The sequence below is a fragment of the Actibacterium sp. D185-2 genome (assembly GCF_054954595.1).
In genome coordinates, this window is sequence record NZ_JBPWNX010000001.1 from 218681 (window position 1) to 274539 (window position 55859).

Sequence of the window (55859 nt, forward strand, 5' to 3'; positions counted from 1 at the left end):
CGTCAAGCGCTGCGGTCAGATCGCCCAGAACGGCGGTGATGCGGTCATGCGGCAGCGGTTCGCCGATCACCCCGGTGGACGAGGAAAAGACCCGCATCTGCGGCACGTTTGCGGCTTGGGCCACGGCGGCGGTGATCGCCTCGACCGACTGGCGGCCATTGTCGCCGGTAAAGGCATTGGCGTTGCCCGCGTTCACGATGATCGCCGCGCCCGCGTCGTCTGCGGGCAGGCCGATTTTGGCCTCGCAATCCAGAACCGGCGCGGCGCGGGTGGCCGAACGGGTAAAGACCCCGGCCATCTGCGTGCCGGGGGCCAGCCGGGCCAGCATCACGTCGATCCGGCCCTTGTAGCGCACACCGGCCGCGATGCTGGCAAATTCAACCCCGGCAATCGCCGGCAGCGCGGGCATCCCGCCCGCAGGCGCCAGCGGCGAGATGATCGGCGCAGCCTTCGCAACCGGGGCCGGGGTGGCCGGCGTCGGCTTGGCCTTTTTCTGGACCTTCAGTTTCTTGCGGAGCTTGGCGACCTCACGCTTGAAGACCTTTACCTCGTCTCCCTTGGGCGATTTGGCTTTTGCCTTGGTTTTGTCGGTGCCCTTCTTGGCCATCATCTGTCTCCGCAGTTGCGATCAGTCGTTCAGCAATTCCATATTACGCAACAGCGCGGGGTCAATCTCTGTTTCGCTGCGCTGAACGTCGGTCTGTGCGGTGATTTCGTCGATCGCCTTGGCAATGGCGGCCTGTTGCAGCTCGCCCGCAAGTTCCGGCGCGACCTCTTCCAGCGCGGGCGCGGCCATGTCGCGGGTTTCGTTCAGCTTGACGATATGCCAGCCGAATTGGGTCTGGATCGGGCCTGACACGTCGCCCGGCTGCATCGTCAGCACCGCGTCCTCGAACGGCTTGACCATCATGCCCTTGGAAAACCAGCCCAGTGCGCCGCCTGACGGACCCGACGGGCCGGTGGATTTCTCGCGCGCCAATTCCGCGAAATCGGCGCCGGCGTCCAACTCGGCCTTCAGTGCCTTGGCTTCTTCCTCGGTCTCGACCAGGATATGGGCAGCGTTGAATTCGGTTTCCGACGCGGCATCGGCATATTTCGCGTCATAGGCCTGCTGAATCGCTTCGTCGCTGACGGCATCGGCGGCAACGCGGTTCAGCGCCTCGCTGGCCAGAAAGGAGATACGCTCGTTCGCCAGCGCCAGTTGCGCCTCTTTGCTCAGGTCGTTCTCGATGGTCTGGCCGACGGCGATCTGGCGGATCAGCTGATCCAGCACAGCCTGATACAGAATCTCGTCGGGCAGCGTCTGATAATCCTGCGGCAGTTGCGCGGTCATCACGATCATCTGGCCCAGCGTGATGTCGCTGCCGCCCACGGTGGCAACCACGGTTTCGGCGGTCGGCTCTGCGGCCCAGACCGGGACGGACAGGCCGATGGCCAGCGTGGCGGCCAGCAGCGGTTTCATGAGGTTCGGCATCTGGGCAACTCCTTTGCGGCCGCACGGTCGGGCGACGTTGACACTGTTGGGGCAGGCGCTTACATCGCACCAAGGTCCGAAAGTGCCGGACCGCCCTTTTTTCATTGCCCTACCTATGCGGGGCAGCCGGGGTGGGCAAGGCATCCTCTTTCACGATCCCGATAAAGAGCCACCACGCGGAGAAAACATGCTGGGCATCGGAACACTCGCCAAAAAGGTTTTTGGCACGCCGAACGACCGCAAGATCAAAGCCACCCGTCCGATCGTGGAGAAGATCAACGCGCTGGAGCCTGATTTCGAGGTGCTGAGCGACGAGGGGATCAAGGAAAAGACCGCCGAGCTGGCCAAGCGCGCGGCCGATGGCGAAAGCCTGGATGCGCTGTTGCCAGAGGCATTCGCCAACTGCCGCGAGGCCGCGAAACGGGCGCTGGGCCTGCGCGCCTTTGACACACAGTTGATGGGTGGGATTTTCCTGCATCAGGGCAATATCGCCGAGATGAAGACCGGCGAGGGCAAGACCCTTGTCGCCACCTTTCCGGCCTATCTGAATGCGCTGACGGGCAAGGGTGTGCATATCGTTACGGTCAACGATTACCTGGCCAAGCGTGACGCCGAATGGATGAGCAAGGTCTACGGCGCGCTGGGGCTGAGCACCGGCGTGATCTATCCGCAGCAGCCCGAGGACGAAAAGAAAGCGGCCTATGCCGCCGACGTCACCTATGCGACCAATAACGAGCTGGGCTTCGACTATCTGCGCGACAACATGCGGTCCGACCTCAAGGACATGTCGCAGCGCGCGCATAACTTCGCCATCGTGGACGAGGTCGACAGCATCCTGATCGACGAGGCCCGTACGCCGCTGATCATCTCGGGCCCCAGTCAGGACCGGTCAGAGCTGTACGTGACCCTGAACGCGGTCATCCCCGGCATCATCCCGGACTATTACACGCTGGATGAAAAGCAGCGCAACGTGACCTTCACCGAAGAGGGTAACGAGTTCATGGAGCAGGAACTGACCCGGCTGGGCATCCTGCCCGAGGACCAGTCGCTGTATGACCCCGAAAGCACGACCATCGTGCACCACGCCACCCAGGCGCTGAAGGCGCACAAGCTGTTCCAGCGCGACAAGGATTACATCGTCCGCAACGGTGAGGTGATGCTGATCGACGAATTCACCGGCCGGATGATGGCCGGGCGGCGGTTGTCGGACGGGCTTCATCAGGCGATCGAGGCGAAAGAGGGGGTGACCATCCACCCCGAAAACGTCACGCTGGCCTCGGTCACGTTCCAGAATTATTTCCGCCTGTACGACAAGCTGGCCGGCATGACCGGCACCGCCCTGACCGAAGCCGAGGAATTCGACGAGATTTACGGCCTGGGCGTGGTCGAGGTGCCGACCAACCGGCCAATCGCGCGGGTGGACGAGCATGACGCGGTGTACCGCTCGGCCAAGGAAAAGTTCGAGGCGGTCGTCGACTCTATCAAAGAGGCCCACGCCAAGGGCCAGCCGATTCTTGTCGGCACCACCTCGATCGAAAAGTCCGAAATGCTGTCGGAGTTGCTGACCAAGGCCGGGATTCCGCATAGCGTGCTGAACGCCCGCCACCATGAACAAGAGGCCAAGATCGTGGCCGATGCCGGCCGTCTGGGCGCGGTGACCATCGCCACCAACATGGCCGGCCGCGGCACCGACATTCAGCTTGGCGGCAATGTCGAGATGAAGGTGATGGAGGCGCTGGACGCCGACCCCGACGCCGACCCCGAGGAAATTCGCGCCCGGATCGCCGCCGAACACGCGGATGAAAAGGAAAAGGTGCTGGCCGCTGGCGGTCTGTACGTTCTGGCGACCGAACGGCATGAAAGCCGCCGGATCGACAACCAGTTGCGCGGCCGGTCGGGTCGTCAGGGCGATCCGGGGCGGTCGTCCTTCTTTCTGTCGCTCGAAGATGACCTGATGCGCATCTTCGGGTCGGAACGGCTGGACAAGGTATTGTCGAGTCTGGGGATGAAAGAGGGCGAGGCGATCGTCCACCCCTGGGTCAACAAATCGCTGGAAAAGGCGCAGGCAAAGGTCGAGGGCCGCAATTTCGACATCCGCAAGCAATTGCTGAAATTCGACAATGTGATGAACGACCAGCGCAAGGTGATCTTCAGCCAGCGGCGCGAAATCATGGAGGCGCAGGATCTGTCCGAGATCGTGCAGGACATGCGCCATCAGGTGATCGACGATCTGGTCGGCGCCCATATCCCGGAACGCGCCTATCACGACCAGTGGGATGTTGAGGGGCTGTATGCCGCGCTGATCGAAAAGCTGAACCTGAATGTGCCAGTGATCGACTGGGCCGCCGAGGAAGGCGTCGATAGCACCGTGATCCGCGAACGGCTGGAAAAAGCCTCGGACGAGGCGATGGCCACCAAGGCGGTGCAGTTCGGCCCCGAAAACATGCGCAACATCGAAAAGCAGCTTTTGCTGCAGACCATCGACGCGAAATGGCGCGACCATCTGCTGACGCTGGATCACCTGCGCTCGGTCGTCGGGTTCCGGGGCTATGCACAGCGCGACCCGTTGAACGAATACAAGACCGAGGCGTTCGCGCTGTTCGAATCGCTGCTGGATGCGCTGCGCGAGGATGTCTCGCAGAAGCTGGGCCAGATCCGTCCGCTGACCGAAGAGGAACAGGCGGCGATGATGCAGCAGATGGTCGACCAGCAAAAGGCGATGCAGCCGCCGGCCCCTGCGCCCGATTCTGTTGCTGCGCCAGAGGCCCAGGTGGCCGGGTTCGATGAAAACGATCCCACGACCTGGGGTAATCCGGGTCGCAACGATCTGTGCCCCTGTGGTTCGGGCAAGAAATTCAAGCATTGTCACGGTCGGCTGACCTGATCCTTGTGCCCCTTTGTGGACATTGTTTGTTAAAATCAGTGTTCACCAGGCCGCAACAATCCTTTATATCGCCACGTAATCGCCCATTTCCGTGCGTAGTCACACCTTGACCGCTGAAGGAAAGGGTGCGTTGTGCAGTTCGATCGGAGGATACTCGCCACGGGTGCGATCTTGTTTGTAGCCTTTCTGGCCGGGCATTTCGTCCAGAACAGCGATCAGTTTCTCGGGGTAAAGAATACCAGGGTTCTGACGACTGCTGTCGATGCCGACACCGTTGTCGCGCCCCGGTCGGATCCGTCGTCGGCGATCAGCTTCGACGTGCAGGATATTCGACAGCTTTCCGCCCCCACCACCCAGGGTGCCGGTCGGCAGTCGGGCACCGTTGCTTTGCCCGCCGCCCCCGAGGTAACGCTGCATATGCCGGGCATCGGCACCGAAATCCCTGCGCTTGCCACACGCCTTTCCCGCCTGGATCAAGGCCGTTCCCGCCCCGAACCCGCACGGCAGAGGCTGAACCAATACGGCCTGCCCTGCGACACCGAACTGACCGCCACGCCGGCCGCCGGGGCCATGGTACACCTGTCGCTGAGCGCCAGTTGCCAACCCAATACGCGGGTCGACATCGTGCAGGACAGGCTGCGTTTCGCGGTCAGAACATCGCATACCGGCACCCTGACGCTTGACGTGCCCGCGCTGAGTGTGGCGCCGGTCTTCATGTTCGAATTTGCCGATGGCACGGTTCTGACGACTGCCGCCAGTGTGCCCGACGCCCGCGGTTATGCGCGTATGGCGCTGCAGTGGCAGGGTGACAACGCGATGCAGCTTCACGCGCTGGAATTCGGCGCGGATTACGACGACAAGGGTCATGTCTGGAACGGCAACCCGCGCGACCCGGCCTATGGCGACACCGCGCGGGGCGGGTTCCTGACCCGTCTGGGCGACCCGGCCCTGCCCGGCGCGCGCCTGGCCGAGATCTATAGCTACCCTTCGGCCGAAAGCCGGGAAGAAGGCGTGGTGCGCATCAGCGTCGAAGCCGAGGTGACACAGGCCAATTGCGAGCGTGAAATCATCGCCGAGGTTCTGCAACCGGGCGCCGACGGAAAGATGCAAAGCGCCGAGGTCAGCATGGCCGTACCTGATTGCGACGCCTTGGGTGAATTTCTGGTGTTGAAAAACATCCTGCAAGACCTGAAGATCGCGCATAACTGACGCGATGTAGTCTGACACATGAACCGGCCCCTTGTCAGCGTGGCGATTTTCGCCGCGCTTCTTTTCTTTGGCCTGACCGTCCCGGTCCACGCGCAGGATGTCACCCTGACCTCGCGCGATGGCACGATCACGGTCAACGGCACGCTGTTGTCTTTTGACGGGGAATTCTATCGCGTCGATACCGCCTATGGCGCGCTGACGCTTGACGGGCAGGGTGTGCTGTGCGCCGGCACGGGCTGTCCCGACCTGGCGGCCTATGTGGCCACGTTCAGCTTTTCCGGCGCGCCGGCGATGGGCGAGGTTCTGATGCCCGCCCTGATCGAGGCCTATGCCGCCCGGCGCGGTCTGCGCGTGCGGCGGGTGGTGCAAAGCGATACCAGTTTTCAGTTCGAACTGACCGATGCCGCCACCGCCCGCCTGGTGGCGCGGATCGGGTTTCGGCTGAACTCCACCGCCGAGGGTTTTGCCGATCTGGTGGCCGAAGAGGCCGATATCGTGATGGCGATGCGCGAAATACGGCCCGCAGAACTGGCGCTGGTGCAGGAGGCCGGGCTGGGCGATCTGTCCGCCCCCGACCGCAGCCGGATCGTGGCGCTGGATGCGCTGGTGCCGGTGGTGGCGCGGGGCAATCCGGTGGACCGGATGGCGGTTGCCGATTTGGCGGCGATCCTGGCCGGGCAGATCACGGACTGGCCGGGGCAGCCGGGCGCGCAGGTCGCGCTGCATATGCGCGAAATCGGGTCAGGGCCGCAGCAGGCGGTCGAGGACCGGCTGCTGACGCCGCTGGGTCTGACGCCCGGCAGGGCCCTGCGGTATCACGCCCGCGACGCCGATCTGGCCGATGCGGTGGCCGCCGATCCGCTGGCGCTGGGCGTGGCGCGGTTTTCCGAACTTGGCAATGCGGTGCCGCTGCGGTTGCAGGGCCGCTGCGGGATGCCGCTGCCGCTGAACCGCCAAAGCCTGAAAACCGAGGATTACCCCTTTAGCGCGCCGCTGTTGCTGTACACGCCTGCGCGGCGGTTGCCGTTGTTCGCGCGGGAATTTCTGGCCTATCTGTCCACCCCGCCGGCGCAACGGGTGGTCCGGCGCGCCGGGTTCGTCGATCAGACCCGCGAAGAGATCGCGCTGGGCGCGCAGGGCACCCGGCTGGCCAATGCCATCGCCAATGCGGGCGCCGAGGTGCCGCTGGACGAGTTGCAGCGCATGGTGGCGGGGCTGCGCGGGGCGGTGCGCCTGACGCCGACATTCCGGTTTCGCGGCGGCTCGACCGAACTGGACGTGCAGTCGGCGGGCAACGTGACCGATCTGGCCCAGGCGCTGGAGGCCGGCCTGTTCGACGACCGGCAGATGCTGTTCGTCGGGTTCAGCGATGGCGAGGGCGGGTGGGAGGCCAACCGCCGCATCGCCCGGCAGCGCGCCGAGGCGGTCCGCAATGCGGTGCGCGACGCGGCGATTGCCGCCGATCCGGGGCGGATCCGGCTGACGGTGGCCGCGTTTGGCGAGGCGTTGCCGATGGCCTGCGACGATACCGACTGGGGCCGGGGTATGAACCGGCGGGTTGAGGTCTGGCTGCGCTGACCGCTGGCCGGGCTACAGATACCCGGCCGAGCGAAAGCTCAACTCGCGCGATTTTCCGACGATGATATGATCGTGCAGCGCAAGGCCCAGAACCTCTGCCGCGTCGGCGATCTGGGCGGTTACGGTGATATCGGCCTCTGACGGGGTCGGGTCGCCCGACGGGTGGTTGTGCACCAGAATCAGGGCCGAGGCGTTCAGTTCCAGCGCGCGCTTGACCACCTCGCGCGGATAGACCGGCACATGATCGACCGTGCCCTGCGCCTGCGCCTCATCCGCGACCAGAACGTTCTTTCGGTCAAGGTACAGCACGCGGAACTGCTCCGTCTCGCGGTGGGCCATGGCGGTGTGGCAATAATCCAGCAGCGCGTCCCAGCCGGAAATCACCGGCCGTTGCATCACGCGGGCGCGGGCCAGCCGGTGCGCCGCGGCCTCGACGATCTTCAGTTCCTGCACCACTGCATCGCCGACGCCGTCCACCTCTTTCAGGCGGGCGATGGGGGCCGATAGGATGCGGTTGAAATCGCCGAACCGGTCCAGCAGGCGGCGGGCCAGCGGTTTGACATCCTGGCGCGGAATCGCGCGGAACAGGACCAGTTCCAGCAATTCGTAATCCGGCATCGCCGCTGCCCCACCTTCGATGAAGCGGGCGCGCAGCCGTTTGCGGTGATCGCGGATGTACGAGGGCAGCCGGTCCCCGGCCCGCAGCACGGGCGCCGCAGGGACCGCATCGAACAGCGGCAGGGGGGAGTCGGAAAAGGCATCGGGCCGGGTCATGGCCCGATGCTTGCAGAACTTGCTGAATGAAAGGTTAACCGCGCCGGGCGCGTCAGCTTTTCATCTGGTCCCAGAAGCTTTTGACCTTGGTGAAAAAGGTGCTGCTTTCGGGGTTGTTGTCTTCGCTCATCTTTTCGAATTCGCGCAGCAACTCTTTTTGACGCCCGGTCAGGTTGACCGGGGTTTCCACCGCCAGTTCGATGAACATGTCGCCGTAGCCGCCGCCGCGCAGCGCGGGCATCCCCTTGCCGCGCAGGCGCATCTGCTTGCCGGTCTGGCTGCCTGCGGGGATCTTCACGCGCGACCGGCCGCCGTCGATCGTCGGCACCTCGATGTCGCCGCCCAAGGCGGCCGATGTCATCGACACCGGCACAAGGCACGACAGGTTCACGCCCTCGCGGTCGAAGATCGGGTGCTCGGCCACCTCGATGAAGATATAAAGATCGCCGGTCGGCCCGGCGCGCAGCCCGGCCTCGCCCTCGCCGGCCAGACGGATCCGCGTGCCGGTTTCGACCCCGGCGGGGATGTTGACGTTCAGCGAGCGCTCTTTTTCGACGCGGCCCGCGCCGCCGCAGGCCTCGCAGGGGTTCTTGATGATCTGGCCAAGACCGCCGCAGGTCGGGCAGGTGCGTTCAACGGTGAAAAAGCCCTGCTGCGCGCGCACCTTGCCCATGCCCGAACAGGTGGGGCAGGTGCTGGGCTCGGCCCCGCTTTCGGCGCCGGTGCCGTGGCACAGCGCACAGGAAACCGAGGTCGGCACGTTGATGGTTTTCTGAAGCCCGGCGAAGGCCTCTTCCAGCGTGATCCGCAGGTTATAGCGCAGATCCGAGCCGCGCGCGGCCCGTTGCCGCCCGGCCCCGCCACCGCCGCGCCCGCCCATGAAATCGCCGAACAGATCGTCGAACACATCCGAAAAGGCCGAGGCGAAATCGCCATGGCCACCGGGATGCCCGCCGCGCGGGCCGCCCATCCCGCCTTCGAAAGCGGCATGGCCGAACCGGTCATAGGCGGCTTTCTTGTCGGGATCCTTCAGCGTCTCATAGGCTTCGTTCACTTCCTTGAACTGGGCCTCGGCGTTGGGATTGTCCGAATTTCGATCCGGGTGCAATTCCTTGGCCTTGGTGCGATAGGCTTTCTTCAGCTCATCGGCAGAGGCCTCTTTTCCGACGCCCAGAACCTCGTAAAAGTCGCGTTTTGCCATCAGCTGTTATCCTCTTGGTGAACACGCAAGGGCCGGCCCGGTTCATTCGCCCGGACCGGCCGCAAGGGTTCTGACGCTCTTAGGAGCGTTTGTCGTCGTCCAGGTCTTCGAAATCGGCATCGACGATATCGTCGTCAACGCCACGCGGCTCATCCGCCCCATCGGCCGCGGACTCGCCCGCGCCTTCCTGTTGGGACTTGTAGATTGCCTCGCCAAGTTTCATCGCGGCTTCGGTGACGTTCTGGATGCCGGACTTGATCTTGCCCGCGTCATTGCCTTCCAGCTGATCCTGCAGTGCGCTGATCGCCAACTCGATCGCCTCGATCGTGGTCGGATCGACCTTGTCGGCGTGCTCCTGCATCGACTTTTCGGTCGAATGGATCAGACTTTCGGCCTGGTTCTTGGCTTCGACCAGTTCGCGACGATCCTTGTCGGCCTCGGCATTCGCCTCGGCGTCCTTGACCATCTGATCGATGTCTTCGTCGGACAGACCGCCAGAGGCCTGGATCGTGATCTTCTGTTCCTTGCCGGTGCCCTTGTCCTTGGCGCCCACTTCAACGATGCCGTTGGCGTCGATATCGAAGGTCACCTCAATCTGCGGCAGGCCGCGCGGTGCCGGCGGGATGTCTTCCAGATTGAACTGGCCCAGCAGCTTGTTGTCGGCGGCCATTTCACGTTCGCCCTGGAACACGCGCAGGGTCACGGCGTTCTGGTTGTCTTCGGCGGTCGAGAAGATCTGCGACTTCTTGGTCGGGATCGTGGTGTTGCGGTCGATCAGGCGGGTGAAGACACCGCCCAGCGTTTCGATCCCCAGCGACAGCGGGGTCACGTCGAGCAGGACCACATCCTTGACGTCGCCTTGCAGAACGCCGGCCTGAATGGCGGCACCCATGGCCACCACTTCGTCCGGGTTCACGCCCTTGTGCGGCTCCTTGCCGAAGAATTTGGTTACTTCTTCCACGACTTTCGGCATCCGGGTCATACCGCCGACCAGAACCACCTCGTCGATGTCAGAGGTCGACAGACCGGCGTCTTTCAGCGCGGCGGCGCAGGGTTTCATCGAGCCCTTGATCAGGTCGCCCACCAGGCTTTCCAGCTTGGCGCGGGTCAGCTTCATCACCAGGTGCAGCGGCTGGCCGCCCTTGGGATCCATGCTGATGAAGGGCTGGTTGATTTCGGTCTGCTGCGAAGAGGACAGTTCGATCTTGGCCTTTTCAGCGGCCTCTTTCAGGCGCTGCAGGGCCATCTTGTCTTTCGTCAGATCGACGCCGTTTTCCTTTTTGAACTCGTCGGCCAGATACCGGACGATCCGCATGTCGAAATCTTCGCCGCCCAGGAAAGTGTCGCCATTGGTGGATTTCACCTCGAACAGACCGTCGTCGATTTCCAGGATGGTGATGTCGAACGTGCCGCCGCCAAGGTCATAGACGGCGATGGTCTTGGTCTCTTTCTTGTCGAGGCCATAGGCCAGCGCGGCCGCGGTGGGTTCGTTGATGATGCGCAGCACTTCCAGACCGGCGATCCGGCCTGCGTCCTTGGTGGCCTGGCGCTGGGCGTCGTTGAAATAGGCGGGTACGGTGATGACGGCCTGCGTCACTTCCTCGCCCAGGTAGGATTCGGCGGTCTCTTTCATCTTTTGCAGGATGAAGGCCGAAATCTGGCTGGGGCTGTACTTCTCGCCGTTGGCTTCGACCCAGGCGTCGCCATTGCCGCCATCGACAATGCTGTACGAGACGTGTTCCTTGTCTTTCGCGACTTCGGGGTCGTCGGCGCGGCGGCCGATCAGGCGCTTCACCGCGAAAATGGTGTTGGTGGGGTTGGTGACGGCCTGGCGCTTGGCCGGCTGGCCCACAAGGCGTTCATTGTCGGTGAAACCGACGATCGAGGGCGTCGTGCGCGCCCCTTCGGCATTTTCGATCACACGGGGTTGCGAACCATCCATGATGGCAACGCAGGAGTTGGTCGTCCCGAGGTCGATCCCGATGACTTTGGCCATAATACTCTACCTCTTCTTTAGGCGATGTTATGGAGATCGGACCCTGAAAAGGCTTCCGCTCTCCGATCCCAAATTTGACCGGGGCTCGCCCCCGATCGTGCTTCCCGGCGTATATAAGGAGGGGGGCAGGGGGCTGCAAGCGCCGGGCATGACGGAAATGTGAGGCTGTGACATGAAAAACCGGGCCAATTCCGATGTTTCCGGGGGAACGGTGCGACCGACCGCAACCATTCGGGGATTCGCGTTGTACAAGGGGCTGCTCGATCCGGGCGGGCAGCATGACATGGTGGCCGCGCTGCGCGAGGTGATTCAGGCCGCCCCGCTGTTTTCCCCGATGACACCTTATGGTCACCCGATGCGGGTGCGCATGACCTCGGCCGGGCGCTTTGGCTGGTATTCGGCCCGGGCCGGCTATCGCTATGTGCCGCGCCATCCGTCGGGGGCGGCCTGGCCGCCGGTCCCGCCACAGGTGCTGACCGTCTGGCAGGCGGTGACCGGGCTGGCGCGGCAGCCCGATTGCTGTTTGATCAACTTTTACGGCGCCGAGGCGCGGATGGGGATGCATCAGGACCGGGACGAGGCGGATTTCACCTGGCCGGTTGTGTCGATTTCGTTGGGGGACGAGGGGCTGTTTCGCATCGGCAACACCACACGCGGCGGCAAGACCGAAAGCCTGTGGCTGCAATCGGGCGATGTGATGGTGATGGGGGGCGCGGCGCGGTTGACCTATCACGGGATCGACCGGATCAGGCCGGGCTCGTCCACGCTGCTGCCCGCGGGCGGTCGGATCAACCTGACGCTGCGGGTGGTGGATTAGCGACTGACAAACGCCCCGGCGCAGGTTGGCGCGCCGGGGCGAAAGGCCATCAGGTCACGCGGGGACCGATGCGGTGGGGACCGATGCGGTCAGGACGGGCACTCGGCCGTGTACTGGGTGCCGTCCGGATAGCGATAGATGCACATGCCGGGCTGGGTCGCATTGCCGATCAGCGCACCTGCGGTGGCGCCGACGACGGCACCCAGAATGGCACCCCCGGTTTCATCCTCGCCGGCGGTTGCGGCGCCGATCGCAGCCCCGGTCAGGCCGCCAAGGGCCGCGCTTTGTTCGGTGGTTTCACAGGCGGCAACGGCCGCGACCATGCTCAGGGCAATCAGAATTCTATTCATGACAGTCTCCGTCTTTTTTGATGTGGCCGCCCTGCGCATTACGATATTTCGCAACTTTGACAGCCGGCTCCCGGAAAGTAACGCCGCAGCGAACGGATTGTTCCATGACTTACGTCAAGCGGGGCCCCGTTGGGCGGATGTATGCCGATCCGGCACAATCGGCGTCAGCGCCGGGCGTTCCAGCTAAGCGAGGCCTGTTTGCGGGTATAGAACTCGCCCATCAGGCCGAGCATCATCAGCGCGAGCGACAGGAAGAACGGATAGCCGGTCGACGAGAAATGCGGATTGTAGTTGATGAACACAAAGCCGCGGGCCTGATCGATGGTGTGAAACAGCGGGTTCCAGTCGAACCATGCCAGCATATAGCCCGGCAGGCTGTTGGCCACGAACATCTTGCCCGACGCGACCATGTTGGCACGCTGATAGACTGAAGACACGATGCTGACGAAACCCGGCGCCCAGGGTTTGATCGCCAGCAGCAGCATGCCGATCGCCGCGCCCGAGAACCACGCCAGCAGGACCATGCCCATTGCGGCGGCGGGCTGATCGATGGTGATCGGGACGAAGGCCACATGATAGATGAAAAGCACAACGGCCATCGACAGGACCTGGATATACAGCGACGCCAGCGCGGCCGAACTGATCGCGACAACCGTGTTCATCGGCGCGTGTTTCATCATCGCCGAGGCGGGCCCTTCGGAACTGACGACCGAACCAAGTGCCTTGTTGTGGGTCATGAACAGGAAAATGCCCGACATGATATACAGCAGGAAATCGCCGCGTATGGCATTGCCGCGCAGGCCCAGAACCGCGAACATGAAATAGAACGCCGCGACGAAGAACACCGTCTGAAGGATGTTCATCATCAACCCCATCAGCGCATTGCCATGGCTCCGGCGGACGTCCCGCACGGTGGCATGGTAGATCAGGCTCAGCAGGTGAAACCCGCTGTGAAGGTTGTTTTTGGGTCTGCTCGACGAAAACATTATCTGACCGTCGGTTGAAAATTCTGGCAGCCGTTCCTGCCCGTCTTGCCGTTCGTGTTGCACATGATCATAAGGGAATTGCGGAATTCTTACAACGTCCGGGCAAATAATGCCCTTGGGCGAAACGGAGACAGGATATTGGATTTTCAGAAGCTGGAACTGATTTCACGGCGCGCGGCCCTCGAAGCAGGCGCGAAGATCATGGAAATTTACAACGCTGACGATTTCGAAGTGAAGACCAAGGCGGATGAAAGCCCGGTGACCGAGGCAGACGAAGCCGCCGACGCGCTGATTTCGGGCGCGCTGAAGACAGCCTTCCCCGATGTGCTGATCGTGACCGAAGAGCAGGCCGACAGCCATGCGCAAAGCGCCGACAGTTTCCTGATTGTCGATCCGCTGGACGGCACCAAGGAATTCGTCAAGCGCCGGGGCGAGTTCACCGTGAACATCGCCTATGTCGAAAACGGCGTGCCGGTGCGCGGCGTGGTCTATGCGCCAGCCAAGGGGCGGCTGTTCTATACCCGCGCCGATGGCGTGTCGGTCGAGGAGCTGGGCGATCTGGCGCTTGATCAGGTGGGCGCGGTCGCACCGATCAGCGTGTCCGCCCCCGACAATGACGCGCTGATCGTCGTGGCGTCGAAATCGCACCGCGATCAGGCCACCGACGATTACATTGCCAAATACGGCGTAAAGGACATGACCAGCGCGGGGTCGTCGCTGAAATTCTGTCTGGTCGCCACCGGCGAGGCCGATATCTATCCCCGGCTTGGCCGCACGATGGAATGGGACACCGCCGCCGGTCATGCGGTCGTGCTGGGCGCGGGCGGCAAGGTGGTGCGGTTCGACGATCACCAGCCGCTGACCTATGGCAAGCCGATCTATGAAAACCCGTTCTTCATCGTGCTGTCCCCCGGCGTCGAACTGAAGGACGCCTGATGCCGGTTCTGATCGTCATTCCCGCGCGCTTTGCCTCGACCCGCTATCCGGGCAAGCCGCTTGTCGGGCTCAAGGGCGCAAGCGGGCAGGAAAAAAGCCTTATTCAACGCTCGTGGGAGGCCGCGATGACGGTCTCCGGCGATCCGCGCGTGGTGGTCGCCACCGATGACGAACGGATCGAGGCGGCGGCACATCGCTTCGGCGCCGAGGTGGTGATGACCTCGGAACGTTGCGCCAACGGCACCGAGCGTTGCGCCGAGGCATATGACGCGCTGGGCGGCGGCTTCGACATTGTGGTGAATCTGCAGGGCGACGCGCCGCTGACGCCCGCGTGGTTCGTCGAGGAACTGGTCGCAGGGCTGCGCGCCGATCCGGTGGCCGAGGTCGCAACCCCGGTGCTGCGCTGCGACGGTCTGGCGCTGAACGCGCTTCTGGCCGATCGCCGGGCGGGTCGCGTGGGCGGCACCACGGCGGTCTTCGGGCAGAACCGCAAGGCGCTCTATTTCTCGAAAGAGGTCATCCCCTATACCGGCAAGACCTATGCCGACGCGGATGAAACCCCGGTATTTCACCATGTCGGCGTCTATGCCTATCGCCCCTCGGCGCTGGCGGCCTATCCGCGCTGGAAGGCCGGGCCGCTGGAACAGCTCGAAGGGCTGGAGCAGCTTCGGTTTCTGGAGCGCGAGCGCCCGGTGCTGTGCGTCGAGGTCGCGGCGCGCGGCCGCCAGTTCTGGGAACTGAACAACCCCGAAGACGTGCCCCGGATCGAGGCGATGCTGGTGCAGATGGGGGTGGAATGACCCTCGCGCCACGGGTCAGTGTGGTGGTTGTCAGCCATCAGCGGCCCGCGGCGCTTGCCCTGTGTCTGACCGCGCTGACTCAGCTCGACTATCCCGATTATGAAATCGTCGTGGCCGCCGACGGGCCCGGCCTTGGCGCGGTGGATGCGTTGGGCCTGACTGGTCGGGTGAAAACCGTGCCGGTGGGGCAACCCGGCATTTCGGCGGCGCGCAACGCCGGTCTGGCACAGGCGGCAGGGGCGGTGGTGGCCTTCATCGACGATGACGCGGTGGCCGAACCGACATGGCTGACCCATCTGGCCGCGCCGTTTGCCGATTCGGCTGTGGCGGCGGCGGGCGGGTTCGTGCGCGGGCGCAACGGCATTTCGTTTCAGTGGCGCGCCCGGCAGGTGGATCCAACCGGTGCGCACAGCCCGTTGCCGGTCGACGAAACTGTGACAAGTCTGCATTCCGGCAACCCTGATCGCGCGATCAAGACCGAAGGCACCAACATGGCCTTTCGCCGGTCGGTGCTGGCGGATCTGGGCGGGTTCGACCCGGCCTATCGCTTCTTTCTGGATGAAACCGATCTGAACATGCGGCTGGCGCGGTGTGGCGCGGTGACTGCGATCGTGCCGCTGGCGCAGGTGCATCACGGCTATGCGGCCAGTTCGCGCCGCACAGCCCGGCGGGTGCCGCGCACGCTGTTTGAAATTGGTGCCAGCACGGCGGTGTTCTTGCGCAAACATGCACCGGAAAACAGCCATGCGGCGGCGCTGGCGGTGTTGTGGGCGGATCAGCGCAAGCGGCTGCTGCGCCACATGGTGGAGGGCGGGCTGGAGCCGCGCGACGTCGCCCGCCTGATGCGGGGGCTGGAGGTCGGGATCGCCGAGGGGCTGGCGCGCCCGATCACGCCTTTGGCGCCGCTGCCGCCGCCATTGACGGGTTTCCTGCCGTTTGCGGGGCGGCCGGGGGCGCGGCATCAGATGTTGGCCGGGCGGGTGTGGCAGGCGCGGCGTTTACGCGCGCAGGCCCGGGCCATGGCCACCCGCGCCGCGCCGGTTACCCTGTTTCTGTTCAGCCCCACCGCGCTGTTTCACCGGATGCGGTTCGATCCGGGCGGGTATTGGGAGCAACGGGGCGGGCTATTCGGCCGATCCGACCGGAAGGCGCCCCTGTTTCGGTACATGCGTTTTGCGGCGCGCGTCTGCCTTGAAATTGAGCGTCTGTCCACTGTTCGCCCGATTTATGCTGCGACGCGGCAGGACGCCCCGGCAAACATCCGCACACCTGGGAAAAGCTGAAAGAACCCGGTTATTTTTTCCGTTTTTGGGGGCTAAGCTGTGCAACGGGTGCAGAGTGAGATACAAAACCATTATATGCTGCAACGTAGCATCCGACTGAACTGACATTGTGTGAGATTGGGCTGACATCATGAAGCGTAAGGTTACCAAAGCAATTTTTCCCGTTGCCGGTATGGGGACTCGGTTCTTGCCAGCAACCAAATCCGTTCCGAAGGAAATCATGACTCTGGTGGACCGCCCGCTGATCCAATACGCGATCGACGAGGCCCGGGCCGCTGGCATCAAGGAATTCATTTTCGTCACCTCGCGCGGCAAAAGCGCGCTGGAGGATTATTTCGATCACGCGCCGCATCTGGAATCCGAGCTGCGCAAGAAGGGCAAGACCGACCTGCTGGAGGTTCTCAAGGCCACCAACATGGAAAGCGGGGCAATCGCCTATATCCGGCAGCAAAAGGCGTTGGGGCTGGGTCACGCGGTCTGGTGCGCCCGGCGCCTGATCGGGAACGAGCCCTTTGCCGTGATCCTGCCCGATGACGTGATCGCCGCGGAAACGCCCTGTCTTCAGCAGATGGTCGAGGCATATGCCGAAACCGGCGGCAACATGGTCGCCGCGATGGAAGTGCCGCACGAAAAGACCAAGGCCTACGGTGTTCTCGACATCAAAGAGGACATGGGCAATATGGTCTCGGTTGCCGGTATGGTCGAAAAACCCGCCCCCGAGGATGCGCCGTCGAATCTGGCGGTGATCGGGCGCTATATCCTGACCCCGAAAGTGATGAACAACATCAACAAGATGAAGCAGGGCGCTGGCGGCGAAATCCAGTTGACCGATGCCATTGCCGAACAGATCGGCAAGGGTGAAGACGGCGTTTACGGTTTCCGTTTCCGCGGTCAGCGGTTCGACTGCGGTTCCAAGGCCGGGTTCCTTCAGGCGACGGTGGCCTTTGGTCTGGCGCGCGACGATCTGCGCGATGAGTTCGGCCAGTACCTGCAGGAACTGGTGGCGCTTCGGAACGCAGCCCAGTAGGAAAAGAGAGAGATCCGGTGACGACTGTTCTGGTCACAGGTGGCGCGGGCTATATCGGTTCGCACGCCTGCAAGGTTCTACGCGAGTCCGGCTATGTGCCTGTCACCTATGACAACCTGTCCACTGGCTGGGCGGATGCGGTCAAGTTCGGCCCGTTCGAGCAGGGCGATCTGCTGAACCGCGCCCGCCTGGACGAGGTGTTCGCCAAGCACCGGCCGGCTGCGGTCATGCATTTTGCCGCTTTCAGCCAGGTGGGCGAGGCGATGCGGATGCCGGGCAAATACTGGCGCAACAATGTCTGCGGCTCGCTGACACTGATCGAGGCCGCCGTCGCCGCGGGCTGTCTGAATTTCGTGTTCTCGTCGACCTGTGCCACCTACGGCGATCAGGATGGCGTGGTTCTGGACGAGGACAGCGCGCAGATGCCGCTGAACGCCTATGGCGCCTCGAAACGCGCGATCGAGGATATCCTGACCGATTTCGGCGCCAGCGACGGGCTGAATTCGGTGATTTTCCGCTATTTCAACGTGGCCGGCGCCGATCCTGCGGGCGAAGTGGGCGAGTTCCATCAGCCCGAAACCCATCTGATTCCGCTGATGCTGGATGCGATCGATGGCAAGCGCCCGGCGCTGACGGTGTTCGGCACCGATTACCCCACGCCCGATGGCACCTGCATCCGTGACTATGTGCATGTGATGGATCTGGTTCAGGCGCATGTTCTGGGGGTGAAGTGGCTGCTGGACGGCAAAGGCAGCCGCGTTTTCAATCTGGGCACCGGCACCGGGTTTTCGGTGCGTCAGGTGATCGACCATTCGCGCAGCGTCACCAACCGGACCGTGCCGTTCGAGGAAGGCCCGCGCCGGGCCGGCGACGCGGTTTGCTTGGTCTCGGGGTCCGACCGGGCTATGACGGAACTGGGCTGGAGCCCGACCCGTTCAACCCTGGAAGTGATGATCGCCGATGCCTGGCGCTGGCACCAAACCGGACATTACGACAAATAGGCCGCCAGCGGCGCGGCTGCTGGATGTCTCGCGGCTGGTGTCGCGGGCCGGGCGGGGGCCGCTGACCGGGGTGGACCGGGTCGAAATGGCCTATCTGACCCGGCTTTTGGCCGAATCGGTGCCGCTTTTTGCATTGGCCCGCACCGCGCTGGGTTTTGTCCTGCTGGATCGGGCCGGGGCGGCGGCGCTGGCGGCGCGGCTGTCGGGTCGGGCGGCCTGGGGCCGTGCCGATCTGCTGGCGCGGCTGAGCTATCGCCGGGGGCCGATGCGGGGCCGGGCCGAGGCCGATCTGCGGCGGCTGGCGCTGGCACGCTGCCGCCGGGCGGGACTGGCCCGGATGCTGGCGCGCCATCTGCCGCCCGATACGGCCTGTCTGAATGTGGGTCACAGCAACCTGAGCATGGCGACCCTGACGGCCATGCGCGCGCTGCCCGATGCCCGGATCGCGGTTCTGATCCATGATACGATCCCGCTGGATTTTCCGCAGTATTCCGGCGCGGGCATTCCCGATGCCTTTGCCGCAAGGCTGCGCGCGGTCAGCGCCCATGCCGATCTGGTGATCTGCAATTCGCAGGCCACGCGCGCGGATGTCGCGCGGCACATGGCGGGCTATGGCCGGGTGCCCGATCTGGTGGTGGCCCATCTGGGCGTCGATCGGCCCGTACCCGATCCTGCCGCCCTGCCGCCGGGTCTGGATCTGTCGGGGCCTTATTTCGTGACCGTCGGCACGATCGAGCCGCGCAAGAACCACGCGCTGCTGCTGGATGTCTGGCAGGCGATGCTGGCCGACCGTCCCGAAGCCGAGGTTCCGCGCCTGTTCATCGCCGGTACCCGTGGCTGGCGCAACGCGGCGTTGTTTCATCGGCTGGACACCGCCCCCTTTATGAATCGCACCGTGTTCGAGCTGCCGGGCCTGGACGACGACGCGCTGGCCGCGCTGATGCAGGGGGCCTGCGCCCTTCTGTTCCCCAGTCATGCCGAAGGCTACGGCCTGCCCCCGCTGGAGGCGGCCGCCCTGGGGGTGCCGGTCCTTGCCAATGATCTGCCGGTGTATCATGAGGTTCTGGGCGAATTGGCCGTTTACGCGCGCGGGCCTGATGCGTATTCTTGGAAAAAAAATATCGAAGGGTTGATGCGGGACGCAGGGATAACAGGCAAAGATGGCAGAACGGCCGCGCGATCGGCGGCAGTTCCGGCGTGGACAGACCATTTCAACACCGTCTTAAGTCTGACTTAAACCGGGCGTGCTAGCCGCATCCATGTCGGACCGATCAGGCCCGATGTGCAGGAGGTGGATTGGGCGCGATTTCTTCATATCGCCTGCGATTACAACGCAAGCGGTGGCGTATTCGGGCCTTTCGTAAAAGGCGCGAGCTGAAAACTGTTGCCAATCACACCTCTGCCATCCGCAAGGATGATGTTCTGGCCTTCTCGACGCTGCGCAACGAACGGGCGCGGTTGCCGTATTTCTTCAAATATTACCGGGCGCTGGGCGTCGATCACTTTCTGATGGTCGATAACGGGTCGGATGACGGCACCCGCGAATACCTGGAGGCGCAGCCGGACGTGTCGCTGTGGACCACGGGCCACAGCTATAAACGGTCCCGGTTCGGGGTGGACTGGCTGAACTGGCTGCAACGCAAATACGCGCATGGCCATTGGGCGCTGGTTGTCGATGTTGATGAATTCTTTGTCTATCCGTTCTGCGACACCCGGCCGATCCGCGCATTGACCGACTGGCTGGATGCGTCATCAATCAAATCTTTCGGGGCGATGCTGGTCGATATGTACCCGCGCGGCCCGATCGATGCGGTGCCTTACCGCGAAGGTCAGGATCCGTTCGAGATTGCCGCGTGGTTCGACAGCGGCAATTACACCATCTGGAAGAACAAGCGCTTCGGCAATCTGTGGATCCAAGGCGGGCCGCGCGCGCGCGCGTTTTTCAGCGACAGGCCGGAACGGGCGCCGGCGCTGAACAAGATCCCGCTGGTGAAATGGGACCGTGCCTATACCTATGTCAGCTCGACTCATATGCTGCTGCCGCGCGGACTGAACCTGGTCTATGACGAATGGGGCGGCGAAAAGGCATCCGGCTGCCTGTTGCACGCCAAATTCCTCGACACCTTCACCCACAAGGCCGAGGAAGAGCTGGAGCGCCGCCAGCACTATGCCAACAGCCACGAATACCGCGCCTATAACGCGGCGCTGAAGGATCGGCCCGATCTGTGGTGTAAATGGTCCGAGAAATACATCAACTGGCGGCAGCTGGAAATTCTGGGCCTCATGTCCAAGGGGAACTGGGCATGACTGTGGGCTTCATCATGATGGTGCACACCGCGCTGGACCGGGCCGCCGCCGTGGCGCGGCACTGGGCGACCAGCGGCTGTCCGGTGGTCATCCATGTCGACAAGGCGGTGCGCCGCAAGGACTATACCACCTTTGTTGAGGGTCTGGCCGATCTTGAAAATATCCGGTTCAGCCCGCGCCACCGGGTCGAATGGGGGACATGGTCGCTGGTGGCGGCGACGCAATCGGCGGCCGAACTGGCGCTGGCCGAATTTCCCGGCATCCGGCATGTCTATCTTGCGTCGGGATCGTGCCTGCCGCTGCGCCCGGTGCAGGAGTTGCGCGATTATCTGGAAAGCCGCCCGCGCACTGATTTCATCGAATCCGTCACCACCGAAGACGTGCCCTGGACCGTCGGCGGGCTGGACCGCGAAAGGTTCACCCTGCGCTTTCCGTTCTCGTGGAAGCGGCACCGCTTTCTCTTCGACCGTTATGTGCGGTTGCAGCGCAAACTTGGCTATAAACGCCGCCTGCCGCCCGGCATCGTGCCGCATCTGGGATCGCAGTGGTGGTGCCTGACCCGGCAGACGCTGTCGGCGATTCTGGAAGACCCGGACCGCGACATCCATGATCGTTATTTCAAGCGGGTCTGGATCCCGGATGAAAGCTATTTCCAGACGCTGGTGCGGCAATACGGCCAGAATATCGAAAGCCGGTCACTGACCCTGTCGAAGTTCGATTTTCAGGGCAAGCCGCATATCTTCTATGACGATCACCTGCAGCTTCTGCGCCGGTCGGATTGCTTTGTTGCGCGCAAGATCTGGCCCCATGCGGATCGGCTCTATTCCTCGTTCCTGTCGAACGACCCGGCGGTGACCAAGAATGCCGAACCCAACCCCGGCAAGATCGACCGGCTGTTCGCCAAGGCGGTGGAACGGCGGACGCGCGGCCGGCCGGGGCTGTATATGCAAAGCCGCTATCCCAACGCAGGTTGGGAAAACGGCCGCACCTGCGCGCGCTATTCGGTGTTCGAAGGGTTCAGCGACCTGTTCGAGAATTTCGAGACCTGGCTGCTGAAGGCTGCGGGCGGGCGGGTGCATGGCCATCTTTACCACCCCAAGCGGGTGCAGTTCGCCGGGGGCGAGACAGTCTATAACGGCGGGCTGTCGGACAGCGCCGCGCTGCGCGATTACGACCCGCAGGCGTTTCTGAGCAACCTGATCTGGAACACCCGCGGCGAACGGCAATGCTTTCAGTTCGGGCCGGGCGATCAGCAGGATATCAACTGGTTCCTTGCCGGCGATCCGAATGCGCAGATTTCGGTCATCAGCGGGGCCTGGGCGGTGCGGCTGTTTCATTCCAACCGTAACTTCTCGACCATCCGGCGCGAGGCGGCGGCGCTGCAAAAGATTGAATCGCGGCATCTGGATGTGCTGCGTTCGCCCCATACCAAGGCGCGTGTGCGGATCTGGACAATGGCGGAGTTCGTGCAAAACCCGATGGAGCCGTTGCAGATCATCAACGATGAAATCGCCCCGCGCGGCCGTCGCCGCCTGACCGAAGCGCCGAAGATGGCCGATCTCAAGGGGTTCGGCCAGTTCTTGCAAAACCTCAAGAATCAGGGAATGCACCCGTATCTGATGGGGGATTTCCCGGTTGGGGACGATCCGCAAACGCCGTCGCGCGAACGGCGCCGGCCTTATCTGGTGAAGTGACGGCATGGCCAAGCCTTTCGACTATTTCGTTCTGTTTGCCGAAATGCGCACCGGCTCCAATTTTCTGGAGGCGAACCTGAACGAATTCGACGCCATCACCTGTCATGGCGAGGCGTTCAACCCGCATTTCATCGGCCACAAGGACAAGACGCAGATGCTGGGCGTCACCATGGCCGAACGGGTGCGCGACCCGTTGCGCCTGATCTCGGCGATGAAGGGGCAGGGCGGGGCACTGCCGGGGTTCCGCTTCTTTCACGATCACGATGCGCGGGTGCTGGCGCATGTGCTGGCCGATCCGCGCTGCGCCAAGATCGTGCTGACCCGAAACCCGGTGGAAAGCTATGTCTCGCTGAAGATCGCGACCCGGACCGGGCAGTGGAAGCTGACCGATATGAAGGATCAGCGCACTGCGACGATCCGTTTCGACGGGCCCGAGTTTTCGGCGTTTCTGGATCAGGTGCAGGGGTTTCAGCGCACATTGCTGCACAGCCTGCAGGCCTCGGGCCAGACCGCGTTCTATCTGGCGTATGAGGATATTCAGGATCTGGATGTCCTGAACGGGCTGGCCCGGTATTTGGGGGTGGAGCAGCAGCTTGCGGCGCTGTCGGGCACGCTGAAAAAGCAAAACCCGGCGCCGCTGTCGGAAAAGGTGTCCAACTACGACCAGATGCACGAGGCGCTGGCCCGGCTGGATCGGTTCGACCTGACCCGGACCCCGAATTTCGAACCGCGCCGGGGGCCGGCGGTGCCGGGCTATGTCGCGGCCGCCAAGGCGCCGCTGTTGTTCATGCCGGTCAAGGCCGGGCCGGTGGCGCAGGTCGAGGCCTGGCTGGGCGCGCTGGATGGCGGCACGGCGGACGGGTTGCGGCGCGACTTTACCCAAAAAACCCTGCGTCAGTGGAAGCGCCAGCATCCCGGCCACCGCAGCTTTACCGTGGTGACCCATCCCGTGGCGCGCGCCTATCGCAGTTTTTGCGACCATATTCTGACCACCGGGCCGGGCAGTTTCGGCATGATCCGCGACACCCTGATCAAGACCTACAAACTGCCGCTGCCAAGGGACGAACCCGGCCCCGATTTCGGGCCCGCGCCGACGCGCGCGGCGTTTCTGGCGTTCCTGAAATTCCTGAAGGGTCACCTGGGCGGCCAGACCAGCCTGCGGGTCGATCCCGCCTGGACATCGCAGGATGCGGTGATTCAGGGGATGACGCAGTTCGCCCTGCCCGACATGGTGATGCGGGCCGAGCGGCTGGGGCAAGATCTGGCGCAGGTTGCAGGGCAGGTGGGGCTGACGTCGCCCGCCCCGCTGCCGGATGAGGCGAAACCGCCGCGCGTGCCCTTGTCGGCGATCTATGACGCCGAGATAGAGAGCGCCGCCCGCGATGCCTATCAGCGCGATTACATGGTGTTCGGCTACCGCGCCTGGGGCTGACGGCTCAGGCGGCCTGGGACGAGGGGATTTCGGTCAGCACCGCGTGCAGCGCCGCCGGATCGGCATTGGCGCGCAGCTTGGCGCAGATCGTGGCGTCGCGCAGGGTGCGGGACACCAGCGCCAACGCCTTCAGGTGATCGACGCCCGAATCCTTGGGCGCGAACAGGGCAAAGACCAGATCGACCGGCTGACGATCGACCGCGTCGAAATCGAGCGGTTTTTCAAGGCGCAGAAACGCCCCCACGACCTTGTCCAGCCCCGCGAGCCGCGCATGCGGCAGCGCGACGCCATGGCCGACGCCGGTCGGGCCAAGGCTCTCGCGTTCCTGCAAGGCATCGACCACGTCAGAGGCGTTGAGCCCATAGCTGGCGGCGGCGATCTCTCCCAGATCCTGGAAGAGACGCTTTTTGCTGGAAAGCGTGCCAAATACCTTAACCGCTTCGGGCTTCAGAATGCGCGAAAGTTCCATGTATCCAGTGCTGTCCGTCTTGCACGCCTCGGGGCGCGCGGGTGATGTTCAGTCCGTCAGGTGTCGATCCAGCCCACATTGCCGTCTTCGCGGCGGTGGACAACGTTGACGCCTCCGGTTTTCTCGTTGCGGAACACCAAAAGAGGGGCTCCTGCCAATTCCATTTGCATGACTGCCTCCCCAACCGACAAAGATGGTATCTTCGTCTCCATCTCGGCGATGATAATTGGCTGAAGGCTGTCGGGTTCCGATTCATCGGGGGTTTCGCTTCCGGCGAGGATATACGAGGAAGCGCCGGTCAGTTCAACCGGCTGCGAACGTTCCTGATGATGGTCCTTCAGACGGCGCTTATAGCGGCGCAGCTGTTTTTCCATCTTGTCGCTGCACGCGTCGAATGCGGCGTAAATCTCGGTCGCGTGGGCCTTGGCCTGTGCCGTCAGCCCGGTGGACAGATGCACCGTTGCTTCGCACACATATTCATAGGCGCTGCGGGAAAAGACGACCGTCGCGTCGGTCGGGCGTTCGGCATATTTTGCGACCGCCTCGCCGAGGGCCTGTTTGACGTGGGTTTGCAAGGCATCGCCGATGTCGATCTGTTTGCCACTGATTTGATAGCGCATCACGCCTCCTCCTTATGTTTTATTTCGACAGGGACCGCCGGCACAAAGGGTGCAGGAAAACGGCCATGTCACGGTTGATCGGGGGGACCGCTGCCCGGTGTCACCGGGCGAGTTCGCTGCGCAGCCCTGCGACGGCTGCGTTCGAATGATGATGGAATCTTCATGCATCCCCTGTATTTGGCGACAGTTCTGCGGGCAATGTCAACGCCCTCGCGTTGCAGCAGCGCGGCAATTTTGTCATCCGACAGGCTGGCCTCGGCGGCTTCGTGCTCGATAATCCGGCGGATGCTGCGTTGCACGGCGAAGGCGGAAATCCGCCCGCCATCCGCAGTCGTGAGTCCCGACGACAGGAAGTGATCCAGCGGATAGACCATGCCGCCGAACGACAGCGCCTTGCCAGCCATCGCGCGCCCCACGGTCGAGGGGTGAAGCCCCAGCGTATCGGCAAGTTCGGCGCGGGTAAGCGGCGCCATGTGGTCGGGCCCCTGGGTAAAAAACCGGTGTTGGCGCGCGGTCAGGGCGATTGCGACCTGGCGCAGGGTGCGGCCGCGATAGGCCAGCGCGGTGATCAGCGCCTCGGCCGGGCCGCGATAGCTGCGCGCCAAGGGGTCGCCCACGTCGAGTTGTTCCAGCAGCGCCGCGTCCAGCCGCACCTCGGGCAGAAGGCTGCGGTTCAGGGTGACGGTGAAGCCCCCGCCGCCGTCGCGTTCGACCACCAGTTCGGGGATCAGCGGGCGCGCGGTTTCGGCAAAGCCGCTGGCCGGGCGGGGCGACAGGATGCGAAGCGTTGCCGCGATCTGTTCCAGCGTGGCACGGGGCAGGCCGGTCTGGCGCTCGGCCTGTTTCCAGCGCGCTTCGGCCAGCAGGTCCAGATGGGCGCAGGCCGCCAATGCGGTGTCGCGGGGCACGCCCCGGTCGATCAGTTGCAGGGCCAGGCATTCGGCCAGATCGCGGGCGGCCACGCCGGCCGGTTCGCAGGCCTGAAGCGCGGCAATGGCCGCCTCGACCAGATCCAGGGGCACGCCCAGACAGTCGGACAGGTCCGCAGGCGTACTGTCAAGATAGCCGTCTTCGGTCAGGTCGCCGGTCAGGAACTGCGCCAGCGCGGCCACCGGCCGGTCCAGCGGCATCAGCGAAATCTGCTGTTGCAGGCTGTGCGCCAGGGTGCCCGCCTGGGCCAGGTCGCGGGTTGCGGCGGTGATGTCCGGCGCGCGGCTGCCGCCCTCGGCGTCGTGCACCAGCAGCAGCGGGTTTTCCTGCGCCTGGCGGGCGATCTCGGTCAGCAGATCGGCGGTGGGCAGATGCAGCAGCATCAGGCTTTGACGCAGCGCGGGGGTCAGGGACAGCCGTTGCGTCTGACGCGCTGAAAGGCCGGGTTTCACCGCCATCCGCGCCACCCGTCAGGAGATGCGGAAGCTTTGGCCCAGATAGACGCGGCGCACATTTTCATCCTGCACGACCTCGTTGCTGGTGCCGCTCATCAGAACGGCCCCGTCATGCAGGATATAGGCGCGGTCCACGATGCCCAGCGTTTCGCGTACATTATGGTCGGTGATCAGAACGCCGATGCCGCGGGTCTTCAGATCGGCGACCAAGGCGCGGATGTCGGACACGGCGATCGGATCGACCCCGGCAAAGGGTTCGTCCAGCAGCAGGTATTTCGGATTCGCGGCCAGACAGCGGGCGATTTCCACCCGGCGCCGTTCACCGCCCGACAGCGACAGCGCGGGCGCGCGGCGCAGATGGCTGATCGAGAATTCCGAAAGCAGCTCTTCCAGCCGTTCGCGGCGCTTGTGGCCGTCGGGTTCGGAAATCTCCAGAATCGCCAGAATGTTGTTTTCCACGTTGAGGCCGCGGAAAATGCTGACCTCCTGCGGCAGATAGCCGATGCCCAGCTTGGCGCGGCGATACATCGGCAGGTTGGTCACGTCGCGCCCGTCGATGGTGACCGATCCGCCCTCGGGCCGGATCAGCCCGGCGATGTTGTAAAAGCAGGTCGTCTTGCCCGAGCCGTTGGGCCCCAGCAGGGCCACGACCTCGCCCCGGCCCAGTTCGAGGCTGACATCGCGGATCACCGGGCGACGGCGATAGCTTTTGCGCAGATGGGCCACCTTCAGGCCGGCATCGCCATCGGCGACGGTCAGGGTGGGTGCGTTGCTCATTCGTCCGCGCCGGACTGGAAGATCGTCTTCACCCGGCCTTCCATGCGTCCGATGCCGGTGTTCAGATCGACCACAAGACGCTGACCCGACAGGGCGTTCTGGCCCTGGGTCATTAGTACGTCGCCGGTCATCACGATGTTGGACTGGTCGATGGAATAGAGCGCCTCGCGCGCTTCGGCGGCTTCGGCCCCGTTGACTAGAACGACGTTCCCGGTGGCATGCAGACGCGAGATGCGGCCGGTCGGTTCGCCGCCTTTTGTGGCGTATTCCACATCGACCTTGTCGGCGGACAGGCGCATTTCGCCCTGGCCGACCACCACATGGCCGGTGAATACGGCGGTGCCATCGGCCTGACTGACCTGAAGCTGATCGGCGGTGACTTCGACCGGCAACGAGCTGTCCTGACGCAAGCCGCCAAAGGCGACCTCGGTGCCCTGTGCGGCCGCGATAAGGGGGAATATTGCAATCAACAGGGCCAACAGGCCGGTCGGCACTCTCATCACATCCATTCCCCTATTTTCCGGGTTCATATATCAGCTTCACACCCTGCTTGAAAACCAGAACATGGCCGCCTTTGGCGTTGTCCGTGCCACTGGCGGGCTGTTCGATCTGCATCTGGCCGGCGGTCACGTCGCCCATCGGGCTTGTGGCGGTCACCCCGCCTTCGGCCAGAATGTCGGTGCGGTCCAGCGCGGTGGTCAGGCGCTCGGCGGTGATGACATAGCCGCCCGAGGTCGTGATCTCGACCGCGCCTTCCAGCACTGCCTGCGCGGCGCCGGTGTCGATCATGCCGGTGGCCGAGACGATATCGGTATGGGTGCCGTCGGCGAAATCGAGCTTGGCGTTCAGCGTGGTGGCGTCGGCGCGGTCGGGATTGGCCGGGTCGGGCCGCGCGCTTTCGGCGGCGATCAGGATCGCGGTGCCGTCATCGGTGACGCTGGCATAGTTGGGCGCGTTGATCCGCTGCTCGCGCGCCAGTTGTTCGACAGCGACCCGCGAATAGGGAAGCGATCTGTTCGGATCGCTCTGGCGTGAAAACATGAACAGCGTCGACAGTAATACCAGCGCGGCCAGCGGCAGAATGATCTTTGCCAGCGCGATGAAGCGGGAATAGGCGTTGTCATGGGCGGCCATCGCCTCAGGCCACCCCGGCACGCAGGCAGTCGTGAATATGCAGGATGCCCTGCGCCTTGCCGCCATTGGCGGGATCGACCACGAACAGGCAGGTGATCTTGCGCTCGTTCATCACCGCCAGCGCGGTTTCGGCCAGCGCGCCGGGTTCGATAGTTCGCGGATTCGCCGTCATCACCTGATCGGCGGTCAGATCCAGCAGCCCCTGCATGTGGCGGCGCAGGTCGCCGTCGGTAACGATGCCCAGCAACCGGCCATCGTCGCCGGTAACGCCGACCACGCCAAAGCCCTTTTGGCTGATCGTCAGCAGGGCGTCGCTCATCGGGGTGCCGGTGGCCACCACCGGCAACTCGTCCACCCCGTGCATCAGGTCGCGCACCTTCGACAGTTGCGCGCCCAGCTTGCCGCCAGGGTGGAATTCGCGGAAATGCTCGGGGGTGAAGCGGCGATGCTCCATCAGGGCGATGGCCAGCGCATCGCCCAGCGCCAGCGTCATGGTGGTCGATGTCGTGGGCACGATGCCCTTGTCGCAGGCCTCTTCTGCGGGGGGCAGCAGGATCGCCACATCGGCCTCGCGCAGCAGGGTGGATCCCGCGCGCCCGGCGACCCCGATCAGCGGGATCGAAAAACGGCGGGTATAGGCGACGATATCGGCCAGTTCGGGCGTTTCGCCGGAATTGGACAGGACCAAGGCCACGTCGCCACGCGCCACCATGCCCAGATCGCCATGGCTGGCCTCGGCGGGATGGACGAAATGCGCCGGCGTGCCGGTCGAGGCGAAGGTGGCCGCGATCTTGCGCGCGATATGGCCCGATTTGCCCATGCCCGAGATGATGACCCGCCCCGGCGCATCCAGGATCAGTTGCACGGCATTGGCAAAGCTGTCGTTCAGCGCGCCCGCCAGCAGGGTCAGCGCATCTGCCTCACGGGTGACGACGCGGCGGCCGGTCTGAATGAAGGTGCTGTTGTCCATGCGATCAGTGTTCGAAAATGTCGATTTCGGGCCAGCCGGCCAGATCCAGCCGGGCGCGGGTCGGCAGGAACTCGAAGCACGATTGCGCCAGATCGGTCCGGCCCTCGCGCGCCAGCCGTTTGTCCAGCGCGGCCTTCAGGCGGTGCAGGTACAAGACATCCGAGGCGGCGTATTCCAACTGCGCCTCGGTCAGCTCCGCCGCGCCCCAGTCGCTCATTTGCTGGTGTTTCGAAATATCCACGCCCAGCAGTTCCTGCAGCAGGAATTTCAGCCCGTGCCGGTCGGTATAGGTGCGGATCAGTTTCGACGCGATCTTGGTGCAATAGACCGGCGCGGTCACAGTGCCGAAGGCCTGGTACAGCGCGGCAATGTCGAACCGGCCGAAATGAAACAGCTTCAGCAGCTTCGGATCGGCCAGCATCCGGCACAGGTTGGGCGCGCTGGTCTGGCCCTTTTCGATCTGCACCAGATGCGCGTTTCCGTCGCCGCCGGACATCTGGATCAGGCAAAGCCGGTCACGATGCGGGTTCAGCCCCATGGTTTCGCAATCGATCGCGACAACCGGGCCAAGGTCCAGATCGTCGGGAAGGTCGGTCTTGTAAAGGATGTTCGCCACATCGTCCCCTAAGGTTATGAGGGGGTGGTGCCCAGGAGAGGACTCGAACCTCCACATCGTTGCCAATACTAGCACCTGAAGCTAGCGCGTCTACCATTCCGCCACCTGGGCAGGTGTCGTGGAGCGGGGATTTATAACCGGGTGCGGGCGGTGTCAACGGGTCATTGCAGAAGAATGTGAACTTATCGGATATCCGCTTGTTTGGCCGGGACCGGAAAGCTATCAGAGAAGGAACCGAGGCATGGAGGCGTTAAGATGTCCAAGCTTGTGACCATTTACGGCGGATCCGGGTTTGTCGGGCGCTATATCGCGCGGCGCCTGGCGCTGCAGGGCTGGCGCGTGCGGGTGGCCGTGCGCCGCCCGAACGAGGCGCTTCATGTCAAACCATACGGCGTTGTCGGCCAGGTCGAGCCGGTTTTCTGCAACATCCGCGACGACGATTCGGTACGCGCGGTTATGCAGGGCGCCGATGCGGTGGTGAACTGCGTCGGTATCCTGAACGAGATCGGCAAAAACAAGTTCGACGCGGTGCAGAACGAAGGCGCCGAACGGATCGCCCGGATCGCCGCTGACGAAGGTGTGGCGCACTTGGTGCATCTGTCGGCAATCGGCGCCGATGCCGAATCGGACAGCGCCTATGCCCGGACCAAAGGATTGGGCGAGGCGGGCGTTCTGGCCCATTTCCCGGCGGCGGTGATTTTGCGCCCGTCGGTGATCTTCGGCACCGAGGATCAGTTCTTCAACCGGTTCGCCGGCATGACGCGCTGGGGCCCGATCCTGTGGATCGTGGGCGGCGCGACCCGGTTTCAGCCGGTCTATGTGGATGACGTGGCCCGCGCAGCCGTGGCCGCCGTGCAGGGGCAGGCCACGCCGGGGGTGTATGAACTTGGCGGCCCCGAGGTCAAAACCCTGCGCGAACTGATGCAGGACATGCTGAAGGTGGTGCATCGCCGCCGCCTGATTGTGAACCTGTCGTTCTTTGGCGGGCGGATCGTGGCCGGGCTGTGCGATACGGTCCAGTTTCTGACCGCGGGTCTGATGACCAACACGGTGCTGACCGGCGATCAGGTCAAGAACCTGCGCCGGGACAATGTGGTGGCCGAGGATGCGCAGGGCTTTGCCGCGCTGGGCATCGTGCCCACGCCCTATCAGGCGATCGTGCCGGAATACCTGTATCGCTTCCGCCCGTCGGGCCAGTATGACGCGATCACGGATTCGGCGAAGAACCTTAAGGCGTGATTGCCTAGCGGTAGGCGATGACCAGCAGGACCACGCCCAGGACCACCCGGTAGATCACATAGGGCGTGAAACTGACCGAACGCAGCAGCCGCATCATCAGCGTCAGCGCCAGCAGCGCCGAGACAAAGGCGAAAAAGGCAGCAATTGCCCCGTCGCGCGCGGCGGCGGCATCGGCCTGCATCGCGACTTCGGCCCCCAGCAGCACGCCCGAGGCGATGATTGTCGGGATCGACATCAGCATCGACAGCCGCGCCGCATCCGCCCGCTTGTAGCCCAGCATCCGCGCACCCGAAATGGTGATGCCGGACCGTGACGTTCCGGGGATCAGCGCCACCGCCTGCCACAGCCCCATGGTGATGGCATGGCGCAGGGTCCAGTCCTCGGCGACATGCTCGGCGGGGCCTTTCTGATCGGTCCAGTACAGGAAGATACCGAACAGCAGCATGGTCCAGCCGATCACCGCGACAGAGCGCATCGCCTCGTCCAGCCCGGTCAGTTTCAGCGCCAGCCCGGCCAGGATCACCGGGATCGTCGCGACGATCAGCAGAAAGGCCAGTTTCGCGCCCGGCGTATCCATCTTGCCGCGCATCAGCCGGCCAAGTCCGACAAAGGCGCTGGCCACGTCATGACGGAAATACAGGATCACCGCGAACAGCGTGCCCACATGCACCGCCACGTCGATCACCTGGCCCTGATCCGCATGGCCGCTGAGCGACGGAAGCAGAATCAGATGCCCCGAAGAGGAGATTGGCAGGAATTCGGTCACCCCCTGGATGACCGCGACGATCAGAAGATAATACAATGACATATGCGCCCCGCCATCCAAGTTTAGTGGCATCCTAGTGGTGTGATTCGAAAAGGAAAGAAGCTTAATATGGAAGCAATGCTTACCTAAAATATGTGCCTGTGACGGCAAAAGTATGCCTGAGGATGAAAATATATCGCTTTTAGGTAAGTGTGTCTGACTTTTATTTTTCTGACAAGCGCCGTAAGAGGGGCGCGCTGATAGTTCCGAGGGGTTGGCAATGGCGAAGCAACAGATGCTCCAGTTCGTGGATGTGCAAAAGGAAATGCCGGAAAAGCGGCCTCCGAATCTGCGCAGCAAGGATTTTCACGAAATTTATGCCGAATATGCCGATGAAAAGGCAAGGGTACAGGCCAGCCGGTGCAGCCAGTGCGGTGTGCCCTATTGCCAGTCGCATTGCCCGTTGCACAACAATATCCCCGATTGGCTGCGCCTGACCGCCGAAGGGCGGTTGCAGGAAGCCTATGAGCTTAGCCAGGCCACCAATACCTTTCCGGAGATCTGCGGCCGCATCTGCCCGCAGGACCGCCTGTGCGAAGGCAATTGCGTGATCGAGCAATCCAGCCACGGCACCGTGACCATCGGTTCGGTCGAAAAATACATCACCGATACCGCCTGGGAAAAGGGCTGGGTCCTGCCCGTCGCCCCGGTGAAGGAACGGACCGAAAGCGTGGCGATCATCGGTGCGGGTCCCGGCGGGTTGGCGGCGGCCGACGCGCTGCGCCGCAAGGGGATTCAGGTCACGGTCTATGACCGGTATGACCGCGCCGGCGGGCTGCTGACCTATGGCATCCCCGGCTTCAAGCTGGAAAAAGACGTGGTCATGCGCCGGGTCGAGTTGCTGGAGCAATCCGGCGTCGAATTTGTGCTGAACTGCACTGTCGGTCAGGATATCAGCTTTGACGCGATCCGCGGCAAGTTCGACGCGGTGCTGATCGGCACCGGCGTTTACAAGACCCGCGATCTGCAGGGGCCGGGCTCGGGTGCCGAAGGGATCGTGCGCGCGATCGACTATCTGACCGCCAGCAACCGCAAAAGCTTTGGCGACGAGGTGCCGGAATATGACAGCGGCGAGTTGAACGCCGAGGGCAAGCGCGTCGTGGTGATCGGCGGCGGCGATACCGCGATGGACTGTGTGCGCACGGCGATCCGGCAGGGCGCGGTCAGCGTGAAATGTCTTTATCGTCGCGACAGGGCGAACATGCCGGGCAGCCAGCGCGAAGTGCAGAATGCCGAGGAAGAGGGCGTCGAATTCGTCTGGCTGTCTGCCCCCCAGGGCTTTGCCGGCGACCATGTCGAAAGCGTGATGGTGCAGAAGATGCGCCTGGGCCTGCCCGATGCGTCGGGCCGTCAGTCGCCCGAGGTGATCGAAGGCGCCGATTATGTCGAGCCCGCCGATCTGGTGATCAAGGCGCTGGGGTTCGAGCCCGAGGATCTGCCGACGCTTTGGGGCGAGCCGGCGCTGGAGGTCACCCGCTGGGGCACGATCAAGGCCGATTTCCGCAGCCACGAGACCAGCCTGCCGGGCGTGTTTGCCGTGGGCGATATCGTGCGCGGCGCGTCGCTGGTGGTCTGGGCGATCCGTGACGGGCGCGAAGCCGCCGACAGCATCCTGACCTATCTGGCGCAGCCCGCGCAGGTCGCGGCGGAATAAGCCTTTAGCCGGGCCGGAATTCACCCATCGCCGACAGCGCCGATTTGCGGATCTGGCCGGCGACAAACAGAGGACACTCACGATGCGTGACAAGATCGGCCAATGCCTGTGCGGCGCTGTTTCCTTTACCGCGCGGGATGTGCCTTTGGATTTCGGGGCCTGCTATTGCGACATGTGCAAGCGCTGGGCCGGGTTCGCGCTGTTCAGCGTCTCGGTCAAGCTGGACAAGATCGCATGGACCGGCGCGGAAAATATCGCGCGGGTTCAGACCTCGGACTGGGCCGAACGCGCCCATTGCGCCAAATGCGGCAGCGGGCTGTGGTACAAGGTGACCACCGAGGGTTATCCCGGCAATGATCTGAGTGTGCCCATCGGCCTGTTGAACGACACCAGTGGCATGACGCTGGCGCGCGAATTCTATGTGGACCGGAAGACGGACGCCTATGACTTCCCCGCAGATACCATCAAAATGACCGAAGCCGAGGTGATTGCCATGTTCGCACCGACGGGCGAGGAGAGCTGAAAATGACCAAATACGATGAAAACTGGGTGGCCGCCGAAGAGGCCAAGCGCAAATTCATGGCCGAGAACGGTCTGTACCGCGAAGAGGACGAGCATTCGTCCTGCGGCGTCGGGCTTGTGGTGTCGATTAATGGCAAGCCCAGCCGCAAGGTCGTGGAAAACGGGATCAACGCGCTGAAGGCGATCTGGCATCGCGGCGCGGTGGATGCGGATGGCAAGACCGGCGACGGCGCGGGCATTCATGTGCAGATTCCGGTGCCCTTCTTCTATGATCAGATCCGTCGCACCGGGCACGAACCGCATCTGGACCGGCTGATCGCCGTGGGTCAGGTCTTTCTGCCGCGCACCGATTTCGGGGCGCAGGAAACCTGCCGGACCATCGTCGAGGCCGAAGTGCTGCGGATGGGCTATTACATTTATGGCTGGCGCCATGTGCCGGTGAATATCGAGGTTCTGGGCGAAAAGGCCAACGCCACCCGCCCCGAGATCGAGCAGATCATCATTTCCAACGTCAAGGGCGTGGACGAAGAGACCTTCGAGCGCGAGCTTTACGTGATCCGCCGCCGGATCGAAAAAGCCGCCGCCGCCGCCGGTGTGCAGTCGCTTTATATCTGTTCGCTGTCGTGCCGCTCGGTCATCTACAAGGGCATGATGCTGGCCGAGGACGTGGCCGAATTCTATCCCGACCTCAAGGACGCCCGGTTCGAAAGCGCCTTTGCGATCTATCATCAGCGCTATTCGACCAACACCTTCCCGCAGTGGTGGCTGGCACAGCCGTTCCGGATGCTGGCCCATAACGGCGAGATCAACACGCTGAAGGGCAACCTGAACTGGATGAAAAGCCACGAGATCCGCATGGCCTCGGGCGCATTCGGCGAGTTGGCCGATGACATCAAGCCGATCGTGCCGCAGGGCAGTTCGGATTCGGCGGCGCTGGACGCGGTGTTCGAGGTTCTGGTCCGGGCCGGGCGCAACGCGCCGATGGCCAAGACCATGCTGATCCCCGAAAGCTGGTCCAAGCAGGCGATCGAGCTGCCCGAGTCGTGGCGCGACATGTATTCTTATTGCAACTCTGTGATGGAACCCTGGGACGGCCCCGCCGCCCTGGCGATGACCGATGGCCGCTGGGTCTGTGCCGGGCTGGACCGCAACGGTTTGCGCCCGATGCGCTATGTCGTGACTGGCGACGGGATGCTGATTGCCGGGTCCGAGGCGGGCATGGTGCCGACCAACGAAGCCACCGTGCGTGAAAAAGGCGCGCTTGGGCCGGGTCAGCTGATCGCGGTGGACACCCGCGAGGGCGTGCTGTTCCACGACACGGAAATCAAGGACAAGCTGGCCAACTCGCGCCCCTTCGGCGACTGGGTCGGCAAGATCAACGAGCTGGACCAAGCGCTGGGCGACATCGTCGAAAAGCCGCTGTTCGAGGGTGCCGAGCTGCGCAAGCGGCAGATCGCGGCGGGCTACAGCATCGAAGAGCTGGAACAGATCCTGACGCCGATGGCCGAGGACGCCAAAGAGGCGATCGCCTCGATGGGCGATGACACGCCGTCGGCGGTATTGTCGGAGAAATACCGCCCGCTGAGCCACTTCTTCCGCCAGAATTTCAGCCAGGTGACCAACCCGCCGATCGATTCCTTGCGCGAATACCGGGTGATGAGCCTGAAGACACGGTTCGGCAACCTCAAGAACGTTCTGGACGAGGACAGCAGCCAGACCGAGATTCTGGTGCTGGAAAGCCCCTTTGTGGGCAATGCCCAGTTCGCCGAGATGATCGAGCATTTCAACGCGCCGATGGTCGAGATCGACTGTACCTTCGCCGCCGATGGCGGGCACGAGGCGCTGCATGATGCGCTGACGCGGATCCGGGCCGAGGCCGAGGATGCGGTGCGCTCGGGCGGCGGGCATCTGGTGCTGACCGATCAGCATCAGGGGCCGGGCAAGGTGGCGATGCCGATGATCCTGGCCACCAGCGCGGTGCATTCCTGGCTGACGCGCAAGGGGCTGCGGACCTTCTGTTCGGTTGGTGTGCGGTCTGCCGAATGTGTGGATCCGCATTACTTTGCGGTGCTGATCGGCTGCGGCGCGACCATCGTCAACGCCTATCTGGCCGAGGACAGCCTGGCCGACCGCATCAAGCGCGGGCTGCTGGACATGACCCTGACCGAGGCGGTGGCGAATTACCGCAACGCGGTGGATTACGGGTTGCTGAAGATCATGTCGAAGATGGGGATTTCGGTGATTTCCTCGTATCGCGGCGGTCTGAATTTCGAGGCCGTCGGCCTGAGCCGCGCCATGTGCGCCGAATATTTCCCGGGAATGCACAGCCGCATTTCGGGGATCGGGGTCAGCGGCATCCAGCGCAAGCTGGAAGAGGTCCACGCCCGTGGTTGGAAAGGCGGCGCCGACGTCCTGCCGATCGGTGGTTTCTACAAGGCGCGGCGCACCGGCGAGAAACACGCCTGGGAAGCGCAGACCATGCACATGCTGCAATCGGCCTGCGACAGTGCCTCGTATGAAATGTGGAAGAAATACTCGGCCGCGATGCGGGCGAACCCGCCGATCCATCTGCGCGATCTGCTGGATATCAAGGCCATCGGCAAGCCGGTCCCGATCGAAGAGGTGGAAAGCATCACCTCGATCCGCAAGCGGTTCGTGACGCCGGGCATGTCCTTGGGCGCGCTGTCGCCCGAGGCACATAAAACGCTGAATGTGGCGATGAACCGGATCGGGGCCAAGTCCGACAGCGGCGAGGGCGGCGAAGATCCGGCGCATTTCGTGCCTGAACCCAATGGCGACAACCCCTCGGCCAAGATCAAGCAGGTGGCGTCGGGCCGGTTCGGTGTGACCGCCGAATATCTGAACCACTGCGAAGAGCTGGAAATCAAGGTGGCCCAGGGCGCCAAGCCCGGCGAGGGTGGCCAGCTTCCGGGCATGAAGGTCACCGACCTGATCGCCCGCCTGCGCCATTCGACCAAGGGCGTCACGCTGATTTCGCCGCCGCCGCACCACGATATCTATTCGATCGAGGATCTGGCGCAGCTGATCTATGACCTCAAGCAGATCAACCCGCGCTGCAAGGTGACGGTCAAGCTGGTAGCGTCCAGCGGCGTCGGCACGATTGCCGCCGGCGTGGCCAAGGCCAAGGCCGATACGATCCTGATTTCGGGCCATAACGGCGGCACCGGCGCGTCGCCCGCGACGTCGATCAAATACGCCGGTCTGCCCTGGGAAATGGGTCTGACCGAGGCGCACCAGGTTCTGGCGATGAACAAGCTGCGCGACCGGGTGACGCTGCGCACCGATGGCGGCCTGCGCACCGGGCGCGACATCGTCATGGCCGCAATGATGGGGGCCGAGGAATACGGCATCGGCACCGCTGCGCTGATCGCGATGGGCTGTATCATGGTGCGCCAGTGCCAGTCGAACACCTGCCCGGTGGGCGTCTGTACCCAGGATCCGCGTCTGCGCGCGAAATTCACCGGCAATGCCGACAAGGTGGTGAACCTGATCACCTTCTACGCCCAGGAAGTGCGCGAAATTCTTGCCGGCATCGGTGCGCGGTCGCTGGACGATGTGATCGGCCGGGCCGATCTGCTGACCCAGGTCAGCCGCGGTTCGGCGCATTTGGACGATCTGGATCTGAACCCGCTGCTGATCACCGTCGATGGCGCGGCCAAGATCGTCTATGACCGCTACAAGCCGCGCAATGCGGTGCCCGATACGCTGGACGCGCAGATCGTGGCCGATGGCCACCGCTTCTTCGAGGATGGCGAGAAGATGCAGCTGTCCTATGCGGTGCGCAACACGCTGCGCACCATCGGCACGCGGGCGTCCAGCCATATCGTGCAGCGTTTCGGGATGCGCAACAGCCTGCAACCCGACCACCTGACGGTCAAGCTGACCGGCAGCGCGGGCCAAAGCCTGGGCGCCTTCGCGGCACCGGGGCTGAAGCTGGAAGTGTCGGGCGACGCGAACGACTATGTCGGCAAGGGCCTGTCGGGCGGCACCATCGTGGTGCGCCCGCCGATGGCCAGCCCGCTGATCGCGAGCGAGAATACGATCATCGGCAATACCGTGCTGTATGGCGCAACCGACGGCTATCTGTTTGCCGCCGGCCGCGCGGGCGAACGGTTCGCGGTGCGCAACTCGGGCGCCAGGGTGGTGATCGAGGGCTGCGGCAGCAACGGTTGTGAATACATGACCGGCGGCGTTGCGGTGATCCTGGGCACCATCGGGGCCAATTTCGGGGCCGGCATGACCGGCGGCATGGCCTATCTTCATGACCCGGATGGCAAGGTGGCGGACATGATGAACATGGAAACCGTGGTCACCTGCCCGGTTGGCACCGCCCATTGGGAGGCCCAGCTGAAGGATCTGATCGAGCGTCACGTGGCCGAAACCAGCAGCCGCAAAGCAGCCGACATCCTGCAGCACTGGGATCTGGAGCGTGGCAATTTCGTGCAGGTCTGCCCGAAAGAGATGCTCGACAAGCTGGCCCATCCGCTGACCGAGGATCTGCAGGCAGTTCCGGCCGAATAACGGCAGGGGCCTGCGCGGGATTTAAGGCGCCGCTCTTTGCGGCGCCTTTTTTCGTTTTTTGTATGGCCCGGACCTGCACGAAGCAGACACATCTGGTCTTGTCCGTTCAGGGGGTTCTGATTTTCAGGGAAAAGCTGTATTCGTGCCGTTCCCGGTTCTGAGAAAGCCTATGTTCAAGCGCTTGAAAACGAAATCGCGCACGCCGCTTCGTCCCGCTGCTGTTCCTGACGGCCCGCTGATCCGCGCGGCGGCGCAGCCGCGCGAATTTGACCAGTATCTGTTTATCTGCGGTCTGCACCGCAGCGGGACCACCCTTTTGGAACAGATGCTGTCGGCGCTTTATGACGTTGCCGTGCTGCGCGCCGATGCGGTGCCCGAAAACGAGGGCCAGTTCCTGCAGGATGTTTACCCCCGGGCGGGTCTGCATGGCGGGCCGGGCCGGTTTGCGTTCGATCGCGCGATGTATCCCGCGCCCCCGCCGCCGGATAAGGCCGCCGCGCTGAAACAGCGCCTGATGTGTTGCTGGACCCCCTGGATTGACGGCGAAGGCCGCAGCTTTGTGGAAAAAAGCCCGCCCAACATCACCAAGATCGGCTGGCTTCGGGCGGTGTTTCCGGGCGCGCGTTTCATCATCATTTCGCGCGATCCGCGTGCGGTGGCCGCCGCCACGCAAAAATGGTCGGGGCTGTCGATTTCCGAGATGGTCCTGCACTGGAACGCGGCCTATACGGCGGCGCTGGATGCGGCGGGCGACGATTGTCTGTTTGTAACCTATGAGTCGCTTTGCGACGATCCGATGCGCGTGCTGAACCGGCTGGGCGCCGCCCTGTCGCTACCGCAGCGGGAAAAGGCACTGGTCCTGCCCGGACGGTTCGCCGATATCCGCAACAGCAACGCGGATTATATCGCGGGCATGGAAAACAACCGCTATGGGCGCGGGGTGTGGGATGAACTGGGCTATGTTCTGGATTGAGCGCTGAGTTTTGGCGAAAACAACGAAAACCAAGAAGCGGCCGGCAAAGGCCAAACCGGCCACGCGTTTGTCGCGCGGCGCGCGCTGGTTGCTGCGGCGTGTGCTGCGGGGCGCGGTGGTGGTGTTTCTGGCGGTTGTGGCGCTGCTGCTGCTGTTTCGGTTCGTGAACCCGCCCCTGACCCATACGATCTGGTCCGAATCCCGCCGCCTGGACGGGGTGACGCGCCAATGGGTTCCGATTAACGAGGTCGCGCCCGCCGCCGTGCGGGCCGTGGTCGCAGCCGAGGATGCCAATTTCTGCCGTCACTGGGGGTTTGACGTGGCCGCGATTCGCGCGGCGCTGGACGAAGGCGCGGTGCGCGGGGGGTCGTCCATCAGCCAGCAGACGGCGAAGAACGTGTTCCTGTGGCAGGGCCGCAGCTGGATCCGCAAGGCGCTGGAGGCCGTGCTGACCCCGATGATCGAGGCCGCCTGGCCCAAGCGGCGGATCCTGGAGGTGTATCTGAACGTGGCGGAATTCGGCGAGGGTGTGTTTGGCATCAATGCGGCCGCCCATCACTATTTCCGGGTGGCGCCGGCCGATCTGACCCCGGAACAGGGCGCACGCCTTGCGGTTGTGCTGCCCGATCCGAAAGGGCGCGATGCGGCGCGGCTGTCGCCCGCGCTGCGCCGGCATGCGGCACGGGTTCAGGACGGGGCGGCGACTATTCTGGCGGATGGCCGCGCATCCTGTTTCGGCGGTTGAAAATCCCGGCCCGGCGCGGCAAGAGAGTGGGAATTACAGCAAGATCAGGCCCTATCATGAACCGCATGTTCCATGTTCCCTTGTCCCCTTTCTGCCGCAAGGTGCGCCTTGTGCTGGCCGAAAAGAAGATCGAGGTGGAACTGATCGAAGAGCGGTATTGGGAACAGAGCCCCGATTTCATGCGCCGCAATCCGGCAGGCAAGGTGCCCGTGCTGCGGATGGACGGGCGCACCATGTCCGAAAGTCAGGCGATCTGCGAATATATCGAAGAGACCAACCCCACGCCCATGCTGATCCCGTCCAGCCCCGCCGACCGCTATGAGGTGCGGCGGCTGATCTTCTGGTTCGATGACAAGTTCCATGCCGAGGTGACCTCGAAGCTGTTGTACGAGCGGGTCAACAAGAAGGTGATGGGACAGGGCTATCCCGACAGCAAGAACGTGAAATCCGGCGCGCAGAAGATCAAATATCACCTCGATTATCTGGGCTGGTTGCTGGATCAGCGGCGCTGGCTGGCCGGTGATGTGATGACGCTGGCTGATTTTACCGCTGCGGCGCATCTGTCATGCCTCGATTACATCAGCGATGTGGACTGGAACCGGAACGCCAACGTGAAAGACTGGTACGCCAAGATCAAGTCGCGCCCGGCGTTTCGCGGGCTGCTGGCCGACCAGGTGCCGGGATTCCCGCCGCCGCAGCATTATGCCGATCTGGATTTCTGATCCCCGTACCGGGCAGGGGGGCTGTCTGCCCCCCCGCGCCTGCGGCGCGTCCCCCCGAGGATATTTTCACGAAAAAGAAGGTATGGTCCGGTGCAGGGATTGAAGGCGCGGCTGGTGGCGCAGGCGCGCGCCGAGGGGTTTGCCGCCTGCGGCATCTGCGCACCCGGTGCGATTCCGCAGGCCGCCGCGCGGCTGGAGGCGTTCGTGGCGGGCGGGCGGCACGGGCAGATGGGCTGGATGGAAGAGCGGATGGGCTGGCGCGGCGATCCGGAGGCGCTGTGGCCCGCGGCGCGCAGCGTGATCATGCTGGCCGAGCCCTATACGCCTGATCACGATCCGATGGCGGTGCTGGAGCAGCCCGACCGGGCGGCGATTTCGGTCTATGCGCAGAACCGTGATTATCACGATGTGGTCAAGAAGCGGCTGAAGCGGCTGGGCCGCTGGCTGCTGGAGCAGGAACCGGGCGCGCAGATCAAGGTTTTTGTCGATACCGCGCCGGTGATGGAAAAGCCGCTGGCGCAGGCCGCCGGGCTGGGCTGGCAGGGCAAGCATACCAACCTGCTGGGCCGCGATCTGGGCAGTTGGTTCTTTCTGGGTGCGATCTTTACCACGGTGGAATTCGAGCCTGATCCACCTGAAACCGAGCATTGCGGCACCTGCACCGCCTGTCTGGACATCTGCCCGACGCGGGCGTTTCCGGCGCCGTTTCAGCTCGATGCACGGCGGTGTATTTCTTATCTGACGATCGAGCATCACGGCCCGGTGGACGAAGAGCTGCGCCCGCTGATGGGCAACCGCATTTACGGCTGCGACGATTGTCTGGCGGTTTGTCCCTGGAACAAGTTCGCCGCCGAGGCGCGCGAGGTGAAGTACCAAGCGCGCGACGATCTGCGCGCGCCAAAGCTGGCCGATCTGGCGGGGCTGGACGATGCGGCGTTTCGGGCGCTGTTTTCCGGCTCGCCGATCAAGCGGATCGGCCGCAATCGTTTCGTGCGCAACGTGCTTTATGCGATTGGGAATTCGGGGGACCCGGCGTTGCGCGGCGTGGCGGCGGGATTGGTGGCGGATGCGGATCCGGCGGTGGCCGATGCGGCGCGCTGGGCGGTCGGGCGGCTGGCCTAGCCGGGTATGGCGAAGGTCAGCGCCGCCCAAAGGGACCGCCAGACCGGCCCGGCGGCAGGGTCGTCATTGCCCGTGTCGCGCAGCACGACGGCGTCCAGCAGGTATTCGTGGCCGGGCTGCACCGGGACCGTCACCTGACCCTGATCGTCGGTGGTCAGGCGGGCCGTGGTCACCGTGCCGTCGGGTGCGCGTGCGAACACTTCAAGCTGCGCACCCACGCGCGGCGCCCTCTGATACAGAACCCGCACCGGAAGCCCACCCGCCAGCGCATCGGTGTAGGGATTGGCCAGCGCGATGATTTCTGTCTCCAGCCCCATATTGCGATCCTGACCGGCGCCATCGCCCACGGCGACCAGCGCCTTGGCATAGCGGCGATAGCTTTCGCTGAATCCGGTCTGCGGCAGGTGGCGGTCCATATGTGCCGCTGGCAGGCCGGGAAAGGCCTTGTGCGCGACGAAGGAGGCGAATTTATCCCATTCGGTATAGGTCAGGCTGGTGTCGGTGGTTTCGTGCACCAGAATGGCCAGCCCGCTTTGCGGGGCGGCCATGGCCAGCGCCGGGCGGTCGCCCATGCGGCCCGGCACCTGCATCACTGTGTCGCCCATCACAAGCTCGAACCGGGCGGTGCGATCGGGGATATAGGCATAGGCGGCGCCGGCGAAATTCTGCCCGACCCGGATGTCGGCGCGGATGGGCTGATCCGGCGCCACCTGATACTGTTCGGGTGACAGCCAGAATTCATGGGCGGTGGCGGAGACCGCGAAAAGCATTGTGGCAAGGGTGGACAGAAGGACCGGAAGGCGCATGGCGAGACTGACCTTTTCTTTGCGGGCAAACCTGACACGCGCGGGGGGCAAGTCAAGCCTCGCCGCGCTGATTGCGGCGCTGGCGCTGTGGCTGGCGGTGCCGCCTGTCGCCGCGCATGAGGTGCGTCCGGCGGTGGGGGACGTGACGGTGGGGGCCGACACGGTGCGCCTTGATCTGCGCCTGACGCTGGAGGCGATGGTGTCGGGGATCGACCTGAACGGGCTGGACGATACCAACGAGTCCCCGCTGTCGGGCTATTACGATCAACTGCGTGCGACCCCGCCCGAGGCGTTGGAGGCCGCGTTCCGCAAGGCCTGGCCGCGCATCCGTGACGGGTTGTTCATCGAGGCGGAGGGCCAGCGCCTGACGCCCGAGATTTCGGATATCCACATCCCGCCGGTGGGCGATGTGGCCTTGCCGCGCGATTCGACCGTGGTGGTGACAGCGACACTGCCGCCCGGCGACGGGCCGGTGACGGCGGGGTGGAATGCGGCGTTCGGCCCGCTGGTGCTGCGCCAGATGGGGGAGGGTGACGCGCTTTATACCGGCTATCTGCAGGGCGGGCAGAAAAGCGACCCGTTGCCGCGTCAGGGGGTGGCGCGGCTGGGCGCGCTGACCGAATTCGGCCGCTATGTCGTACTGGGGTTCGAGCATATCGTGCCCAAGGGGCTGGATCATATTCTGTTCGTGTTGGGGCTGTTCTTCTTTTCGCTGCACCTGCGGCCGCTGTTGTTGCAGGTTACGGCCTTTACGCTGGCGCATACGGTCACGCTGGCGCTGGCAACGCTGAAAATCGTCTCTGTTCCCGCGCAAATCGTCGAGCCGCTGATCGCGGCGTCGATCGTCTATGTGGCGGTGGAAAATGTGCTTGGCGTGCAGATGAGCCTGCGCCGGATCGCGGTGGTGTTCGGGTTCGGGCTGTTGCACGGGCTGGGTTTTGCCAGTGTTCTGGGCGAGATCGGGCTGAACCCGGCGCGGCTGATCGCCGATCTGATCGGGTTCAATATCGGGGTTGAATTCGGTCAGCTTGCGGTAATCGCGGTGGCGTTCCTGCTGGTGGGGGCCTGGTTCGGGCACAAGCCGTGGTACCGGGCGCGGGTCGCGGTGCCGGCCTCGGTCGTGATTGCGCTGGTGGGGGCGTGGTGGTTCGTGCAGCGGACGATTTTGTGAACATGGGTCGCATGTCATGGGCACGGTTTTATGGTATAATGCGCTTGTAATCAGGAAGGAGTGAGTCTGATGACACGCAAGGTTCTTGACCACGACCGGCACCATGACGACGCATCGCGCAAGGTTCAGTATGCGCGGATCGAGCATGAAGCTGTGCCGGATAAATCCACAGTGGCCCTGCAGCGTCGGGCGGTGGAAACCGAAGGCAAGTCGCAGCGGGTGAAGCAGTTCATGCGGATCGAGAAGGGCCATAAAGCCTGACGCATATTCGGCTTTTCATTCTGGCCTGAAGGCGTAGAGAGGTGGTGGCCCGATGTGGGCCACCTGTCTGGATCTTCGTCTCATGCAGCCTGCCCGCGCTATTGGTTTCAAGCTTGCCTCCGTCGCGCTGTTTGTTGCGATGTCGTCGCTGATCAAGGCGGCCTCGCCGCATGTGCCGCCGGGCGAGGCGGTGTTTTTCCGCTCGTTTTTTGCGTTGCCGGTGATCGTCGGGTGGCTGATCGCGCGGCGCGAGTTGTCGGTGGATCTGCGCACGGCCAATCCGATGGGACATTTCTGGCGCGGGCTGGTCGGCAGCACCGCGATGGGGCTGAGCTTTGCCGCGCTTGGCCTGTTGCCGCTGCCCGAGGTGACGGCGATCAGCTATGCCGCGCCGCTGTTGGTGGTCATTTTCGCCGCGATGTTCCTGGGCGAAGAGGTGCGCATGTTCCGGCTGGCGGCGGTTGCGATCGGGCTGGTGGGGGTGCTGATCGTGCTGTCGCCACGGCTGACGGCCTTTACCAATCACGAGATGGACGCGCGCGAAACGCTGGGCGCCATGGTGGCCCTGGGCGGGGCCACCTGTGCGGCGCTGGCGCAGGTCTTTGTGCGCAGGCTGGTCCAGACAGAACGCACGGCGACCATCGTCTTCTGGTTCTCGGTCACGGCGTCGGTTCTGTCCTTGGCGACGATTCCCTTTGGCTGGGTCATGCCGACCGGGCGCGAGGCGGTGTTCCTGATTCTGGCAGGGATTTTGGGCGGGGTCGCGCAAATTTTTCTGACATCAAGCTATCGGCTGGCCAATGCCTCGACCGTGGCGCCGTTCGACTATGCCTCGATGCTGCTGGCGCTGGGGGTCGGGTATTTCGTGTTCAACGAGGTGCCGACCCCGGTGATGCTGACCGGCGCCGGGCTGGTCATCGCGGCGGGGGTTCTGATCATCTGGCGCGAGCGGCAGCTGGGCCTGCGGCGCGAAAAGCAGCGCAAGGCGATGACGCCGCAGGGCTGACTATTGCCCGCGGGTCTGGGCGGCGGCGCGGGTCTGTCGTTCCTTTTCGCGATACATGTCGAACACATTGATTGCGGGGTGGATGCCAAGGCTGGCCTCGGCGGCGGGATAGGGGCCCAGAAAGCTGGCGCCGATCCGGAAGCTGACCGTGGTGTCGGGGCGGTCGTCGTTTCGATCGTGGCGGATGCGGGTTTCGGCCCCGAAGGCCGCGAACGTGTTCGTGATCGCCTGCGCCAGGGCCTGCCGCGCGGGCGGGCTGCCCTGCCCATCGCCCCAACGGATTTCGGTCAGAATTTCCACCCCGTCCGCGTCGCCGCCATATTGGGACAGCCGCTCCTTGGTGATACCAAGGGGCTGAAAGATCGGGTTCTTGGTCAGGTGATAGAAATAGGCGGAAATCGCCGCTGGGGCCGCGAACAGAACGGTGATTACCAGAATCAGGGGCCCGTTTTGCAGTTTCATTCAAGCTCTCCGGCATGGCCACACGGGGGCAACATGCCGGAGAGAGGTTTACCGCAGGCTAACCGGGGCGGATTATTCCCGCACCAGCTTTTCATATGCGCTGGCGATGTCGCGGGTCAGGGACCCGACCTCGAAATTATAGTCGCCGATCTGGCCCACCGGGGTGACCTCGGCGGCTGTGCCGGTTAGCCAGCACTGCTCGAACCCTTCCAGCTCTTCGGGCATGATGTGGCGTTCATGCACCTTGATCTGGCGGTCCTTCAGCATCCCGATCACGGTCTGCCGGGTGATCCCGTTCAGAAAGCAATCGGGGTCGGGTGTGTGCACCTCGCCATCCTTAACGAAGAAGATGTTGGCGCCGGTCGCTTCGGCCACATAGCCGCGATAATCGAACATCATAGCGTCAGAGCAGCCCTTTGCCTCTGCCGCGTGCTTGGACATGGTGCAGATCATGTAAAGGCCGGCGGCCTTGGCCTGGCTGGGCGCGGTTTCGGGGCTGGGGCGTTTCCATTTGGAAATGTCCAGCTTGGCGCCCTTCATCTTGGCGTCGCCGTAATAGGCGCCCCATTCCCAGGCAGCGACCGCCATGCGCACCGGATTGTGCGAGGATGCGACCCCCATATCCGGGCCCGCACCGCGCCAGGCGACCGCGCGCACATAGGCGTCGGTCCAGCCATTGGCTTTCAGGACATCGTATTTCGCCTTTTCGATGTCCTCGACCGAATAGGGGATCTCGAAGTCGATCATGTTGGCTGATTTCCTCAGCCGTTCGGAATGCTGGCGGCTTTTGAAGATCGTGCCGTTATAGGCGCGCTCGCCTTCGAATACCGACGAGGCATAATGAAGCGCATGGGTCAGGATATGTACATTGGCATCCCGCCAGGGAACCAGTGCGCCATCCATCCAAATCATACCGTCGCGGTCATCGTAGCCAGCCATCGGCTTGTCCTTTCTGATTACATCGGGCTAACAGTGCTCGAATTTTCGAATATTGCGCGATCCCTGTCTGGATTGGACAGAAAATTGCGTGAAATCGACGGATCGCTAACAATTGATTCTTGGAAAGTCAATAACGCTGACATAAAATCATCATAAGAGGCAAAAAAAGTGATCGGGAGGAAGTTCCATGGCCGAAGGCTCTGCCGGACCGTCGCCAAGCGGCGAGAGCCTGCTGTTTCTGACAGATGAACAGTTGCGCAAGGGAATCGAGGCGATGTACTTCGCCCACCGCAGCTTTACCGCCGAGCCGGACGTTATCCTGGACCAGCACGGCTATGGCCGTGCGCATCACCGCGCGATGCATTTCATTCACCGCACACAAGGGACGACGGTCAATAACCTGTTGAACATTCTGGGGGTCACGAAGCAGTCGCTGAACCGCGTTCTGCGTGCGCTGATCGAGGATGGGCTGGTCGAAAGCCGGGTCGGCAAGCGTGACAAGCGCGAGCGGCATCTGTATCTGACCGAGGCGGGGGCGGCGCTGGAACGGGAGCTGTCGGATGCGCAGCGGGGGCGGATGCGGGCGGCGTATCGTTCCGCCGGGCCCGATGCGGTGGCCGGATTCCGCCAAGTGCTGGAGGCGATGATGGATCCAGAGGTCCGAAGCCATTTCAATGTGATGAAGGATGGCGGGATATGAACGCGGCGCATGAGGCCCATCTGCTGATCGTCGATGATGATGAGCGCATTCGCGGACTGTTGCAGAAATTTCTGATCCGCAACGGGTTTCTGGTCAGCGCGGCGCGCGATGCCACCCATGCGCGGCGGCTGCTGGGCGGGCTGGAATTCGACCTGATCGTGCTGGACGTGATGATGCCGGGCGAGGACGGGATCAGCCTGACGCGGGAATTGCGCCAGATTCTGGCCACGCCGATCCTGCTGCTGACCGCGCGGGGCGAGACCAGCGACCGGATCGAGGGGCTGGAGGCCGGCGCCGACGACTATCTGGCCAAGCCGTTCGAGCCCAAGGAGCTGTTGCTGCGGATCAACGCGATCCTGCGCCGTGTACCCCAGGTGCGCGAACAGGTGGCCGGGCCGAAGGTGCTGCATCTGGGGTCGGTGCGTTATGACATCGACCGGGGCGAGTTGTGGCGCGGCACCGATCTGATCCGCCTGACCGCGACCGAAAGTCAGCTGATGCGCATCTTTTCCGCCTGTCCCGGCGCGCCGGTGACGCGGGTCAAGCTGGTCGAGGATCTAGGCCGTGACAATGGTCAGGCGCAGGAACGCGCGGTGGATGTGCAGATAACGCGGCTGCGCCGCAAGATCGAGGCGGATCCGAAACAGCCGCGTTATCTGCAAACCGTGCGCGGCGCCGGCTATATGCTGGCGCCGGACTGAAGGCTTAGTACCGCCGCAGCGGAATCCGCAGGCTCAGGCTGATGACGTGATCGCGGTTTTCGAAGCGCAACGGCGTGACCGGCTCGGAAGAACCATTGCCCGGCAGCGGGGTCGAGCCGCCCTTGGCTGTGCCCAGGTCGAAATAGCGATAGCTGGCTTCAAGCAGGAAGGGGCGATTGCCGGGACCCTTGAGTTCTGCCGCGACACCCGCGCCGAGAGACCAGGCAATATGGGTGGAATAGTCACCATTGAACGTCCGCTCTACCGAAGTAGAGGTGGCATTGATGCGGGTCCAGTCGCCCATCTTGTTGCGGGCGACGCCCAAGCCCGCGCTCAGGAAGGGTTGCACCTTGCTGTTCCGGCCCGCGTATTCCAGCGGCGAATAATACCCGGTGGCCATCACCGCGGTGCTGCTGATGGAGCCGCGCACGTCAGCATGGGGCCCGGGCGTGGCGGGCTGGGTCGAGCTCCACGAACCATCGAAATCGGACTCGCCGAAAATGAGAAGGGAGACATCGCCGCGAAACCCGTTCATCCAGTCGAAACCCGCGCCAATGCCGCCAAAGGCGACATTGTCCGCGTCAATATCGAAGAACACGCGCGGGTCGCTCGGGTACCCCGGCGACTCCCAATAGGCGTCGTCTGTGTCCAGGGAGGCGCCCCCCAGATCGACCCTTGCATACAGGCCGTAGGTAACGCTGGCCGATGTGACGCCGAAAAGGCTTTTGCCGTCCTGGGCCTGCGCTTGTTGGGTGAAAGACAGGCTGAATACGGCCGCAGCGGCCATGGCATATACGCGTGATTTCATCCGCAAATCCTCGGATTATTTTTCTTGCCGGGGCAACTCGTTGTTCGGGCCCCGAATTCCGGAGCCCGAATTCTTACGAAGCTATGTTATCCATGACCGGCCAGCACAGCAATACGGACCGCTTCCGCATCCTGCGCAATGTTGGCCGCCTGTGACTCGGTTACCTCAGTGCCAAGGATCGTCGTCACGGCGATGACAGTGTCGGTGGTGACCGGAATGGTCTTGTCGGACGCGGTTCCCAGGAACATCGCCAGAAGCGTGTCGTTGGAGTTCGTGACCGACGGCAGGGTGTTCAGCACCGACTGGCCATCAAGCGCCTCTTCGAACAGCGCGAGATTCTGAAGCGGCGAGTCGATGAATTCCTGATTGTCATAGTCCAGCGACAATGCGGCGATCGCCTCGTCCAGGCTCATGCTGTAGAATTCGGCCATTTCGGCGGTGAAGCCGGCCAGCGCCTCGTCATATGCCCGGTCAAGGACATGATCGGGGGACCGGGCGACGTTCAGCCGGCCCAGTTCGACCTCGGGGATGCCTTCCTCTGCCCATGCGGGTTTGCCGCCCTGACTGCCGGTCGGCTTGCCGGCTTTCGGTCCCTGGCCTTCGGATCCGCCGGAACCGCCGTCCCCACCCTGACCGCCTTGTGTGCCACCGGCGTTGGAGCCCTGTTTGCCCTTGCCGCCTTCGTGGTCGTCGCCGTCATCGTGGGTATGGTCGTCACCATCATCATGGGTGTGGTCGGTTCCGTCGTCAGCATGATCACCGCCGCCCTGCCCCTGCCCGCCGCCGGAATGCGATTCGGCAAATGCGGGCCCGACAAGTGTCAGGTGGCTTTCGAAATCGGGAACGGACGTGGTCAAAGCTGCAAGTGCGATTGCTGATACACCCGTCAGGATGACCAACCTGCTACGCGTCTTTTTTCCGTTTTCCATTTCACACCTCCTTTGAAAATGGCTGCATGCATACTTTGCAAGCTTTGGAAGTGCGCGCATTGATGCTTATCAAGTCAGGATGGATTTTGTTTGTTTCACCAAGCGGGTAAGGTCATCTCATGACAACCGCCTTTCTGACCCATGCCGATTGCCGGACCCACATCACCCCGCCGGGCCATCCTGAACAGGTGGCGCGGCTGGACGCGATCCTGGCCCGGCTGGACGCGCCGGATTTTGCCGGGTTGCTGCGCGTCGCGGCACCGTTGGCCGAGGCGGACGCGGTCACGCGCTGCCATCCGGCCGCGTATCTGGCCCGGATCCAGGCGGCCTTGCCGGACGAAGGATCGGCTGCGCTGGACGCCGATACCTATCTGTCGCCCGGATCGCTGGCCGCCGCGCTGCGCGGGGTCGGTGCCAATCTGAAGGCCGTGGACATGGTGCTGGCGGGCGAGGTCGCCAATGCCTTCGTCGGCGTACGCCCGCCCGGCCATCACGCCGAAACCGCCACCGCGATGGGGTTCTGCCTGTTCGGAAACGTGTCTATCGCGGCGAAATATGCGCTTGATCACCACGGGCTGTCGCGGGTGGCGATCATGGATTTCGACGTGCACCACGGCAATGGCACCCAGGATCTGTTGTGGGATGAAGGGCGGGTTCTGTTCGCCTCGACCCATCAGATGCCGCTTTATCCCGGCACCGGCGCACCCGAGGAACGCGGCGCATATGGCAACATCCTGAACGTGCCGCTGGCGCCGATGTCGGACGGGGCCGCATTTCGCGCCGCGATGGAGCGGCAGGTGCTGCCCGCGTTGGACGCATTCGCGCCGCAACTGGTGTTGATTTCCGCCGGGTTCGATGCGCACCGGGCCGATCCGCTGGCGCAACTGAACTGGGAGGTCGGGGATTTCATCTGGGTGACGGAGCGGCTGTGCGACATCGCCGATGCCCATGAGGGGGGCAAGGTGGTCTCGACACTTGAGGGTGGATATGATCTGGATGCGCTGGCCGCGAGCGTGGCGGCACATATACGGGTTCTGATGGAGCGGGGAACGTGAGCGATAAACCAGTGGCCGAGATGAGCTTTGAAGACGCGATGCGCGAGCTGGAGCAGGTCGTGAACCAGCTGGAGCGCGGCGACGTGCCGCTGGAGGATTCGATCCGGCTTTATGAACGCGGGGCGGCGCTGAAGAAGCGCTGCGAGGCCAAGCTGAAAGAGGCCGAGGAAAAGGTCGCGGCGATCACGCTGGACGCCGATGGCAACCCCACCGGCACGACGCCTGTCGAAGGGCTTTGATGTTTAGCGAAAAGCTGTGTCGGGCCGGCGCACAGGTTGCGGCGCATCTGAAGGCCGTGCTGGCCGCCTATCCCGATCAGAAGGTTGTCGAGGCGATGCGCTATGCCACGGCGGGCGGCAAGCGGCTGCGCGCCTTTCTGGCGATGGAAGGTGCTGCGCTGTACGGGGTGCCTGTGGCGCGCGCGGTTCAGGCGGCGGCGGCGGTCGAGGCGATGCATGCCTATTCACTGGTGCATGATGATCTGCCCTGTATGGATGACGACGATCTGCGCCGGGGCCTGCCCACGGTGCATGTGAAATGGGATCAGGCCACCGCGGTGCTGGCCGGGGACGCGCTGCAGACGCTGGCGTTCGACCTGCTGGCCGATCCGGTCACCCACCCGGATGCGGCCGTGCGCGTGACGCTGATCGCGGCACTGGCGCAGGCGGCGGGCGCGCGTGGCATGGTTCTGGGCCAAGCGCTGGACGTTGCGGCCGAAACCGCCGACACGCCGCTGACGCTGGATCAGATCACCGCGTTGCAGGCGGGCAAGACCGGCGCGCTGATCCGCTGGTCGGCCGAGGCGGGCGCGCATCTGGCCGGGGCCGATCCGGCGCCGCTGGGGGCCTATGCCACAGCACTTGGGCTGGCGTTTCAGATCGCCGATGACATTCTGGATGTCGCGGGCGATGCCGAAAAGGCCGGCAAGCGGTTGCAGAAGGATGCCGAGGCGGGCAAGGCCACCTTCGTGTCGCTGCTGGGGCTGGACGGTGCGCGGGCGCGGGCCAGATCGCTGGTGGATGAGGCCGAGTCGGCGCTGGCGCCTTACGGTGCGGCGGCGGAAAACTTGCGGGCGGCGGCACGTTTCGCTATCTCGCGCGAGATGTAGATCGCCCTGAGGAGGGCAAGCGATGACCGCGACACCCCAAACACCCCTGCTGGACCGTGTGCATGTGCCGGCCGATCTGAAACAGTTCAGCGACCGCGAACTGGTGCAGATCGCCGACGAACTGCGGGCCGAAACGATTGCCGCCGTGTCGCAGACCGGCGGGCATCTGGGCGCGGGTCTGGGTGTGGTCGAGCTGACCGTGGCGATCCATACGGTGTTCGACACGCCGCGCGACCGGCTGATCTGGGACGTGTCGCATCAATGCTATCCGCACAAGATCCTGACCGGGCGGCGCGACCGTATTCGCACCCTGCGCCAGAAAGACGGGCTGAGCGGATTCACCAAACGCTCCGAATCGCCCTATGACCCGTTCGGCGCGGCGCATAGTTCCACCTCGATCTCCGCAGCGCTGGGTTTTGCCGTGGCGCGCGATCTGGGCGGCGCGCCAGAGCCTGCGCTTGGCGACGCGATTGCGGTGATCGGCGATGGCGCGATGAGCGCGGGCATGGCCTATGAGGCGCTGAACAACGCGGGACATCTGAACAAGCGGCTGATCGTCATTCTGAACGATAACGAGATGTCGATTGCCCCGCCGGTGGGTGCGATGTCGTCCTACCTGTCGCGGCTTTACGCCGGTGCCCCGTTTCAGGAGCTCAAGGCGGCGGCCAAGGGTGCGGTCAGCCTGCTGCCGCAACCGTTTCAGGACGGGGCGCGGCGCGCCAAGGATATTCTGAAACACATGACCGTGGGCGGAACCTTGTTCGAAGAGCTGGGCTTTTCCTATCTCGGGCCAATCGACGGGCACGATATGGAACAGCTTCTGGCGGTGTTGCGCACCGTGAAGGCGCGCGCCGACGGGCCGATCCTGATCCATGCGATCACCAAGAAGGGCAAGGGCTATCGCCCGGCCGAGCTGGCCGATGACAAGGGCCATGCCACCGCCAAGTTCGATGTGGTGACGGGCGAGCAGAAAAAGGCGCCCTCGAACGCGCCGTCCTATACCAAGGTCTTCGCCCAGGCGCTGATTGACGAGGCCGCGCGGGATGACAAGATCGTGGCGGTCACCGCGGCGATGCCCGACGGTACCGGGCTGAACCTGTTCGCCGAACGCTTTCCCACCCGCTGTTTCGACGTGGGCATCGCGGAACAGCATGGGGTGACCTTCTGTGCCGGGATGGCCGCGGGCGGGATGAAACCGTTCTGCGCCATGTATTCCACGTTCCTGCAGCGCGGCTATGATCAGGTGGTGCATGACGTGGCGATCCAGCGCCTGCCGGTGCGGTTTGCCATTGACCGGGCCGGGCTGGTGGGCGCCGATGGCGCGACCCATGCGGGCAGTTTCGATGTGGCCTTTCTGGCCAATCTGCCGGGGTTCGTGGTGATGGCGGCGGCGGATGAGGCCGAGCTGAAACATATGGTCGCCACCGCCGTGGCGCATGACGAAGGCCCGATCGCGTTCCGTTTTCCGCGCGGCGAAGGTGTGGGTGTCGACATGCCAGAACGCGGCCAGGTGCTGGAGATCGGCATGGGCCGGATCGTCGCCGAAGGGTCGCGCGTGGCGCTGCTGTCCTTCGGCACGCGGCTGGCCGAGGTGCAGCAGGCCGCCGAACGGCTGGGCGCGCGCGGCATCACGCCCACGGTGGCCGACGCCCGTTTCGCCAAGCCGCTGGACCGCGCCATGATCCTGCGGTTGGCGGCGGAGCATGAGACGCTGATCACCATCGAGGAAGGCGCGATTGGCGGGTTCGGGTCACATGTCGCGCAGTTGCTGGCCGAGGAAGGCGTGTTCGACACCGGGCTGAAGTTCCGCTCCATGGTGCTGCCCGATACGTTCATCGATCAGGCCAGCCCCGAAGACATGTATGCCGTGGCGGGGCTGAACGCGGCGGATATCGAGGCCAAGGTGCTGGCGGTTCTGGATGTCGCGCAACTGGCCGGGCGCCAGGTCAGATGATCACCGTCGCCAGCAGCCCGCCCAGGCCCACGAAACTGTAACCGCCGATCACGAACAGCCCGTCACGGGTCAGCATCCCGACGGCGAACAGGGTGATGGCAAAGGCCGCGACGGTGGCCAGCGCCGGCACGAATTCCATCAGCGGCATCACCAGCGTCACCGCCAGGCAGGTCAGCAGCGCGATATAGCTGAGCGGGCGAATTGTCAGATAGGGCAGCCGCTGATGCGCATGCCGGTCGATCCAGGCGGCGGGTTTGCGCAGCCAGTTCACCGCACGCTCCATCCGGTCAGAGGGCAGGGAGCGACGCGCCAGAACCTCTGGCAGCCAAAGATAGTCGCGCCCCAGCAGGATCTGAACGACGATCAGGCTCATGACCAGCGCGCCAAGGGTCGGCATTCCGGGGATCGACGAGATCGGCGAAACCAGAACCATCGCGGGAACAAGCAGCAGCGGGGCGAACGAGCGCTCGCCCATCGATTCGACGATTTCGCGGACCGAGACACGCTCGCCCGTGCTGACGTCGGCCAGGGTATCGAGCACGTCTGAAATCGTTTCGGGCGCTGCCTGGTCGGTCATGTCTGCTCCTGTCGATTCTGCCATATCCATAGGTGGGGGCGGATCAGCCCCTGTCCAGCCCTTCGGCAGACAGAAGTGCGGCCAGACCTTCGCGATAGGTCGGATAGAGCAGACGCACGCGCAGGTCCGTTTTTATCCGATCGTTGTGAACCTTTTTCGACTCGGCATAGAAACTGCGCGCCATGGGGCTCAGACCGGCCTGATCGAACGGAATCGCCGGGGGCACCGGCAGGCCCAGCAGTTCGGCGGCATGGGCGATGACGTCCTGCGGCGGGGCCGGGTCGTCGTCACAGACATTGTAGATCGCGCCGGGATCGGGCCGCGCGATCGAGGCGGCCAGCACCTGCGCGATATCGTCCACATGGGTGCGCGAAAACACCTGGCCGGGCTTGATGATGCGCCGGGCGGTGCCGGCGCGCACCTTGGCAAAGGGTCCGCGGCCGGGGCCATAGATGCCGGCCAGCCGGAAGATATGCAGCGGCAGGCCCAACGCCTGCCACTCGGCCTCGGCCAAAGCACGGGCGCGTCCGCGTTCGGTGGCGGGGGTCAGGGGCGTGGCCTCGTCGACCCAGCCGCCGCCGTGGTCGCCATATACCCCGGTGGTGGACAGATAGCCGACCCAGTCCAGATGATCGGCCCCGGCCAGTGCGGGGCCATATTCGGCCACGATGGGGTCGCGCCCGTCCACCGGCGCGATCGAGCACAGCACATGGCTGGCCCGCGCCAGCGCGCCGGTCAGATCGGTGCCGGGCCAGATCAGCGGCTCGATGCCGTCCGCGGCCAGCCGCGCGGCCTTGTCGGCACTGCGGGTGGTGGCGATGATGTGCCAGCCGTCGGTCAGAAGGCGGGCAAGGGCGCGGGCACTGTATCCGTGGCCGAGCGAAAGCAGGGTCTTTGTCATGGCCGGATCATCCGGCCTTCTGCGCGGCGGCGCAAGGGCGGGACTTGAACCCCGGTGCGAAGTCATGACATTTGCGACATGACATATGTGCTATCCTCCTGCCCATCAGGCACTTTTCCATCAGGATATTCCCCGCATGACCGCCGTTGACCACAACCTGCCGCTCGACACCCCGCCCCACCGCGCGCCCGAAAGCTTTACCGACGCCGCCGCCGCCGTGGCCCGGCTGTGCGAGTTGTATGACGAGGCGACCGGCTTTCTGATCGACAGGTTTCAAAAGACGCTGGCGGGCAAGCCGCGCACCGCGCGCTATCGGGCCTATTACCCCGAGATACGGCTGGTGACGACAAGCTTTGCCCAGGTCGACAGCCGGCTCAGCTTTGGCCATGTGCCCGATCCCGGCATCTATGCGGCCACGATCACCCGGCCGGATCTGT

General features: G+C 63.9%; 54 protein-coding genes and 1 tRNA gene (2 of these 55 running past the window's edge). 31 read left to right on the forward strand and 24 right to left on the reverse strand.

Annotated elements, in window-relative coordinates; translation table 11 throughout:
- Together argJ and ACSR1C_RS01165 are read right to left on the reverse strand one after the other, a co-directional pair.
- Positions 1–607, reverse strand: partial view of a bifunctional glutamate N-acetyltransferase/amino-acid acetyltransferase ArgJ gene (gene argJ, locus ACSR1C_RS01160; protein WP_460257484.1) — the beginning only. 797 nt of this gene lie to the left of the window's left edge; only the first 607 of its 1404 coding nucleotides appear in the window; it begins with the start codon at positions 605–607; the stop codon falls past the left edge of the window.
- A gap of 21 nt (positions 608–628) precedes the next feature.
- A complete protein-coding gene (locus tag ACSR1C_RS01165; RefSeq protein ID WP_460257485.1) occupies positions 629–1474 on the reverse strand; it encodes a peptidylprolyl isomerase in 846 nt (281 codons plus the stop codon).
- Between the two features lie 187 nt (positions 1475–1661).
- Between ACSR1C_RS01165 and secA the strand changes: the two genes are divergently transcribed.
- The 3 genes from secA to ACSR1C_RS01180 all read left to right on the forward strand — a co-directional run bounded on the left by secA (position 1662) and on the right by ACSR1C_RS01180 (position 7145).
- Positions 1662–4358: a preprotein translocase subunit SecA gene (gene secA, locus ACSR1C_RS01170; protein ID WP_460257486.1), complete on the forward strand. Its 2697-nt coding sequence runs from the start codon at positions 1662–1664 to the stop codon at positions 4356–4358.
- Between the two features lie 171 nt (positions 4359–4529).
- The gene (locus ACSR1C_RS01175) at positions 4530–5567 is read left to right on the forward strand and encodes a hypothetical protein (protein ID WP_460257487.1); all 1038 of its coding nucleotides are present in this window, start codon (positions 4530–4532) and stop codon (positions 5565–5567) included.
- Between the two features lie 18 nt (positions 5568–5585).
- Positions 5586–7145, forward strand: a complete 1560-nt coding sequence (locus tag ACSR1C_RS01180; RefSeq protein WP_460257488.1) for a substrate-binding domain-containing protein — start codon at positions 5586–5588, stop codon at positions 7143–7145.
- A gap of 12 nt (positions 7146–7157) precedes the next feature.
- On the opposite strand, the gene radC is transcribed toward ACSR1C_RS01180, so the two are convergent.
- The 3 genes from radC to dnaK form a co-directional block, all read right to left on the reverse strand.
- Positions 7158–7919, reverse strand: a complete 762-nt coding sequence (gene radC, locus ACSR1C_RS01185) for a RadC family protein (protein ID WP_460257489.1) — start codon at positions 7917–7919, stop codon at positions 7158–7160.
- A 52-nt stretch (positions 7920–7971) separates the two neighbouring features.
- Positions 7972–9120: a molecular chaperone DnaJ gene (dnaJ, locus tag ACSR1C_RS01190; RefSeq protein WP_460257490.1), complete on the reverse strand. Its 1149-nt coding sequence runs from the start codon at positions 9118–9120 to the stop codon at positions 7972–7974.
- Between the two features lie 79 nt (positions 9121–9199).
- Entirely contained in the window at positions 9200–11116 is a 1917-nt protein-coding gene (gene dnaK, locus ACSR1C_RS01195; protein ID WP_460257491.1) for a molecular chaperone DnaK, read from the reverse strand.
- 211 nt (positions 11117–11327) lie between these two features.
- On the opposite strand from dnaK, the gene ACSR1C_RS01200 reads away from it, so the two are divergent.
- The gene (locus tag ACSR1C_RS01200; protein ID WP_460257492.1) at positions 11328–11933 is read left to right on the forward strand and encodes an alpha-ketoglutarate-dependent dioxygenase AlkB family protein; all 606 of its coding nucleotides are present in this window, start codon (positions 11328–11330) and stop codon (positions 11931–11933) included.
- 89 nt (positions 11934–12022) lie between these two features.
- Here the strand turns inward: ACSR1C_RS01200 and ACSR1C_RS01205 are convergent, their stop codons facing one another.
- Both ACSR1C_RS01205 and ACSR1C_RS01210 read right to left on the reverse strand, forming a co-directional pair.
- Positions 12023–12283 (reverse strand): YMGG-like glycine zipper-containing protein, encoded by a 261-nt coding sequence (locus ACSR1C_RS01205; protein WP_460257493.1) that lies wholly within the window; start codon positions 12281–12283, stop codon positions 12023–12025.
- Between the two features lie 164 nt (positions 12284–12447).
- Positions 12448–13269: an ABC transporter permease gene (locus ACSR1C_RS01210; protein ID WP_460257494.1), complete on the reverse strand. Its 822-nt coding sequence runs from the start codon at positions 13267–13269 to the stop codon at positions 12448–12450.
- A 138-nt stretch (positions 13270–13407) separates the two neighbouring features.
- Here ACSR1C_RS01210 and cysQ point away from each other — a divergent pair, with 138 nt between their 5' ends.
- From cysQ to ACSR1C_RS01255, 9 genes are all read left to right on the forward strand, one after another.
- Positions 13408–14205, forward strand: coding sequence for a 3'(2'),5'-bisphosphate nucleotidase CysQ (gene cysQ, locus ACSR1C_RS01215; RefSeq protein WP_460257495.1), 798 nt, complete (start codon positions 13408–13410; stop codon positions 14203–14205).
- Entirely contained in the window at positions 14205–15005 is an 801-nt protein-coding gene (locus ACSR1C_RS01220; protein WP_460257496.1) for a 3-deoxy-manno-octulosonate cytidylyltransferase, read from the forward strand. The genes cysQ and ACSR1C_RS01220 overlap by 1 nt, the downstream gene beginning before the upstream one ends.
- A complete protein-coding gene (locus ACSR1C_RS01225) occupies positions 15002–16288 on the forward strand; it encodes a glycosyltransferase family 2 protein (RefSeq protein ID WP_460257497.1) in 1287 nt (428 codons plus the stop codon). Before ACSR1C_RS01220 ends, ACSR1C_RS01225 begins: the two co-directional genes overlap by 4 nt.
- A gap of 130 nt (positions 16289–16418) precedes the next feature.
- Positions 16419–17315 (forward strand): UTP--glucose-1-phosphate uridylyltransferase GalU, encoded by an 897-nt coding sequence (gene galU / locus ACSR1C_RS01230; protein WP_460257498.1) that lies wholly within the window; start codon positions 16419–16421, stop codon positions 17313–17315.
- A gap of 17 nt (positions 17316–17332) precedes the next feature.
- The gene (gene galE / locus ACSR1C_RS01235; protein ID WP_460257499.1) at positions 17333–18316 is read left to right on the forward strand and encodes a UDP-glucose 4-epimerase GalE; all 984 of its coding nucleotides are present in this window, start codon (positions 17333–17335) and stop codon (positions 18314–18316) included.
- A complete protein-coding gene (locus tag ACSR1C_RS01240) occupies positions 18276–19553 on the forward strand; it encodes a glycosyltransferase family 4 protein (RefSeq protein ID WP_460257500.1) in 1278 nt (425 codons plus the stop codon). The genes galE and ACSR1C_RS01240 overlap by 41 nt, the downstream gene beginning before the upstream one ends.
- Before the next feature lie 59 nt (positions 19554–19612).
- Positions 19613–20623 (forward strand): glycosyltransferase family 2 protein, encoded by a 1011-nt coding sequence (locus ACSR1C_RS01245; RefSeq protein ID WP_460257501.1) that lies wholly within the window; start codon positions 19613–19615, stop codon positions 20621–20623.
- Positions 20620–22317 carry a DUF5927 domain-containing protein gene (locus tag ACSR1C_RS01250; RefSeq protein WP_460257502.1) on the forward strand — a complete coding sequence of 566 codons (1698 nt, stop codon included), beginning with the start codon at positions 20620–20622 and terminating at the stop codon, positions 22315–22317. Before ACSR1C_RS01245 ends, ACSR1C_RS01250 begins: the two co-directional genes overlap by 4 nt.
- A gap of 4 nt (positions 22318–22321) precedes the next feature.
- Complete coding sequence (locus tag ACSR1C_RS01255; protein ID WP_460257503.1) at positions 22322–23749, forward strand: nodulation protein NodH; 1428 nt, start codon at positions 22322–22324, stop codon at positions 23747–23749.
- A 4-nt stretch (positions 23750–23753) separates the two neighbouring features.
- Here ACSR1C_RS01255 and ACSR1C_RS01260 read toward each other — a convergent pair whose 3' ends face one another.
- The 9 genes from ACSR1C_RS01260 to ACSR1C_RS01300 form a co-directional block, all read right to left on the reverse strand.
- Positions 23754–24218 (reverse strand): PTS sugar transporter subunit IIA, encoded by a 465-nt coding sequence (locus ACSR1C_RS01260; protein ID WP_460257504.1) that lies wholly within the window; start codon positions 24216–24218, stop codon positions 23754–23756.
- 56 nt (positions 24219–24274) lie between these two features.
- Entirely contained in the window at positions 24275–24838 is a 564-nt protein-coding gene (hpf, locus tag ACSR1C_RS01265) for a ribosome hibernation-promoting factor, HPF/YfiA family (protein ID WP_460257505.1), read from the reverse strand.
- 68 nt (positions 24839–24906) lie between these two features.
- Complete coding sequence (rpoN, locus tag ACSR1C_RS01270) at positions 24907–26226, reverse strand: RNA polymerase factor sigma-54 (RefSeq protein ID WP_460257506.1); 1320 nt, start codon at positions 26224–26226, stop codon at positions 24907–24909.
- Positions 26227–26238: 12 nt separating this feature from the next.
- On the reverse strand, positions 26239–27000 hold the full coding sequence (lptB, locus tag ACSR1C_RS01275; RefSeq protein ID WP_460257507.1) for an LPS export ABC transporter ATP-binding protein: 762 nt from the start codon (positions 26998–27000) through the stop codon (positions 26239–26241).
- Complete coding sequence (lptA, locus tag ACSR1C_RS01280; protein WP_460257508.1) at positions 26997–27509, reverse strand: lipopolysaccharide transport periplasmic protein LptA; 513 nt, start codon at positions 27507–27509, stop codon at positions 26997–26999. The genes lptB and lptA overlap by 4 nt, the downstream gene beginning before the upstream one ends.
- A 4-nt stretch (positions 27510–27513) precedes the next feature.
- The gene (lptC, locus tag ACSR1C_RS01285; protein ID WP_460257509.1) at positions 27514–28134 is read right to left on the reverse strand and encodes an LPS export ABC transporter periplasmic protein LptC; all 621 of its coding nucleotides are present in this window, start codon (positions 28132–28134) and stop codon (positions 27514–27516) included.
- A gap of 4 nt (positions 28135–28138) precedes the next feature.
- Complete coding sequence (locus tag ACSR1C_RS01290) at positions 28139–29104, reverse strand: KpsF/GutQ family sugar-phosphate isomerase (RefSeq protein WP_460257510.1); 966 nt, start codon at positions 29102–29104, stop codon at positions 28139–28141.
- 4 nt (positions 29105–29108) lie between these two features.
- Positions 29109–29720 (reverse strand): ribonuclease D, encoded by a 612-nt coding sequence (locus ACSR1C_RS01295; RefSeq protein ID WP_460257511.1) that lies wholly within the window; start codon positions 29718–29720, stop codon positions 29109–29111.
- Between the two features lie 25 nt (positions 29721–29745).
- A tRNA-Leu gene (locus ACSR1C_RS01300) sits at positions 29746–29831 on the reverse strand.
- Between the two features lie 144 nt (positions 29832–29975).
- Here ACSR1C_RS01300 and ACSR1C_RS01305 point away from each other — a divergent pair.
- A complete protein-coding gene (locus ACSR1C_RS01305; protein ID WP_460257512.1) occupies positions 29976–30959 on the forward strand; it encodes a complex I NDUFA9 subunit family protein in 984 nt (327 codons plus the stop codon).
- Between the two features lie 4 nt (positions 30960–30963).
- Here the strand turns inward: ACSR1C_RS01305 and ACSR1C_RS01310 are convergent, their stop codons facing one another.
- On the reverse strand, positions 30964–31767 hold the full coding sequence (locus tag ACSR1C_RS01310) for an undecaprenyl-diphosphate phosphatase (RefSeq protein WP_460257513.1): 804 nt from the start codon (positions 31765–31767) through the stop codon (positions 30964–30966).
- Positions 31768–31984: 217 nt separating this feature from the next.
- Here ACSR1C_RS01310 and ACSR1C_RS01315 point away from each other — a divergent pair, with 217 nt between their 5' ends.
- From ACSR1C_RS01315 to queG, 7 genes are all read left to right on the forward strand, one after another.
- Complete coding sequence (locus ACSR1C_RS01315; RefSeq protein ID WP_460257514.1) at positions 31985–33418, forward strand: NAD(P)-dependent oxidoreductase; 1434 nt, start codon at positions 31985–31987, stop codon at positions 33416–33418.
- 82 nt (positions 33419–33500) lie between these two features.
- Positions 33501–33941, forward strand: coding sequence for a GFA family protein (locus ACSR1C_RS01320; RefSeq protein WP_460257515.1), 441 nt, complete (start codon positions 33501–33503; stop codon positions 33939–33941).
- 2 nt (positions 33942–33943) lie between these two features.
- Complete coding sequence (gene gltB / locus ACSR1C_RS01325) at positions 33944–38482, forward strand: glutamate synthase large subunit (RefSeq protein ID WP_460257516.1); 4539 nt, start codon at positions 33944–33946, stop codon at positions 38480–38482.
- 169 nt (positions 38483–38651) lie between these two features.
- Positions 38652–39455: a sulfotransferase family protein gene (locus ACSR1C_RS01330; protein ID WP_460257517.1), complete on the forward strand. Its 804-nt coding sequence runs from the start codon at positions 38652–38654 to the stop codon at positions 39453–39455.
- Between the two features lie 10 nt (positions 39456–39465).
- Positions 39466–40200: a monofunctional biosynthetic peptidoglycan transglycosylase gene (gene mtgA / locus ACSR1C_RS01335; protein ID WP_460257518.1), complete on the forward strand. Its 735-nt coding sequence runs from the start codon at positions 39466–39468 to the stop codon at positions 40198–40200.
- A gap of 56 nt (positions 40201–40256) precedes the next feature.
- Entirely contained in the window at positions 40257–40922 is a 666-nt protein-coding gene (gene fzlA, locus ACSR1C_RS01340; protein WP_460257519.1) for an FtsZ-binding protein FzlA, read from the forward strand.
- Between the two features lie 99 nt (positions 40923–41021).
- Positions 41022–42044, forward strand: a complete 1023-nt coding sequence (gene queG, locus ACSR1C_RS01345) for a tRNA epoxyqueuosine(34) reductase QueG (protein ID WP_460257926.1) — start codon at positions 41022–41024, stop codon at positions 42042–42044.
- Here the strand turns inward: queG and ACSR1C_RS01350 are convergent.
- Positions 42041–42850 carry a DUF4198 domain-containing protein gene (locus ACSR1C_RS01350; RefSeq protein WP_460257520.1) on the reverse strand — a complete coding sequence of 270 codons (810 nt, stop codon included), beginning with the start codon at positions 42848–42850 and terminating at the stop codon, positions 42041–42043. The genes queG and ACSR1C_RS01350 overlap by 4 nt on opposite strands.
- On the opposite strand from ACSR1C_RS01350, the gene ACSR1C_RS01355 reads away from it, so the two are divergent.
- From ACSR1C_RS01355 to ACSR1C_RS01365, 3 genes are all read left to right on the forward strand, one after another.
- The gene (locus ACSR1C_RS01355) at positions 42849–44021 is read left to right on the forward strand and encodes a HupE/UreJ family protein (RefSeq protein WP_460257521.1); all 1173 of its coding nucleotides are present in this window, start codon (positions 42849–42851) and stop codon (positions 44019–44021) included. The genes ACSR1C_RS01350 and ACSR1C_RS01355 overlap by 2 nt on opposite strands.
- Before the next feature lie 69 nt (positions 44022–44090).
- Positions 44091–44282: a hypothetical protein gene (locus ACSR1C_RS01360; RefSeq protein ID WP_460257522.1), complete on the forward strand. Its 192-nt coding sequence runs from the start codon at positions 44091–44093 to the stop codon at positions 44280–44282.
- An 82-nt stretch (positions 44283–44364) separates the two neighbouring features.
- A complete protein-coding gene (locus ACSR1C_RS01365; protein WP_460257523.1) occupies positions 44365–45288 on the forward strand; it encodes a DMT family transporter in 924 nt (307 codons plus the stop codon).
- Here the strand turns inward: ACSR1C_RS01365 and ACSR1C_RS01370 are convergent, their stop codons facing one another.
- Positions 45289–45750 carry a hypothetical protein gene (locus ACSR1C_RS01370; RefSeq protein ID WP_460257524.1) on the reverse strand — a complete coding sequence of 154 codons (462 nt, stop codon included), beginning with the start codon at positions 45748–45750 and terminating at the stop codon, positions 45289–45291.
- Between the two features lie 72 nt (positions 45751–45822).
- Complete coding sequence (locus tag ACSR1C_RS01375) at positions 45823–46689, reverse strand: branched-chain amino acid aminotransferase (RefSeq protein ID WP_460257525.1); 867 nt, start codon at positions 46687–46689, stop codon at positions 45823–45825.
- A gap of 187 nt (positions 46690–46876) precedes the next feature.
- Here ACSR1C_RS01375 and ACSR1C_RS01380 point away from each other — a divergent pair, with 187 nt between their 5' ends.
- Complete coding sequence (locus tag ACSR1C_RS01380; protein ID WP_460257526.1) at positions 46877–47389, forward strand: MarR family winged helix-turn-helix transcriptional regulator; 513 nt, start codon at positions 46877–46879, stop codon at positions 47387–47389.
- Positions 47386–48090 carry a response regulator gene (locus ACSR1C_RS01385; protein ID WP_460257527.1) on the forward strand — a complete coding sequence of 235 codons (705 nt, stop codon included), beginning with the start codon at positions 47386–47388 and terminating at the stop codon, positions 48088–48090. The genes ACSR1C_RS01380 and ACSR1C_RS01385 overlap by 4 nt, the downstream gene beginning before the upstream one ends.
- 4 nt (positions 48091–48094) lie before the next feature.
- Here the strand turns inward: ACSR1C_RS01385 and ACSR1C_RS01390 are convergent, their stop codons facing one another.
- Positions 48095–48877 (reverse strand): outer membrane protein, encoded by a 783-nt coding sequence (locus tag ACSR1C_RS01390; protein WP_460257528.1) that lies wholly within the window; start codon positions 48875–48877, stop codon positions 48095–48097.
- Positions 48878–48984: 107 nt separating this feature from the next.
- Positions 48985–49827 carry a hypothetical protein gene (locus ACSR1C_RS01395; RefSeq protein ID WP_460257529.1) on the reverse strand — a complete coding sequence of 281 codons (843 nt, stop codon included), beginning with the start codon at positions 49825–49827 and terminating at the stop codon, positions 48985–48987.
- A 119-nt stretch (positions 49828–49946) separates the two neighbouring features.
- Here ACSR1C_RS01395 and ACSR1C_RS01400 point away from each other — a divergent pair, with 119 nt between their 5' ends.
- The 4 genes from ACSR1C_RS01400 to dxs are packed head-to-tail and all read left to right on the forward strand — an operon-like array spanning position 49947 to position 53944.
- Positions 49947–50882 (forward strand): histone deacetylase family protein, encoded by a 936-nt coding sequence (locus ACSR1C_RS01400; protein ID WP_460257530.1) that lies wholly within the window; start codon positions 49947–49949, stop codon positions 50880–50882.
- Positions 50879–51121, forward strand: coding sequence for an exodeoxyribonuclease VII small subunit (locus tag ACSR1C_RS01405; RefSeq protein ID WP_460257531.1), 243 nt, complete (start codon positions 50879–50881; stop codon positions 51119–51121). Before ACSR1C_RS01400 ends, ACSR1C_RS01405 begins: the two co-directional genes overlap by 4 nt.
- Positions 51121–51990: a polyprenyl synthetase family protein gene (locus ACSR1C_RS01410; RefSeq protein ID WP_460257532.1), complete on the forward strand. Its 870-nt coding sequence runs from the start codon at positions 51121–51123 to the stop codon at positions 51988–51990. The genes ACSR1C_RS01405 and ACSR1C_RS01410 overlap by 1 nt, the downstream gene beginning before the upstream one ends.
- A gap of 22 nt (positions 51991–52012) precedes the next feature.
- Positions 52013–53944 carry a 1-deoxy-D-xylulose-5-phosphate synthase gene (dxs, locus tag ACSR1C_RS01415; RefSeq protein WP_460257533.1) on the forward strand — a complete coding sequence of 644 codons (1932 nt, stop codon included), beginning with the start codon at positions 52013–52015 and terminating at the stop codon, positions 53942–53944.
- Here dxs and ACSR1C_RS01420 read toward each other — a convergent pair.
- Both ACSR1C_RS01420 and ACSR1C_RS01425 read right to left on the reverse strand, forming a co-directional pair.
- Entirely contained in the window at positions 53937–54521 is a 585-nt protein-coding gene (locus ACSR1C_RS01420) for an exopolysaccharide biosynthesis protein (RefSeq protein ID WP_460257534.1), read from the reverse strand. The two genes, dxs and ACSR1C_RS01420, sit on opposite strands and share 8 nt — an antisense overlap.
- Before the next feature lie 43 nt (positions 54522–54564).
- Complete coding sequence (locus ACSR1C_RS01425; protein WP_460257535.1) at positions 54565–55422, reverse strand: SDR family oxidoreductase; 858 nt, start codon at positions 55420–55422, stop codon at positions 54565–54567.
- Between the two features lie 136 nt (positions 55423–55558).
- Here ACSR1C_RS01425 and ACSR1C_RS01430 point away from each other — a divergent pair, with 136 nt between their 5' ends.
- Positions 55559–55859: the beginning of an AMP nucleosidase gene (locus tag ACSR1C_RS01430; RefSeq protein WP_460257536.1), read on the forward strand. Its footprint extends 1184 nt past the window's final position; only the first 301 of its 1485 coding nucleotides appear in the window; the start codon lies at positions 55559–55561; its stop codon lies off the right edge, out of view.

Excerpts from the sequence above, each read along its gene's own strand:
- ACSR1C_RS01165 (WP_460257485.1), bottom strand. The coding sequence starts at position 1,474 with ATGCCGAACCTCATGAAACCGCTGCTGGCCGCCACGCTGGCCATCGGC.
- secA (WP_460257486.1), top strand. The coding sequence starts at position 1,662 with ATGCTGGGCATCGGAACACTCGCCAAAAAGGTTTTTGGCACGCCGAAC.
- ACSR1C_RS01180 (WP_460257488.1), top strand. The coding sequence starts at position 5,586 with ATGAACCGGCCCCTTGTCAGCGTGGCGATTTTCGCCGCGCTTCTTTTC.
- radC (WP_460257489.1), bottom strand. The coding sequence starts at position 7,919 with ATGACCCGGCCCGATGCCTTTTCCGACTCCCCCCTGCCGCTGTTCGAT.
- dnaJ (WP_460257490.1), bottom strand. The coding sequence starts at position 9,120 with ATGGCAAAACGCGACTTTTACGAGGTTCTGGGCGTCGGAAAAGAGGCC.
- dnaK (WP_460257491.1), bottom strand. The coding sequence starts at position 11,116 with ATGGCCAAAGTCATCGGGATCGACCTCGGGACGACCAACTCCTGCGTT.
- ACSR1C_RS01205 (WP_460257493.1), bottom strand. The coding sequence starts at position 12,283 with ATGAATAGAATTCTGATTGCCCTGAGCATGGTCGCGGCCGTTGCCGCC.
- ACSR1C_RS01210 (WP_460257494.1), bottom strand. The coding sequence starts at position 13,269 with ATGTTTTCGTCGAGCAGACCCAAAAACAACCTTCACAGCGGGTTTCAC.
- ACSR1C_RS01220 (WP_460257496.1), top strand. The coding sequence starts at position 14,205 with ATGCCGGTTCTGATCGTCATTCCCGCGCGCTTTGCCTCGACCCGCTAT.
- ACSR1C_RS01225 (WP_460257497.1), top strand. The coding sequence starts at position 15,002 with ATGACCCTCGCGCCACGGGTCAGTGTGGTGGTTGTCAGCCATCAGCGG.
- galU (WP_460257498.1), top strand. The coding sequence starts at position 16,419 with ATGAAGCGTAAGGTTACCAAAGCAATTTTTCCCGTTGCCGGTATGGGG.
- ACSR1C_RS01240 (WP_460257500.1), top strand. The coding sequence starts at position 18,276 with ATGCCTGGCGCTGGCACCAAACCGGACATTACGACAAATAGGCCGCCA.
- ACSR1C_RS01250 (WP_460257502.1), top strand. The coding sequence starts at position 20,620 with ATGACTGTGGGCTTCATCATGATGGTGCACACCGCGCTGGACCGGGCC.
- ACSR1C_RS01255 (WP_460257503.1), top strand. The coding sequence starts at position 22,322 with ATGGCCAAGCCTTTCGACTATTTCGTTCTGTTTGCCGAAATGCGCACC.
- ACSR1C_RS01260 (WP_460257504.1), bottom strand. The coding sequence starts at position 24,218 with ATGGAACTTTCGCGCATTCTGAAGCCCGAAGCGGTTAAGGTATTTGGC.
- hpf (WP_460257505.1), bottom strand. The coding sequence starts at position 24,838 with ATGCGCTATCAAATCAGTGGCAAACAGATCGACATCGGCGATGCCTTG.
- rpoN (WP_460257506.1), bottom strand. The coding sequence starts at position 26,226 with ATGGCGGTGAAACCCGGCCTTTCAGCGCGTCAGACGCAACGGCTGTCC.
- lptB (WP_460257507.1), bottom strand. The coding sequence starts at position 27,000 with ATGAGCAACGCACCCACCCTGACCGTCGCCGATGGCGATGCCGGCCTG.
- lptA (WP_460257508.1), bottom strand. The coding sequence starts at position 27,509 with ATGGATGTGATGAGAGTGCCGACCGGCCTGTTGGCCCTGTTGATTGCA.
- lptC (WP_460257509.1), bottom strand. The coding sequence starts at position 28,134 with ATGGCCGCCCATGACAACGCCTATTCCCGCTTCATCGCGCTGGCAAAG.
- ACSR1C_RS01290 (WP_460257510.1), bottom strand. The coding sequence starts at position 29,104 with ATGGACAACAGCACCTTCATTCAGACCGGCCGCCGCGTCGTCACCCGT.
- ACSR1C_RS01305 (WP_460257512.1), top strand. The coding sequence starts at position 29,976 with ATGTCCAAGCTTGTGACCATTTACGGCGGATCCGGGTTTGTCGGGCGC.
- ACSR1C_RS01310 (WP_460257513.1), bottom strand. The coding sequence starts at position 31,767 with ATGTCATTGTATTATCTTCTGATCGTCGCGGTCATCCAGGGGGTGACC.
- ACSR1C_RS01315 (WP_460257514.1), top strand. The coding sequence starts at position 31,985 with ATGGCGAAGCAACAGATGCTCCAGTTCGTGGATGTGCAAAAGGAAATG.
- ACSR1C_RS01320 (WP_460257515.1), top strand. The coding sequence starts at position 33,501 with ATGCGTGACAAGATCGGCCAATGCCTGTGCGGCGCTGTTTCCTTTACC.
- gltB (WP_460257516.1), top strand. The coding sequence starts at position 33,944 with ATGACCAAATACGATGAAAACTGGGTGGCCGCCGAAGAGGCCAAGCGC.
- ACSR1C_RS01330 (WP_460257517.1), top strand. The coding sequence starts at position 38,652 with ATGTTCAAGCGCTTGAAAACGAAATCGCGCACGCCGCTTCGTCCCGCT.
- fzlA (WP_460257519.1), top strand. The coding sequence starts at position 40,257 with ATGAACCGCATGTTCCATGTTCCCTTGTCCCCTTTCTGCCGCAAGGTG.
- ACSR1C_RS01355 (WP_460257521.1), top strand. The coding sequence starts at position 42,849 with ATGGCGAGACTGACCTTTTCTTTGCGGGCAAACCTGACACGCGCGGGG.
- ACSR1C_RS01350 (WP_460257520.1), bottom strand. The coding sequence starts at position 42,850 with ATGCGCCTTCCGGTCCTTCTGTCCACCCTTGCCACAATGCTTTTCGCG.
- ACSR1C_RS01360 (WP_460257522.1), top strand. The coding sequence starts at position 44,091 with ATGACACGCAAGGTTCTTGACCACGACCGGCACCATGACGACGCATCG.
- ACSR1C_RS01365 (WP_460257523.1), top strand. The coding sequence starts at position 44,365 with ATGCAGCCTGCCCGCGCTATTGGTTTCAAGCTTGCCTCCGTCGCGCTG.
- ACSR1C_RS01370 (WP_460257524.1), bottom strand. The coding sequence starts at position 45,750 with ATGAAACTGCAAAACGGGCCCCTGATTCTGGTAATCACCGTTCTGTTC.
- ACSR1C_RS01375 (WP_460257525.1), bottom strand. The coding sequence starts at position 46,689 with ATGGCTGGCTACGATGACCGCGACGGTATGATTTGGATGGATGGCGCA.
- ACSR1C_RS01380 (WP_460257526.1), top strand. The coding sequence starts at position 46,877 with ATGGCCGAAGGCTCTGCCGGACCGTCGCCAAGCGGCGAGAGCCTGCTG.
- ACSR1C_RS01385 (WP_460257527.1), top strand. The coding sequence starts at position 47,386 with ATGAACGCGGCGCATGAGGCCCATCTGCTGATCGTCGATGATGATGAG.
- ACSR1C_RS01390 (WP_460257528.1), bottom strand. The coding sequence starts at position 48,877 with ATGGCCGCTGCGGCCGTATTCAGCCTGTCTTTCACCCAACAAGCGCAG.
- ACSR1C_RS01395 (WP_460257529.1), bottom strand. The coding sequence starts at position 49,827 with ATGGAAAACGGAAAAAAGACGCGTAGCAGGTTGGTCATCCTGACGGGT.
- ACSR1C_RS01400 (WP_460257530.1), top strand. The coding sequence starts at position 49,947 with ATGACAACCGCCTTTCTGACCCATGCCGATTGCCGGACCCACATCACC.
- ACSR1C_RS01410 (WP_460257532.1), top strand. The coding sequence starts at position 51,121 with ATGTTTAGCGAAAAGCTGTGTCGGGCCGGCGCACAGGTTGCGGCGCAT.
- dxs (WP_460257533.1), top strand. The coding sequence starts at position 52,013 with ATGACCGCGACACCCCAAACACCCCTGCTGGACCGTGTGCATGTGCCG.
- ACSR1C_RS01420 (WP_460257534.1), bottom strand. The coding sequence starts at position 54,521 with ATGACCGACCAGGCAGCGCCCGAAACGATTTCAGACGTGCTCGATACC.
- ACSR1C_RS01425 (WP_460257535.1), bottom strand. The coding sequence starts at position 55,422 with ATGACAAAGACCCTGCTTTCGCTCGGCCACGGATACAGTGCCCGCGCC.